53 protein-coding genes and 1 tRNA gene (2 of these 54 running past the window's edge) are annotated in these 57,671 nt (G+C 49.6%); 16 read left to right on the forward strand and 38 right to left on the reverse strand.

Annotated elements, in window-relative coordinates; translation table 11 throughout:
* From IMCC21906_RS10415 to IMCC21906_RS10445, 7 genes are all read left to right on the forward strand, one after another.
* Positions 1 to 88, forward strand: partial view of an ABC transporter permease subunit gene (locus IMCC21906_RS10415; RefSeq protein WP_047012113.1) — the 3' portion only. The gene continues 947 nt to the left of window position 1, outside the view; only the last 88 of its 1,035 coding nucleotides appear in the window; its start codon lies beyond the left edge, outside the window; it ends in the stop codon at positions 86 to 88.
* A complete protein-coding gene (locus tag IMCC21906_RS10420; protein ID WP_047012114.1) occupies positions 85 to 1,140 on the forward strand; it encodes an ABC transporter permease in 1,056 nt (351 codons plus the stop codon). The genes IMCC21906_RS10415 and IMCC21906_RS10420 overlap by 4 nt, the downstream gene beginning before the upstream one ends.
* Positions 1,133 to 2,959, forward strand: coding sequence for an extracellular solute-binding protein (locus tag IMCC21906_RS10425; RefSeq protein WP_052763490.1), 1,827 nt, complete (start codon positions 1,133 to 1,135; stop codon positions 2,957 to 2,959). The genes IMCC21906_RS10420 and IMCC21906_RS10425 overlap by 8 nt, the downstream gene beginning before the upstream one ends.
* A complete protein-coding gene (locus tag IMCC21906_RS10430; protein ID WP_047012115.1) occupies positions 2,956 to 3,939 on the forward strand; it encodes an ABC transporter ATP-binding protein in 984 nt (327 codons plus the stop codon). Before IMCC21906_RS10425 ends, IMCC21906_RS10430 begins: the two co-directional genes overlap by 4 nt.
* Positions 3,936 to 4,922, forward strand: a complete 987-nt coding sequence (locus IMCC21906_RS10435) for an ABC transporter ATP-binding protein (protein ID WP_047012116.1) — start codon at positions 3,936 to 3,938, stop codon at positions 4,920 to 4,922. Before IMCC21906_RS10430 ends, IMCC21906_RS10435 begins: the two co-directional genes overlap by 4 nt.
* A 207-nt stretch (positions 4,923 to 5,129) precedes the next feature.
* Positions 5,130 to 6,005, forward strand: a complete 876-nt coding sequence (locus tag IMCC21906_RS10440) for a tyrosine-protein phosphatase (RefSeq protein WP_047012117.1) — start codon at positions 5,130 to 5,132, stop codon at positions 6,003 to 6,005.
* Positions 6,006 to 7,148 (forward strand): methyltransferase, encoded by a 1,143-nt coding sequence (locus tag IMCC21906_RS10445; protein ID WP_047012118.1) that lies wholly within the window; start codon positions 6,006 to 6,008, stop codon positions 7,146 to 7,148.
* 31 nt (positions 7,149 to 7,179) lie between these two features.
* Here IMCC21906_RS10445 and IMCC21906_RS10450 read toward each other — a convergent pair whose 3' ends face one another.
* Entirely contained in the window at positions 7,180 to 8,508 is a 1,329-nt protein-coding gene (locus tag IMCC21906_RS10450; RefSeq protein WP_047012119.1) for a methyltransferase domain-containing protein, read from the reverse strand.
* Positions 8,509 to 8,906: 398 nt separating this feature from the next.
* Here IMCC21906_RS10450 and IMCC21906_RS10460 point away from each other — a divergent pair, with 398 nt between their 5' ends.
* Positions 8,907 to 9,980, forward strand: a complete 1,074-nt coding sequence (locus IMCC21906_RS10460) for a 3-deoxy-7-phosphoheptulonate synthase (protein ID WP_047013342.1) — start codon at positions 8,907 to 8,909, stop codon at positions 9,978 to 9,980.
* A gap of 153 nt (positions 9,981 to 10,133) precedes the next feature.
* On the opposite strand, the gene IMCC21906_RS10465 is transcribed toward IMCC21906_RS10460, so the two are convergent.
* Genes IMCC21906_RS10465 through nfuA form a run of 4 tightly spaced genes read right to left on the reverse strand, consistent with a single transcriptional unit; the run spans position 10,134 to position 12,398 of the window.
* On the reverse strand, positions 10,134 to 10,862 hold the full coding sequence (locus tag IMCC21906_RS10465; RefSeq protein ID WP_047012121.1) for an endonuclease/exonuclease/phosphatase family protein: 729 nt from the start codon (positions 10,860 to 10,862) through the stop codon (positions 10,134 to 10,136).
* 7 nt (positions 10,863 to 10,869) lie between these two features.
* Positions 10,870 to 11,334, reverse strand: coding sequence for a YchJ family protein (locus IMCC21906_RS10470; protein WP_052763491.1), 465 nt, complete (start codon positions 11,332 to 11,334; stop codon positions 10,870 to 10,872).
* A 6-nt stretch (positions 11,335 to 11,340) separates the two neighbouring features.
* Positions 11,341 to 11,757, reverse strand: a complete 417-nt coding sequence (locus IMCC21906_RS10475; RefSeq protein ID WP_047012122.1) for a thioesterase family protein — start codon at positions 11,755 to 11,757, stop codon at positions 11,341 to 11,343.
* A gap of 53 nt (positions 11,758 to 11,810) precedes the next feature.
* Positions 11,811 to 12,398 carry a Fe-S biogenesis protein NfuA gene (gene nfuA, locus IMCC21906_RS10480; RefSeq protein ID WP_082117551.1) on the reverse strand — a complete coding sequence of 196 codons (588 nt, stop codon included), beginning with the start codon at positions 12,396 to 12,398 and terminating at the stop codon, positions 11,811 to 11,813.
* Positions 12,399 to 12,573: 175 nt separating this feature from the next.
* On the opposite strand from nfuA, the gene metH reads away from it, so the two are divergent.
* Positions 12,574 to 16,272: a methionine synthase gene (gene metH, locus IMCC21906_RS10485; protein WP_047012123.1), complete on the forward strand. Its 3,699-nt coding sequence runs from the start codon at positions 12,574 to 12,576 to the stop codon at positions 16,270 to 16,272.
* 101 nt (positions 16,273 to 16,373) lie between these two features.
* Here metH and IMCC21906_RS16990 read toward each other — a convergent pair whose 3' ends face one another.
* A complete protein-coding gene (locus IMCC21906_RS16990; RefSeq protein WP_197085892.1) occupies positions 16,374 to 16,493 on the reverse strand; it encodes a methionine synthase in 120 nt (39 codons plus the stop codon).
* A gap of 184 nt (positions 16,494 to 16,677) precedes the next feature.
* Between IMCC21906_RS16990 and IMCC21906_RS10490 the strand changes: the two genes are divergently transcribed.
* From IMCC21906_RS10490 to IMCC21906_RS10505, 4 genes are all read left to right on the forward strand, one after another.
* Entirely contained in the window at positions 16,678 to 16,899 is a 222-nt protein-coding gene (locus tag IMCC21906_RS10490) for a DUF2970 domain-containing protein (protein ID WP_047012124.1), read from the forward strand.
* Between the two features lie 161 nt (positions 16,900 to 17,060).
* Positions 17,061 to 18,704: a nitrite/sulfite reductase gene (locus IMCC21906_RS10495; RefSeq protein WP_047012125.1), complete on the forward strand. Its 1,644-nt coding sequence runs from the start codon at positions 17,061 to 17,063 to the stop codon at positions 18,702 to 18,704.
* Entirely contained in the window at positions 18,697 to 19,176 is a 480-nt protein-coding gene (locus IMCC21906_RS10500) for a DUF934 domain-containing protein (protein WP_047012126.1), read from the forward strand. The genes IMCC21906_RS10495 and IMCC21906_RS10500 overlap by 8 nt, the downstream gene beginning before the upstream one ends.
* Positions 19,177 to 19,310: 134 nt before the next feature.
* Positions 19,311 to 20,477, forward strand: coding sequence for a cation:proton antiporter (locus IMCC21906_RS10505; RefSeq protein WP_047012127.1), 1,167 nt, complete (start codon positions 19,311 to 19,313; stop codon positions 20,475 to 20,477).
* 5 nt (positions 20,478 to 20,482) lie between these two features.
* Here IMCC21906_RS10505 and IMCC21906_RS10510 read toward each other — a convergent pair whose 3' ends face one another.
* The 3 genes from IMCC21906_RS10510 to IMCC21906_RS10520 all read right to left on the reverse strand — a co-directional run bounded on the left by IMCC21906_RS10510 (position 20,483) and on the right by IMCC21906_RS10520 (position 22,943).
* Complete coding sequence (locus tag IMCC21906_RS10510) at positions 20,483 to 21,049, reverse strand: YceI family protein (RefSeq protein ID WP_047012128.1); 567 nt, start codon at positions 21,047 to 21,049, stop codon at positions 20,483 to 20,485.
* Positions 21,050 to 21,264: 215 nt separating this feature from the next.
* A complete protein-coding gene (locus tag IMCC21906_RS10515) occupies positions 21,265 to 22,194 on the reverse strand; it encodes an electron transfer flavoprotein subunit alpha/FixB family protein (RefSeq protein WP_047012129.1) in 930 nt (309 codons plus the stop codon).
* Entirely contained in the window at positions 22,194 to 22,943 is a 750-nt protein-coding gene (locus IMCC21906_RS10520; RefSeq protein ID WP_047012130.1) for an electron transfer flavoprotein subunit beta/FixA family protein, read from the reverse strand. The genes IMCC21906_RS10515 and IMCC21906_RS10520 overlap by 1 nt, the downstream gene beginning before the upstream one ends.
* A gap of 385 nt (positions 22,944 to 23,328) precedes the next feature.
* On the opposite strand from IMCC21906_RS10520, the gene IMCC21906_RS10525 reads away from it, so the two are divergent.
* Positions 23,329 to 24,984, forward strand: coding sequence for an electron transfer flavoprotein-ubiquinone oxidoreductase (locus tag IMCC21906_RS10525; protein WP_047012131.1), 1,656 nt, complete (start codon positions 23,329 to 23,331; stop codon positions 24,982 to 24,984).
* A gap of 78 nt (positions 24,985 to 25,062) precedes the next feature.
* Here IMCC21906_RS10525 and IMCC21906_RS10530 read toward each other — a convergent pair whose 3' ends face one another.
* The 27 genes from IMCC21906_RS10530 to IMCC21906_RS10660 form a co-directional block, all read right to left on the reverse strand.
* Positions 25,063 to 25,593 (reverse strand): DUF1285 domain-containing protein, encoded by a 531-nt coding sequence (locus IMCC21906_RS10530; protein WP_047012132.1) that lies wholly within the window; start codon positions 25,591 to 25,593, stop codon positions 25,063 to 25,065.
* Positions 25,594 to 25,617: 24 nt separating this feature from the next.
* Complete coding sequence (locus IMCC21906_RS10535; RefSeq protein ID WP_047012133.1) at positions 25,618 to 26,790, reverse strand: phosphoglycerate dehydrogenase; 1,173 nt, start codon at positions 26,788 to 26,790, stop codon at positions 25,618 to 25,620.
* 63 nt (positions 26,791 to 26,853) lie between these two features.
* Positions 26,854 to 27,597, reverse strand: a complete 744-nt coding sequence (locus IMCC21906_RS10540; protein ID WP_052763492.1) for a 4'-phosphopantetheinyl transferase superfamily protein — start codon at positions 27,595 to 27,597, stop codon at positions 26,854 to 26,856.
* 59 nt (positions 27,598 to 27,656) lie between these two features.
* Complete coding sequence (locus tag IMCC21906_RS10545) at positions 27,657 to 29,531, reverse strand: SurA N-terminal domain-containing protein (RefSeq protein ID WP_047012134.1); 1,875 nt, start codon at positions 29,529 to 29,531, stop codon at positions 27,657 to 27,659.
* A gap of 110 nt (positions 29,532 to 29,641) precedes the next feature.
* Positions 29,642 to 29,914, reverse strand: a complete 273-nt coding sequence (locus tag IMCC21906_RS10550) for an HU family DNA-binding protein (RefSeq protein WP_047012135.1) — start codon at positions 29,912 to 29,914, stop codon at positions 29,642 to 29,644.
* Between the two features lie 145 nt (positions 29,915 to 30,059).
* Complete coding sequence (gene lon / locus IMCC21906_RS10555) at positions 30,060 to 32,486, reverse strand: endopeptidase La (RefSeq protein WP_047012136.1); 2,427 nt, start codon at positions 32,484 to 32,486, stop codon at positions 30,060 to 30,062.
* A gap of 173 nt (positions 32,487 to 32,659) precedes the next feature.
* Positions 32,660 to 33,937 carry an ATP-dependent Clp protease ATP-binding subunit ClpX gene (clpX, locus tag IMCC21906_RS10560; RefSeq protein ID WP_047012137.1) on the reverse strand — a complete coding sequence of 426 codons (1,278 nt, stop codon included), beginning with the start codon at positions 33,935 to 33,937 and terminating at the stop codon, positions 32,660 to 32,662.
* A gap of 95 nt (positions 33,938 to 34,032) precedes the next feature.
* Complete coding sequence (gene clpP, locus IMCC21906_RS10565; RefSeq protein WP_047012138.1) at positions 34,033 to 34,674, reverse strand: ATP-dependent Clp endopeptidase proteolytic subunit ClpP; 642 nt, start codon at positions 34,672 to 34,674, stop codon at positions 34,033 to 34,035.
* A gap of 117 nt (positions 34,675 to 34,791) precedes the next feature.
* Positions 34,792 to 36,120, reverse strand: a complete 1,329-nt coding sequence (tig, locus tag IMCC21906_RS10570; protein ID WP_047012139.1) for a trigger factor — start codon at positions 36,118 to 36,120, stop codon at positions 34,792 to 34,794.
* A gap of 93 nt (positions 36,121 to 36,213) precedes the next feature.
* Positions 36,214 to 36,298, reverse strand: a tRNA-Leu gene (locus IMCC21906_RS10575).
* A 154-nt stretch (positions 36,299 to 36,452) separates the two neighbouring features.
* Positions 36,453 to 37,628, reverse strand: coding sequence for an acetyl-CoA C-acyltransferase FadA (fadA, locus tag IMCC21906_RS10580; protein WP_047012140.1), 1,176 nt, complete (start codon positions 37,626 to 37,628; stop codon positions 36,453 to 36,455).
* Positions 37,629 to 37,645: 17 nt separating this feature from the next.
* The gene (gene fadB, locus IMCC21906_RS10585) at positions 37,646 to 39,793 is read right to left on the reverse strand and encodes a fatty acid oxidation complex subunit alpha FadB (RefSeq protein ID WP_047012141.1); all 2,148 of its coding nucleotides are present in this window, start codon (positions 39,791 to 39,793) and stop codon (positions 37,646 to 37,648) included.
* A gap of 154 nt (positions 39,794 to 39,947) precedes the next feature.
* Positions 39,948 to 41,042 carry a beta-N-acetylglucosaminidase domain-containing protein gene (locus IMCC21906_RS10590; protein WP_047012142.1) on the reverse strand — a complete coding sequence of 365 codons (1,095 nt, stop codon included), beginning with the start codon at positions 41,040 to 41,042 and terminating at the stop codon, positions 39,948 to 39,950.
* Between the two features lie 65 nt (positions 41,043 to 41,107).
* Complete coding sequence (gcvT, locus tag IMCC21906_RS10595) at positions 41,108 to 42,226, reverse strand: glycine cleavage system aminomethyltransferase GcvT (RefSeq protein ID WP_047012143.1); 1,119 nt, start codon at positions 42,224 to 42,226, stop codon at positions 41,108 to 41,110.
* A gap of 35 nt (positions 42,227 to 42,261) precedes the next feature.
* Positions 42,262 to 43,038: a TatD family hydrolase gene (locus IMCC21906_RS10600; protein ID WP_047012144.1), complete on the reverse strand. Its 777-nt coding sequence runs from the start codon at positions 43,036 to 43,038 to the stop codon at positions 42,262 to 42,264.
* 83 nt (positions 43,039 to 43,121) lie between these two features.
* Positions 43,122 to 43,472, reverse strand: a complete 351-nt coding sequence (locus IMCC21906_RS10605) for a PilZ domain-containing protein (RefSeq protein ID WP_047012145.1) — start codon at positions 43,470 to 43,472, stop codon at positions 43,122 to 43,124.
* Positions 43,473 to 43,529: 57 nt separating this feature from the next.
* Positions 43,530 to 44,513: a DNA polymerase III subunit delta' gene (locus IMCC21906_RS10610; protein ID WP_047012146.1), complete on the reverse strand. Its 984-nt coding sequence runs from the start codon at positions 44,511 to 44,513 to the stop codon at positions 43,530 to 43,532.
* Entirely contained in the window at positions 44,506 to 45,153 is a 648-nt protein-coding gene (gene tmk / locus IMCC21906_RS10615) for a dTMP kinase (RefSeq protein WP_047012147.1), read from the reverse strand. Before tmk ends, IMCC21906_RS10610 begins: the two co-directional genes overlap by 8 nt.
* Positions 45,154 to 45,158: 5 nt before the next feature.
* Positions 45,159 to 46,238, reverse strand: coding sequence for an endolytic transglycosylase MltG (gene mltG, locus IMCC21906_RS10620; RefSeq protein ID WP_052763493.1), 1,080 nt, complete (start codon positions 46,236 to 46,238; stop codon positions 45,159 to 45,161).
* Positions 46,231 to 47,055 (reverse strand): aminodeoxychorismate lyase, encoded by an 825-nt coding sequence (gene pabC, locus IMCC21906_RS10625; protein ID WP_047012148.1) that lies wholly within the window; start codon positions 47,053 to 47,055, stop codon positions 46,231 to 46,233. Before pabC ends, mltG begins: the two co-directional genes overlap by 8 nt.
* Before the next feature lie 4 nt (positions 47,056 to 47,059).
* Positions 47,060 to 48,304, reverse strand: a complete 1,245-nt coding sequence (fabF, locus tag IMCC21906_RS10630; protein ID WP_047012149.1) for a beta-ketoacyl-ACP synthase II — start codon at positions 48,302 to 48,304, stop codon at positions 47,060 to 47,062.
* A gap of 156 nt (positions 48,305 to 48,460) precedes the next feature.
* Positions 48,461 to 48,694 (reverse strand): acyl carrier protein, encoded by a 234-nt coding sequence (acpP, locus tag IMCC21906_RS10635; RefSeq protein ID WP_047012150.1) that lies wholly within the window; start codon positions 48,692 to 48,694, stop codon positions 48,461 to 48,463.
* 213 nt (positions 48,695 to 48,907) lie between these two features.
* Complete coding sequence (gene fabG / locus IMCC21906_RS10640) at positions 48,908 to 49,645, reverse strand: 3-oxoacyl-ACP reductase FabG (protein WP_047012151.1); 738 nt, start codon at positions 49,643 to 49,645, stop codon at positions 48,908 to 48,910.
* A gap of 15 nt (positions 49,646 to 49,660) precedes the next feature.
* Positions 49,661 to 50,605 (reverse strand): ACP S-malonyltransferase, encoded by a 945-nt coding sequence (fabD, locus tag IMCC21906_RS10645; RefSeq protein ID WP_047012152.1) that lies wholly within the window; start codon positions 50,603 to 50,605, stop codon positions 49,661 to 49,663.
* A 36-nt stretch (positions 50,606 to 50,641) separates the two neighbouring features.
* Positions 50,642 to 51,655 (reverse strand): phosphate acyltransferase PlsX, encoded by a 1,014-nt coding sequence (gene plsX / locus IMCC21906_RS10650; RefSeq protein ID WP_052763494.1) that lies wholly within the window; start codon positions 51,653 to 51,655, stop codon positions 50,642 to 50,644.
* A gap of 8 nt (positions 51,656 to 51,663) precedes the next feature.
* Positions 51,664 to 51,843, reverse strand: coding sequence for a 50S ribosomal protein L32 (rpmF, locus tag IMCC21906_RS10655; RefSeq protein ID WP_047012154.1), 180 nt, complete (start codon positions 51,841 to 51,843; stop codon positions 51,664 to 51,666).
* A gap of 29 nt (positions 51,844 to 51,872) precedes the next feature.
* Positions 51,873 to 52,403: a YceD family protein gene (locus IMCC21906_RS10660; RefSeq protein WP_047012155.1), complete on the reverse strand. Its 531-nt coding sequence runs from the start codon at positions 52,401 to 52,403 to the stop codon at positions 51,873 to 51,875.
* A gap of 148 nt (positions 52,404 to 52,551) precedes the next feature.
* On the opposite strand from IMCC21906_RS10660, the gene IMCC21906_RS10665 reads away from it, so the two are divergent.
* Positions 52,552 to 53,145: a nucleoside triphosphate pyrophosphatase gene (locus tag IMCC21906_RS10665; protein WP_047012156.1), complete on the forward strand. Its 594-nt coding sequence runs from the start codon at positions 52,552 to 52,554 to the stop codon at positions 53,143 to 53,145.
* Between the two features lie 20 nt (positions 53,146 to 53,165).
* On the opposite strand, the gene IMCC21906_RS10670 is transcribed toward IMCC21906_RS10665, so the two are convergent.
* Both IMCC21906_RS10670 and rluC read right to left on the reverse strand, forming a co-directional pair.
* Positions 53,166 to 53,843: an HAD family hydrolase gene (locus tag IMCC21906_RS10670; protein WP_047012157.1), complete on the reverse strand. Its 678-nt coding sequence runs from the start codon at positions 53,841 to 53,843 to the stop codon at positions 53,166 to 53,168.
* Positions 53,843 to 54,799: a 23S rRNA pseudouridine(955/2504/2580) synthase RluC gene (rluC, locus tag IMCC21906_RS10675; protein ID WP_082117449.1), complete on the reverse strand. Its 957-nt coding sequence runs from the start codon at positions 54,797 to 54,799 to the stop codon at positions 53,843 to 53,845. Before rluC ends, IMCC21906_RS10670 begins: the two co-directional genes overlap by 1 nt.
* A 561-nt stretch (positions 54,800 to 55,360) precedes the next feature.
* On the opposite strand from rluC, the gene rne reads away from it, so the two are divergent.
* A protein-coding gene (rne, locus tag IMCC21906_RS10680; protein WP_047012158.1) for a ribonuclease E crosses the window boundary here: on the forward strand, positions 55,361 to 57,671 show its 5' portion. Its footprint extends 647 nt past the window's final position; only the first 2,311 of its 2,958 coding nucleotides appear in the window; its start codon is at positions 55,361 to 55,363; its stop codon lies off the right edge, out of view.

A 57,671-nucleotide genomic window follows, 5' to 3' on the forward strand; every position in this document is an offset into this window, starting at 1 on the left:
GTTGTATATGGTGGGAAATATTCTTTCAGATATCTGCGTCGCATTGGTCGACCCCCGTATTCGCTTTGGGGGGCCGAGTAAATCATGAGCCTGTTTACCCTAAAAAATCCTGTTGCCAAAAAACGCTGGCAGCGCTTTAAGCAGAGCCGGCGGGGTTATATTTCGGCCTGGCTATTATTAATTCTCACCGTATTGAGTCTAGGTGCCGAACTGCTGGCCAGCAACAGAGCCTTAGTGGTGCAGTATGAAGGCGCGCTGTATTTTCCGACCTTTGGTGATGTCCACAGCGGTGAAGACTTTGGTTTGGATTACGCCTACGAAGTCAATTATCGGGAACTAAAGGCCACGTTTCAGGCTGAGGGCCAGGGCAACTGGTTGCTCATGCCGCCAATCCCCTTTAGCCCATTAGAAACCGACTTGGTGGCGGGTGACTTTCCGCCCCATGCGCCCTCGATTGATAAAGCCCACTACCTAGGCACCGACACCAGCGGTCGAGACGTGGCGGCAAGGCTTATTTATGGCTTTCGCATTGCCATTCTGTTCTCGATTGCGCTGTTGGTACTGAACTACAGCGTCGGGGTGAGTATTGGCTGTCTGATGGGCTTTTGGGGCGGGGCCTTTGACCTGCTCTTTCAGCGAATTATCGAGATTTGGTCCAATATTCCCTTTTTGTATGTGATCATGATCGTTGCCTCCATCATCACGCCCACATTCTGGACCCTGCTGTTTATCATGGCCTTCTTTGGCTGGACGGCAATGACCTGGTATATGCGCACCGCCACCTACAAAGAAGTCGCGAGAGATTATGTGATGGCAGCCCGCGCCTTGGGCGCCTCTGGCAGCCGTATTATGTTCAGGCATATTTTGCCGAACAGCGTCTCTACTCTAGTCACCTTTGTGCCCTTTTCTGTTGCCGCTGGCATAACCTCGTTAACGGCCTTGGACTACCTTGGCTTTGGGCTGCCGTCGCCAACGCCAAGCTGGGGCGAACTGCTCAAACAAGGCACAGAAAATATGGAATCCATTTGGATTGTCGGCTCGGTTGTCGTCGCAATGACGGTTATCTTAATGTTGGTAGCCTACGTGGGTGAAGCTATCCGCGACGCCTACGATCCTAAACAATTTAGTTATTATGAATAGTTTTTTACGGTTTACCGTTTTTATCGCCGGGTTATTATTGGCATCAATGAGTTGGGCCGAACCCGCGCCACTGCCAACAAAACTGCCGGATACGCTTCATTGGAAAACCAACAATGACGACCCTATTTTTGCCAGCCCAAAGGCTAAACGCGGCGGCAGGTTCAGGAGTTTTATCACCAGCTTTCCACTTACGCTGCGCTTAGTCGGACCAGATTCTAACGGCAGTTTTGCTAATTATTTGCGCGCCAATAATCTAAGCCTGGTGGGTATTCATCCCGATACGCTAAACCCCATCCCAGAACTTGCTACCCACTGGGCTTTTGGTGATGACGGCCACAGCATTTTTTACCGGCTTGATCCCGATGCTCGCTGGTCTGACGGCACCCCCGTCACCGCCGATGACTATGTTTTTGCGCTCAAATTTATGCGCTCCAAATTTATTCTCGCACCGTGGTATAACAACTATTTTTCAGAGGTGATTACCGAGCTGGTTAAATACGATGACTACACCATTGGCATTACCGGCTCCGTGGCCAAACCTGCCGATGAAATGCTATTTGAAATCAGCATGTCGCCAGTGCCCGAACATTTTCATCAGCTGAATGAAACCTGGGTCAGAGATTACAACTGGCGCGTAGAACCCAACACCGGCCCCTACCAGATCAGTGAAGTTCGCAAGGGAAAATATGTAGAATTCACCCGCAAGCAGCACTGGTGGGCGGATAAAAAGCGCTACTTTCAATACCGGTTTAACCCTGAGCATATTAAAGTCAAAGTGATCCGGGATATAAATATTGCTTACCAATACTTTCGCAAAGGCGAGTTAGAGAGCTTTCCGCTGCTTATGCCGCATTTTTGGCATAAAAAAGCCCAAGGTGATATCTATAAGCAAGGCTACGTCGGCAAGATTAAATTTTACAACGATGTTCCCCAACCTATTACGGGCTTGTTTCTTAACGAAGACAGCAAACCCCTTGACGACAAACTGGTACGTTACGGCCTCGCCCACGCATTGAATGTGCAAAAAGTCATCGACACCGTACTCCGTGGTGACTACGAACGGATGCAAACAGCCCATGAAGGTTATGGGGATTACAGCAACACCGACATTCGCGCCCGCCGGTTTGATCTTGCCAAAGCAGATGACTATCTGGATGAAGCCGGTTGGGACAAACGCGGCCCCGACGGCATTCGGGTTAAAGAGGGTGAGCGTTTAAGCATTCGTATCACCTACTACAACAGCGGCCATAATGACCGTCTCGTGATTTTGGCCCAAGAAGCCCGTAAAGCGGGCATTGAACTGAAGTTAAACTTGCTGGATGCCTCCACGGCGTTCAAGCAGATTTTAGAGAATAAGCATCAGGCCGCCTGGATGGCGTGGTCCGGGGCTGGTCTGTCACCGCGGTTTTGGGAGTTCTACCATTCCACCAACGCCCACAAACCCCAAACCAATAATGTCACCAACACCGATGACCCGGTGATGGATGAGAAAATTATGGCTTACCGCAAAGCCACCGACAAAGCCACTCGGGTGCGTCTAGCCCACGAGTTAGAACAAATGATTCACGATCAAGGCTCTTACATCCCTACCTTTAAAGTGCCGTACACCCGCGAAGCATTTTGGCGATGGCTAAAGTTGCCGGCCTTTCATGGCACCCGCACCAGCGACCAACTGTTTTCACCCATGGGCGGCAGCGGCGGCTTATTCTGGATTGATGAAGACGAAAAAGATCGTATAGAAGCCATGAAAGACGACGGCGAAAAATTACGCCCCGCGCCGTTGCTAATTCTGGACGAAACCTGGAAACGCGATAAATGAGCCTTCTGGAACTACAAGATCTGGCGGTGGAAATCCGAGACGACAGCGGCTGTTACCGGGAGCTGGTTAGCGGCGTGTCCCTGGCGATAGCACCGGGAAAAACCTTGGGACTAGTGGGTGAATCCGGCTGTGGCAAAAGCCTTACCGCCATGTCGATACTCGACTTGCTCCCCAAGCCCCAGGCCAGGCTCAGCCGCGGCAAGGTTTTTTATCAGCAACGCCAAATCAATGGTCTGGCACCAAAACAAAAAGCCCAAATCAGAAGTGGTGAAATTGCGGTCATTTTCCAAGACCCCATGAGCGCCCTAAACCCGGTACAGCGCATTGGCCATCAAATTACCGAGGCGCTAACACTGCATTTTCCTAAACGCAGCAAGTCAGCCAACCGGCAACGGGCCATCGAGCTACTTCTTGAGGTTGGCATCCCCGCTGCCGCCGAGCGCATCGACGCCTACCCGCACCAGCTATCAGGGGGAATGCGCCAGCGGGTCATGATCGCCATGGCACTCAGCTGCGAGCCTAAAATGCTCATTGCCGATGAGCCAACAACAGCGCTGGACGTTACCATTCAAGCTCAAATTGTGCAGTTACTAAAACGCCTGCAACATGAAAAAGGCATGGCGATGCTGTTTATTACCCATGATTTGGCACTGGTCTCACAACTCAGCGACGAAATCGCAGTCATGTATGCGGGGCAGCTCGTTGAACAAAACCGTAGCAGTGACATTTTTAATCGCCCTCGCCACCCTTATACTAAGGGTTTACTGGCAGCACTGCCCGGCGGTGCCCGCGCGCCAAAAAGTCGACTGCAATCACTTGAGGGCCTCGTTCCCTCGGTGGATGCCATGCCTAAAGGCTGCCGCTTTGCTAATCGTTGCAGCCACGTCACCGCTATTTGCCGTGAAGATAACCCTAGCTTAGAAACCGTTGTCGATGGCGCTGCCGTTGCTTGTCATCACTGGCGGGAGATCGTGGCATGAGCGACATTTTATTAGAAGTTGACGATCTGAAGCTGCACTTCCCCCAGAAATCCGGCTTGTTTTCTGGCAAGCCAAAAAGTGTCAAAGCTGTCGATGGCGTCAGTTTCTCTATTCAAAGCGGCGAAACCCTTGGTTTAGTGGGCGAATCCGGTTGTGGGAAAAGCAGCCTGGGTAAGGCGTTATTAAACCTGCACCGGCCCACGGGTGGCAGCGTTCGCTATCAAGGCCGCAATATAGCAGGTTTGTCCGACCGAGAGATGCGCCCTCTTCGTCGCGATCTGCAGATGATTTTTCAAGATCCTTTTGAGTCACTCAACAGCCGTCACACCGTTGAATCCATCATCGAAGAACCCCTGCAAATCCATAAAATCGGTGATCAAGCGAGTCGAAAAAAACGCGTCCAACAATTATTGGAGCTAGTCGGCTTACCTGACCGGGCCGCCAATAAATATCCCCATGAGTTTTCTGGTGGGCAGCGTCAACGTATTGGAATCGCCCGGGCCATCGCCCTAGAGCCCAAATTATTAATATGTGATGAACCGGTATCGGCCCTCGATGTATCGGTACAGGCGCAAATTCTCAATTTGCTCATCGACATACAACAGGAGCTGGGCTTAGCCATGTTGTTTATATCCCACGACCTTTCGGTGGTGCGGCATATGAGCGATCGAATTGCAGTGATGTACTTGGGCAAGCTGGCCGAGCTTGCCCCTGCCGAAACGGTTTACCAGCAACCTCGCCACCCTTATAGTCAGACGTTGTTGTCTGCGCTGCCTGTGATAGGTAAACCGGCTGAGAACCTGGTGATCGCTAAAGGCGATTTACCTTCGCCACTAGCGCCGCCACCCGGCTGCCGCTTTCACACCCGCTGCCCTTACAAGAAAGACCATTGCGCAGAGGCAGAACCGGTTTTACAAACACGCGCCCAAGAACAACACTGGACGGCTTGTCACTACTGGCCTGAGATTGCATCTGCAACATAAGCTTAACCTGTACGTCTGTGTATGCTCGGTGCTCCAGCGTTGCGGATTGCCTATGAGCAAGTACGTCGATAAAAATCCGATATATCACAGAGTACTAGCAATGCTCCCTAGCCCGGTCCGGCAACAATGTTTTGCTATAACTGCAATGGTTTTTGTTACTGACGACGCGTTACAATGGGGGAATCTGTTGTTTAAGTCGCCTCGAATATGAAACTGCCACCCGTCGAATCTGTTGATTTACCCTACGACCTTAGTTCCCGCCCTATCCCCGCCCAGCTGCCTTACGGACAGCGTTTGGATATGCGCAAGCTGCCCTTTAATCGCGCCCATAACTTCCGCGACATCGGTGGTTACCAGACCACAGATGGCCGAAGCATAAAGTGGGGAATGGTATATCGCTCAGACAAACTCTCACGGCTCAGCGAGGACGATCAAGGTTTTCTTGAGCGACTTGGGATTCGCAGAGTGATCGATTTTCGATCAGATCAAGAGCGGAGAGAATCGCCACACAGCTTACTACCCAATTCGAAAATCGCGATTCACCCCATGCCCGTTTCGGTGGACGCCGCGCAAGTAGAAATTATCTCTCGACACTTACAAGAACAAAATTCAACGCCTGAGCAAATGGGACGCTTTTTAATTGAAGCCAATCGAGAAATGGTTGAGCGGTTTTCTGATACCTTCAAAAACTGGATTCAGCAATTACTCGACGAAAATAATTACCCCCAAGTTTTCCACTGCACGGCCGGCAAAGACCGCACAGGCTTTGCTGCAGCAGTGTTGCTTACAGCGCTGGGGGTGTCCCGCGAAACCATAATGGACGATTATTTAGCGACCAATCACTTTACAAAAATACGTATTGAACAAGCCGTTCGGTTTCTCGCCGACCACAGCCTATATCAGGTGAACAGCGATGTCGTCAGAGCTCTATTTGGCGTCCAGCCCCGTTATCTCAATGAAGCTTTCAAGGCGATGGAAGAAAAATATCATAGCGTTGACGAATATCTGGAAGTGGGTTTGGGCATTGGACCTGCCGAGAAAGCACGTTTACAAGCCTTGTTACTGGAAGAGCCACAAAGCTAAGTGAGCAGCAATACTCTTTTCCAGTCACCCTTTGGCGAACTCCAGCTGCTGCGACGCCCCCGGCGCCCCAACGAAGTCTTGCAAGCCTGGGACGCAGCAGATCATTACCTGCTCAAACACCTTGCTGAAACACCTCCGGCACCCGGCGCTCAAATTTTAGTAGTAAATGACCGCTTTGGTAGCTTGGCACTGGCTTTGATTAAAGCCGGTTTTCAATGTGATAGCTGGGGCGATTCGGCCGTAGCTCAACTTGCGGTGAACGAAAATGCGCAGCGAAATGATCTCAGCCCGCCAGGCTTGATTACAGGCACTGACGCCATCACCGCAAACTATGATCTGATTCTTTATAAGCTGCCCAAAAGCCATTCTTTGATGCAATATCAGTTGCAGATATTGACCGCCGCTTGCGAATCTAACGGGGAGATTATTGGTGCTGCGATGGCTAAGCATATCGATGCCGCTACCATCAACGTTCTCAATAAGCTTGTGGGTGACGCCCGGCCGGGGTTGGCATGGAAAAAGGCGCGATTAATCAACTTCCCCAAAGCGCCGGTAAATAGCCTGCCAGAAAACGATGCCAAAGCGCTTGAGGTTCCCGAGCTGGGGTTGACCCTCATTAACCGCGCCAATGTGTTTTCCAGAGGCAAGCTAGACCGCGGCAGTCGATTACTATTGGATTGTTATAAACGCCTATCCCTGCCCGCCAAACCACACATTGCTGACTTGGGTTGCGGCAATGGCTTGCTGGGTATTACCGCGCTGACAGGGTGGCCAGATGCATCAGTTCATTTTTTTGACGATTCATTTATGGCCATTGATAGCGCCACGCAAAATGTGCAGCGCAACCTGCCTGACAGCGCAGGCATGACTGAATTTACCGCCAGCGATTGTATGTTTAATTATCAGGGGCCGTCTTTTGACCTGGTGTTATGCAATCCCCCTTTTCATCAAGAATATGATCTTGGCGATCAAATTGCCCGGCAGATGTTCGCGGACAGTCACCGCCAGCTTAAACCCCGCGGCCAGCTCTGCGTGGTTGGCAACCGGCACTTGGGCTACCATCAAATTCTGAAAAAACGGTTTAGCCAGGTCGAGCTAATCGGGTCTGACGCAAAATTTGTAGTGCTGTTGGCCCGACGTTAACACAAGGTGCAATTTACCTTTCTAGTGCCCATTAACGACTCAATAACACCAACGATTCCATGTGCTGACTGTGGGGGAACATATCCGCAGCGACCGCAGCCTCGACCTTAAACCCTCCATCACAAAGTGCCTGTAAATCCCGTTTTAAACTGCCGGGATCGCAGGATACGTAAGCGATGATTTTGAGTGATTTTTTAGTCGCCAAATATTCGCAAAGCAACTTTGCTCCCGCCCGGGGAGGATCAAGAACAAGCTTGTTAACCCCTTGGGGCAAAATCAATTGCTCGCCATCAAACAGATCAACTTTGCGGAAATCGATAGTTAAACCCGCCGCGTCCGCTTGCTGTCGGGCACGTTCGATCATTGCCTCGCCAGCATCAAAACCGATAACGGTCGCCCCGCTAGCTGCTAGCAATTTGCTGAAATTTCCCAAGCCACAGAAATAATCGGCTATTCGCTCTCCCGATTGGGGCGAAAGCCACGCTGTAATGGTCTCCAAAATTTGCCAATTGATAGTCTGATTTACCTGGGTAAAGTCCCCCGGCAAAAACTGCAGTTGTTGTGACTGGGGTAAGGAATACGTCAACGGCTGGGCGGTAGGACTCAACCACCGGTGGTCTGCGCTGCTTGCCTCGTAAACCGTGATGCCCTCTGCCAATGCAGCAACTAATCCTGAAAGCAGTTTGTCACTGGGCCGGTTTCGCTGCAGAATTTTTATGCCGATATGATCATTGTCGCCCAGCGCTAATTCCAACTCACTGGGGCCGGCAGTGTCCAGATAAGCAAGTAAGCTCGCCCGGTGTGTTTCAAGGGCATGATTTAACGGCTCGGCCAAAATTGGGCAGTGATCGAAGGCAATAATGTCGTGACTGCCCTCGGCTTTAAATCCCAGCTGCCCACGGCGATAACTTAGTCGAGCGCGATGCCGGTATCCCCGGTCATCACCGCTAAGCAACGGTATATCATCAAGCTCCACACTACTATGGCTTGGTAGGGCTGACAGCAACTGTTGTAGTCGTCGCCGCTTATGCTGGCGCTGCTCATTAATACTTAAGTGTTGTAACTGGCAGCCACCACATTGCTCATACAGCTTACAGAATGGCTCAACTCGCTCAGCAGAGGCCTCCATACAATCCAGCATTTCGGCTTCATCAAAACGCTTTTGCTGTTTAAGCAACCGGGCAGATACTTTTTCACCTGCTAAGGCGCCTTTAACAAAGACGAGCTTACCGTTAATACGACCGATACCTCGACCTTCGTCAGACAGCCGCTCTATATCCATTTCAATCGGCGTTTGTGACGGTGTTTTCTGGGGCTTTTTAGTGGGTTTAAAGCCACGCCCTCGAGCTGATCTAGCCATTATCGAACGCCATTATTCGGGGTAAATGCCCGGTATTGTTGCAAACATTGCTGCTTTCTTTTGTGTAATTGCCGTTGTTGTTGGGGCGTTTCAGCGCTGGCCGTAGCCAGTTGATCGCAGGGCAGCCGCGAATAATCTTCACTATCAATCACACGGATTTGTGGTGTCCATTTGCGAACAGGTCCTTGTTCAGCACCATCACTAGGGGCCCCTGCCCAGCTGGGCAGACTAAAAATGACTAACAAACATCTGAGGTAAAACAAGGGAATCATCCAACCGCGAGGAGTTTTTTGCCATTTTACTGTTTAAATCCCCTGCTTTGCATTTATTTGCGTGGCTGATGCGTTAAAATGCCCGGCTCTTTTTATTTTGTTGTTTATCTGATTTGCGAAGGCCTTATGTCTAAACCCATTATTGAGAATCTCAACGTTGAAGCGCAGGAAGTGCTTATTACGCCCGCAAGGCTTAAAGCTGCCCTGCCCATGAGCGATAGCGCCCGCGAGTTAGTGTCCCAAAGCCGCCAAACTATTCGCGACATCCTTGATCGCACTGATCACCGCATGTTTATCGTGGTCGGCCCCTGCTCTATTCACGACACAGACGCTGCGCTGGACTATGCCCAACGTTTGAAAAAACTGGCTGATGAAGTCAGCGACACACTGCTCATTGTGATGCGCGTGTATTTTGAAAAACCCCGGACTACCGTGGGCTGGAAAGGCTTGATCAACGATCCACATTTGAACGATACCTTCAAAATTGAAGAAGGTTTAAATATCGGCCGCAAATTGCTAATGGATATTACTGAAATCGGCCTGCCGACGGCAACCGAGGCTCTAGACCCTATTTCGCCACAGTATCTGCAGGATTTTATTGCTTGGTCAGCGATTGGTGCGCGCACCACCGAATCGCAAACCCACCGGGAAATGGCCAGCGGCCTGTCTTCTGCCGTGGGTTTTAAAAATGGCACTGACGGCGGCATTTCTGTCGCCATGAATGCCATTGGCTCTGCGGTACACCCCCACCGTTTTCTGGGCATTAATGACGATGGCCAAGTCGCGGTGATTCATACTCGCGGCAACGCCTACGCCCATGTGGTATTACGTGGTGGCAGCGCTGGCCCAAACTACGATTCGGTACATATCAAACTGTGCGAAGAAGCACTGGAAAAAGCCAACTATCCAGTCAATATCATGGTGGATTGCAGCCACGCCAACTCCAACAAAAACCCCGCCCTGCAGCCATTGGTTGTAGAAGATGTGGGCAACCAGATTTTAGAGGGCAACAAATCCATTGTCGGATTAATGATTGAAAGCCACTTAAAACCGGGCAATCAGAGTATTTCCGCTGACCTCAGCCAGCTTCAATACGGTGTTTCTGTTACCGATGGCTGCATTGGTTGGGACGACACCGAGGCGACACTGCGTAAACTTCGTGACAAAGTGAAAGATGCATTGCGTAGCCGCAACAGCTGAGGCAGCAAATGTTTATTTTGAAAAGCGTCCTGATTGGGCGCTTTTTTTTGATCTGAAATTTAAGCTACCGCGTAAGCAAGGTTGCTTCTATACCATCTATGGCTTTGCCCCGTTTTTTTACGGGGCTTTTTTTGCCTAGCGATAACTGACGCCCTATTTGTAAAGTGCCAATTCCGCATATAGACCACAGTGATCAGACAGGTTTTGCCAAGGTAAACCGCTCAATCGACGGCCTTCAATAACATCAAATCCTCGAAAATAGATTCTATCCAATCTCAGCATGGGACGTTTTACAGGAAAGCTTCTCACTGGCTTGCCATTAAGCTGAGTAAATACCTCTTTTAGCCCCATCCGTCGCTTAAAGCGCTGGTGAAGACTGCCCGTCCAATCGTTAAAATCGCCGGCAATAATGAGTGGCGCCGATGCCGGAACGCGCTGGGCGATAGCTTTCTCCAGCAGGCGAAATTGCTGGTGGCGTTCCCAGCCAAGCAGTCCCATATGCACGCACACCAAATGGATACCCGGCTCGATCTCAGTAAATAACAAACCCCGCTGGGAGCGGCGATAAAGGGAAACATCGACATTATCCGAGCTGAGTATGTGATATTTACTCAGAATGGCATTGCCATGATGGCCGTGGTCATACACCGCGTTTTTGCCATAGGCATAGTGAGGCCAAATGGTATCGGCAAGATATTCAAACTGACTGTCGTCAATCCAATTATTAACAGCACTGGCATGCTGTTGGTTTTCGCCTACCACTTCCTGAAGAAACACAATATCGGCATTAACCGTGCGAATGCTGTCGCGGATTTCATCCAATAAAAACCGCCGATTTGCTGAGCAAAACCCCTTGTGAACGTTATAGGAAAGAATTCGCATCAATGGTCTAGGTCGGGTGGCAGGCTTTGAGCTTGTTCTGGCTTCCGCACCAACAGGGATCATTTCGGCCCAGTTTTACCGGTGGCAGGATATCGCCGTCCAAATACAGCCAATGACCCTTTTCCCGAACAAAACGAGAGCGCTCATGCAGCTGGCCGGGCTTATCTTCTTCGTCCACATAAAAAGCTACAAACTCTACCTCACCACGGTTTTCGGTATAGGCAGGGGCATCAATAATATCCAGGCGCGTCCAGCGAATACCTGCAAAGCTGGATTTAAGTGTGGTTTCATCCTCATTAATCCGGCGGCTGTGATGCCAAGTGGATATCAGATAACCGTGGGCTTTGCGGGCGAATGCCACAAAGCGTGAGCGCATAAGCGCTTCTGGGGTTTGGGCTACATCAATGCCTTGTAACAGCGGGCAGCAGCATTCTTCGTAATCCAAACCAGAGCAACAAGGACAAGCAGACATCGTGTGTTATTCCACTTTTCCCGGGCTATCTGGAATCAAGGCGCTATCGGTGGGTTTCCAATCTGATGGCAACTTAATCGCCTCGCGGGTTTCCCGGTCAAAACCAACTAATACTGAGCGGCTGACGGTTGCACACTCGCCGTTGGCGTAGATGTGATGACAAACCGTCATGCTTTTGCTGCCTACGCGCTCACACCACGTGTCGACCACAACATGGTGGTCAAAACGGATCTCCTTCAACATATCCATTTTGACACTGGCGACAACATGGTTAGGGACTTCGCTGAACTCACGTACTTCCCGAAAGTAATCGACCCGTGCCAAATCAAAATACTGGGCATAAACACTATTAGAGACATGACCCAAGAAATCCAGATCCGAAAAACGAACCTGGATATCGGTACGGGTTTTGGGTAATTGCATGCTGTTTCCTATTATTGCTGCCAGCGACCCCACTGGCAGCATCGCGCCATTCTTTATTTGAAGTAGGCATTCTCGGTATTGCTGTGGTCGGTACTATCTTTGACCCCGGCCAGCTCAGGCACTTGCTCTAGCAAGGTTTTCTCGACACCTTCTTTCAGAGTCACGTCTACCATGCCACAGCCCTGACAACCGCCGCCAAATTTAAGAACAGCAAAATTGTCCTCGGTTAGAGTCATCAGCGACACCTCACCGCCATGAGCGGCCAATGATGGATTAATTTCGTTGTAGAGCACGTAGTTAATCCGGTCTTCGATAGGACTGTTTTCATCCACACGAGGCAACCGTGCATTGGGCGCCTTGATGGTCAACTGACCACCCATTCGATCTTTTGAATAATCGATAAGCGCATCGTCAAGAAAGGCAACGCTGCGCTCCTCGAAATACGCTTTAAACTTAGGGTATTCAACGACGATATCTTCGCCTTTGTCATCGCCCTCTCGACAGTAGGCGATGCAGGTTTCGGCTTTAGGCGTACCTGGCTGAGTAATAAAAATGCGTACACCAATCACGTCGTCCTGCTTAGAAAGCAGTTCTGCCAGATAATCCTGCCCAGACTCGGTAATCGTCATTTTCACGGGCATTTCCTGTGCAACGACTTCTTCGCTTGCCATATTCACCTCTTCATATCCCGCTGTTTTCGCAAACAATTTCATAGCCAGCGAGAGTATCTGCTAGAATTGTAGAGTTTAACACGAAGGCCATTGCCACCACAGCCTGCAATCCTTTGCCAAGACTTTTTATATCATCAGGATTTTCATGACCGACGCCAAACACCGTAGCGAACAATTGATCAATGCCCTCAAAGACCGAATTTTGGTGATTGATGGCGCTATGGGCAGCATGATTCAAAGTTATAACCTCACCGAACAAGACTATCGGGGTGAGCGTTTTGCCGACTATCACAAAGACCTCAAGGGCAATAACGACCTTCTCACTCTGACTAGACCCGATGTGGTTCGAGAAATTCACCAGGCTTACCTAGATGCAGGTTCTGACCTGATTGGCGCCAATACCTTTAACTCCACAGCCGTGTCCCAACAAGACTACGAACTGGGCAGCATTGCTGAAGAACTATGCGTTGAAGGCGCCAAAATCGCCCGGGAAGTCGCCGACGCCGCCACCGCAAAAAATCCAGACAAGCCCCGTTTCGTCGCAGGCATACTGGGGCCCACCCCCCGCACAGCGTCCATCTCACCCGACGTAAACGATCCCGGCGCTCGCAATATTACCTTTGACCAATTAGTTGAGGACTATTACGCCGCTACCCGAGGCCTGATCCAAGGTGGCTCAGATGTATTGTTAATCGAAACTGTCTTCGACAGCCTTAACGCCAAAGCAGCGGTGTTTGCAGTGCTGCAATACTTTGAAGATTCCAGTATTGAATTGCCCATTATGATTTCGGTGACCTTTCCCGATACCAGTGGCCGGACTCTGTCTGGGCAAACCCCCACCGCGTTCTGGAACTCTATTGCCCACGCCAAGCCTCTTATTATTGGCAGCAATTGTGGCAGAAGATTCAAGGAGATACGGCCTTTTGTTGAGGAATTAGCCGAAGCATCAGATTGTTATTTTAGCGGTCATTTTAACGCCGGCCTTCCCAATGAGTTTGGCGAATATGACGAAACCCCCGAAGACATGCACGACGAGTTACGGGACTTTGCCCAGCGTGGTTATTTAAATTTAATCGGCGGTTGTTGTGGCACCACTCCGGCGCATATCGAAGCCATTGCCAAAGCCGTAGAAGATGTTACCCCCCGTCCCCTGCCCCAGCGGGAACCCAAATGTCGCTTAGCGGGCTTGGAGCCATTTCACATTGGTTCAGATAGCTTATTTGTCAACGTTGGCGAACGCTGTAACGTCACCGGCTCAGCCGTGTTTAAACGCTTGATTTTAGAAAATGACTACGACGCTGCCTTATCGGTAGCCCGCCAGCAAGTGGAAAACGGCGCCCAGATTATCGATATCAACATGGATGAAGGCATGCTGGATGCCGAAAATGCCATAGTTACTTTTCTCAACCTTATCGCCTCGGAGCCCGATATCTCCCGGGTGCCGATTATGGTCGACTCCTCCAAATGGCATGTCATTGAAGCCGGTCTAAAGTGCATTCAGGGCAAGCCAATAGTTAACTCCATTTCGCTTAAAGAAGGGGAAGACGAGTTTCGCAAGCATGCCCGGCAGTGCCTGAAATACGGTGCCGCCGTGGTCGTCATGGCCTTTGATGAAGATGGTCAGGCAGACAGTTTTGCCCGCAAGTCTGAAATCAGTCGGCGCTCCTACAATATTTTGGTCAATGAAATTGGCTTTCCGCCTCAAGATATTATTTTTGACCCCAATATTTTTGCCGTGGCCACCGGGATCGAGGAGCACAACAACTACGCCGTCGATTTTATTGAGGCCACCGCCTTTATTAAAAAAGAACTGCCATACGCCTTGGTTTCCGGGGGTGTTTCTAATGTGTCGTTCTCATTCCGAGGTAATAACCCCGTCCGAGAAGCCATTCACTCGGTCTTTTTATACCACGCCATCAAGGCAGGCATGGATATGGGCATCGTCAACGCCAGTCAGCTGGCGATTTACGACGACCTTCCCTCCGAGCTGAAGGAAACTGTCGAAGACGTCATTTTGAACCGCCGGGATGACTCCACCGAGCGCTTACTCGATATTGCCGATAAATACCGGGGCGACGGTGGTGGTATTAACAGCAAAGAGGATCTAAGCTGGCGAGAGCTGCCGGTTGAAAAGCGCATAGAACACGCGCTGGTTAAAGGTATCACCACCTATATCGAAGAAGACGCCGAGCAGGCCCGTCAACAGGCCAGCAAACCCATTGATGTGATTGAAGGTCCATTAATGGATGGCATGAACGTAGTTGGCGACTTGTTCGGCGACGGAAAGATGTTTTTGCCTCAGGTGGTTAAATCCGCTCGGGTAATGAAACAAGCGGTGGCCTATTTAAACCCCTACATTGAGGCTGGCAAAGAAGTCGGTGCCAAGGCCAACGGTCGGGTGTTGATGGCCACGGTCAAAGGTGACGTGCACGATATCGGCAAGAATATTGTAGGGGTGGTACTGCAGTGTAATAACTTCGAGGTTATAGACCTGGGCGTGATGGTGCCCTGCGAAAAAATTCTAGAAACCGCAATTCGAGAAAAAGTAGATATTATTGGCCTCAGCGGCTTAATTACGCCCTCTCTCGATGAAATGGTCCATGTCGCCAGCGAAATGCAGCGTCAGGGTTTAAACATTCCATTAATGATTGGCGGCGCTACCACGTCTAAGGCTCACACCGCGGTTAAAATCGAGCCACAGTACAAAAACGACGGTACTGTTTATGTCCCCGATGCCTCCCGTAGCGTATCCGTGGCCAGTAACCTTATTAGCCAAGGCAACAAAGCCGGGTTTATTCAAGAGCAACGGGAAGAGTATGAACGCGTTAGAGTTCGTCGAGCCGGTCGCCAAATTAAAACCCGGATGCATCCTTACACCGAAGCCTGCAGCCGTCACTTTGTCACCGACTGGGAGAACTACACACCCCCTACACCAAGCTTTTTAGGTATCAAAGAGTTTACGGATTACCCGCTGGAAATCCTCAGAGAAACCATCGACTGGACGCCGTTTTTCATCTCTTGGGGACTGGCAGGCAAATACCCGAAAATTCTTAAGGACGACGTGGTTGGTGAAGCTGCTAGAAACTTGTTTGACGACGCACAAAAGATGCTGGACAAAATTCTTAGCGACAAAAGCTTACAGGCGAATGGTGTCATTGGCTTTTGGCCCGCCCAGCGACAAGGCAGCGACGATGTCGCTGTTTTCGACCCCGATACGTCCGAGCAATTAGCAACGCTTCATCATTTGCGTCAGCAATCAGTTAAACCCGATGACAAACCACAAATGAGTTTGGCTGATTACATTGCCCCCGCCGATAGCAAGGTTAAAGACTACGTCGGCGCCTTTGCTGTCACCACAGGACTTGGTGCAGACGAGCTAGCTCAAGCCTATGAAAAAGCCAACGATGACTACAGCGCCATCATGGTAAAAGCACTGGCCGATCGATTAGCAGAGTCCTTTGCCGAACATTTGCATTTGCGGGTGCGCAAAGAGTTTTGGGCTTACTCGCCCGATGAAGAACTCAGCAATGAAGAGCTGATTAAAGAGTCTTATCGCGGTATTCGACCAGCACCGGGCTACCCGGCCTGCCCTGATCATACCGAGAAAGAGACGCTTTTCTCTCTCCTCAAAGCAACCGAGAAAACCGGTATCAGCCTGACCGAACATCTGGCAATGTTCCCCGCCGCAGCGGTGAGTGGTTTTTATTACTCTCACCCCCAGGCACGTTATTTTGCGGTGGGCAAAATCAGCAAAGACCAAGTCGAGGATATTGCCCAGCGTAAAGGCATGGAATTTAAAGCCATGGAGCGCTGGCTTTCTCCAAACTTGGATTACGACCCCTAGAAAAGGCATAAGTGAGTTGCCCATAAAAAAGCCGCTTCGTATGTGGAAGCGGCTCCGTAAAACCTGACAACCTATATCAAGACGGGACAATTTGTCCCAGCTTAGCCAGGCATATGGCTCAACCAGTAAACAACGGTCGCCACAACCAAACTCAGAATGGCAACAGATGCAATGGCGTCTGCGGTGTTATCTTCACGAGCTTCTTGTTCTTTATCGGACATCATTCACCTCAATTTCGGCAATTCGTTAATGGGTAATGGAAAAAACTGCCGGGATTATAACAAGAAAATTTCTATGTCGCCGAGGCATATCAGCCGCTTCACTAAGCATTATTCAAAGAAAGCGTTATGAGACAGTCCCTTCTCGCCGTAAAATAGCTGCTAAAGATACCGAGAGGTGAATGTGATGACTGAGACACCCGACAAACCGCTGCAAAAGCCGCCCGGACCCTTTGCGGTTATTGGCAGCGTCGTAGCCGCTGCGTTTGGCGTGCAAAGCCGTAAAAATCGCGAGCGTGATTTTCAACATGGCCGATTCCGTAACTACGTTATCGCCGCCGTTCTTTTTGTGGTTGTCTTTATCGCTTCTGTCACCTCTATCGTTCGCTTAGTGCTTAGCCAAAGCTAAACGCACTTTGTTATCGGTTTAGCAGTTATCAGAAATCAGCAAAAACCGTTAGTTTCCTGAACCGCACTGCTTTAGCATACTCGCGCCCGTTATTGCGACAGCAATTGCGATAGGCTAACTCCGGGGGCAACAAGCCCTACTGACTATTTCACAAGGTAATTATGTACGTTTACGACGATTACGACCGCGCGATGATCAATCAGCGGGTAGACCAGTTTAGAGACCAGACCCAGCGCTACCTCGATGGCAAAATCACCGAGGAGCAGTTTCTTCCTCTGCGCCTGCAAAATGGTCTTTATATTCAACGCCTCGCGCCGATGATGCGTATTGCCGTGCCCTACGGCACCCTGAACAGCACTCAGCTGCGTAAACTGGCTCAAATCAGCCGAGATTACGACAAGGGCTATGCTCACATCAGCACCCGTCAAAATGTACAGCTGAACTGGCCACTGCTTGAAGAAGTACCAGATATTTTGCAAGAGTTGGCCAGCGTTGAGATGCACGCCGTGCAAACCAGTGGCAACTGTATTCGCAACGTCACCGCAGATCAGTTCTCTGGCGTTGCCGTAGACGAAGTAGAAGATGCCCGCCCCTACTGCGAAATTATCCGCCAGTGGTCTACCTTCCACCCTGAATTTGCTTTTCTGCCTCGCAAATTCAAAATCGCCGTCTGCGGTTCAGAAACTGATCGCGCTGCGGTAATGGTCCACGACATTGGCCTGCAAATTTTAAAAAACGAAAACAACGAAACGCGCTTTAGAGTGATTGTCGGCGGTGGTTTAGGCAGAACGCCAATTATTGGTCAGGTTATCCACGAATCACTAGAGCCCAAGCACCTGCTAAGCTACCTAGAAGCGATTCTGCGGGTTTACAACCAACTTGGCCGCCGGGACAACAAATTTAAAGCTCGTATCAAAATACTGGTTAAGGCTCTTGGGCCAGAAGCATTTAAAGAAAAAGTAGAATCGGAATGGGCAAATATTCGCGATGGCGATATGGTCCTCACCGAAGCAGAGATAGATCGTGCAAAATCTTTCTTCACTCGTCCCAACTACCAAACTCTTGAAAACCAAGACCTGCAAGCGATGGCGTTAGAAGGTCCTGACTTTGCTCGCTGGTTAAAACAAAACACGCATGAGCATAAGCAAGATGGCTACCGCATCGTCACCCTGTCGTTAAAACCGACTGGCATTGCCCCCGGTGATGTGACCGCCGAACAGCTAGAAGAGATTGCAGATTTGGGCGAACGTTATGGCTTTGGCGAAATCCGCACCACTCACCAGCAAAACATAGTGCTCCCCGATGTAAAACAGAGTGACCTGCTAACGTTGTGGAAAGAGTTACATGCCCTTGAGCTTGCCACCCCGACCATCGGCACTTTAAACGATATTATTTGCTGCCCTGGTGGCGATTTCTGCTCGCTGGCAAATGCGAAATCTATTCCCATTGCCGAAGCGATACAGCGTCGCTTTGATGACCTAGATTATGTTTACGACTTGGGCGAAATTGAGTTAAACATCTCTGGCTGCATGAATGCCTGCGGCCACCATCATATCGGCAACATTGGTATTTTGGGAGTAGACAAAAAAGGTCAGGAGTTTTATCAGGTTTCTCTGGGCGGTAGCCAGGGCTTAAACGCCTCTATTGGCAAAATTCTCGGGCCTTCTTTTGCGCAAGAACAAGTGCCCGACGTTATTGAAAAAGTGCTGGATACCTACGTTAGTCTTCGTCAACCAGAAGAGCCCTTCTCTGACACGTTTGCCCGTGTTGGCCTCGACCCATTTAAGGAGCGTGTCTATGCCTAAAATCATCAAAAACAATCAGCTCGTTGACGACAATTGGCTGCTGTGGCGCGACACTGAGTCCCTTCCGGAGCAAGGCCCAGTTATTGTTCCGCTCAAACTGTGGCAAGAACATAAAGCCAGTCTTAAAAAGCTGGATAATGTTGCAGTATTTTTGTCCAGCGACGAGTCACCAAAACTGCTGGCAGACGATCTTGACAACTTTGACATGATCGCCGTCGATTTCCCAAAGTTTGCCGATGGCCGAGGCTTTAGCTATGGCAGAGAACTGCGGGAACAACATGGATTTACTGGGGAGCTTCGTGCAATAGGCGATTTTATCCGCGATCAACTGTTCTTTTTGAAACGCTGCGGTTTTGACGCCTATGCACTGGACACAGACGATCTAGAGGGTGCCTTGGCCAGTTTTAATGATTTTAGTACTGGTTATCAAGCCTCAGTGGACCAACCCCTACCCTTATATCGGCGCAGATAGACTCACTCCCTGCAGAACCCAATGAGGCCGCAAATTTGCGGCCTTTTTTTATTCTCCAAATAAGCTATGTTATAGCTAAGAATCATAATTATATAAACGGGTTCAGTCAGTCCCATCTAAACGCAAGGCCACGAATGACGACAACACTCACCTTTTCATTTTTTATTATCTTCACTGGTGCGGCGCTACTTGCCACATTGGCCCTGTATACTCGCCAGCCACTGTTAATGGCTTATATCGCCCTAGGGGCCGCAGCGGGCCCTTATGGGGCGGCATGGGTCAGTGATGTGCAACTGCTTGCTGAAATCGCCAGCATTGGTATTTTATTCCTGCTGTTTTTACTTGGGCTGGATATGCAGCCCAGCGCCCTAGTCAAAACGCTACGCAAAACCACGGTGGTTGCCCTACTCAGTTCTCTTGCTTTTGCCGCTGTGGGTTTTAGCCTCTGCACGGCCTTTGGATTTAGTATGCAAGAGAGCCTTATTGCCGGTGCGGCCATGATGTTCTCCAGCACCATTATTGGCATCAAACTCCTTCCCACTACCGTGCTGCATCATCGTATTACTGGCGAACTCATGGTTGGCCTGTTGCTGCTTCAAGATTTAATTGCGATCTTTGTTTTATTGGTTTTATTCAGCATGAGTAGTGGCAGCTTTTCTGCCATGGCTTTTGTAAAAACCCTCGCAGCACTACCCATACTGGTTGGCTTTGCCTTTCTCACAGTCCGGTATTTATTATTGCCATTACTACAGCGTTTTGATCGCTTTCATGAATACATATTTCTACTTGCCATTGCCTGGTGTCTCGGTTTAGCCGAACTGGGGCATCAGCTGGGTTTATCCGCAGAAATGGGCGCATTTCTAGCGGGTATCAGCCTAGCAACCAGTCCAATATCCCAATACATCGCAATCAATTTAAAACCGCTGCGAGATTTTTTTCTGATTTTGTTTTTTTTCTCGCTCGGTGCCCGATTCGACATCGGTTTACTGAGCAGCATCATTCTACCCACGCTATTACTTGCAACACTGATGCTGGGTGGTAAACCAGTGGTATATCGTTTTTTGATGAAGACAATGACAAGAAGCAAGGCCCTGGCTTGGGACCTTGGTTTTAGAATGGGACAGATCAGTGAGTTTTCTTTACTGATTGCCTATGTCGCAGCAGAGCAAAAATTGATAAGCGACGAAGTGTCTCACTTGATTCAAGCGACCGCCATTATCAGCTTTGTGGTGTCATCTTATATTGTCGTGCTAAATTACCCGACGCCGATCGCAATATCAGATCGTCTGCGCCGGGATTAACTAAACTAGTTGAACAATACTGAGAAAGTCACCGGTACAGTTAATGCTATGCTGTTAAGACCGGCAAGACTACGCAGCTTGCCCACGCCTTTTATCAAGTCAAAACTTCTCACATCGACAAACCCTGGCGCAATTGTGGTGGCAGAATAGCTGCCATCACTGCTTTTAGTAACCAAAATATCAAAGTCCAGCTTACCCACGTTACCATTTAACGCGAGCTCACCACTCAAGCTAATTTGCTTTTGCTCACCCGCTTTCAATACGGTCAGTTCAGTCATATCTAACTTTGCTGTATAAACGGCTTTGCTAAACTCTTCGGTTTTGAACAGATATTTGCGCACCCGCTCATCCCGTATTTCAATGCCCGTATTAACACTGGCAAGAGGTACGGAAATTTGTGCATCACCTTCTGCGCTCAAGCTACCCGAAAGCTCATCAAACGTGAGCACTTCGGAAATGGAGTCGTTTTTAATACTCACGAAATACAGTGCCGACTCGTCAGTCTGGAGCTCCAATGCTTGTGCGGCAACGAGTGGCAAGCTCAAAACCAAGGCCGAGATAAATCGCTTCATTTTTTCTCCTTTCACGCAGAAGTGCGAATAGCATCTAACAGGCTGAATTTGTTAAGAACATTTTCAAGGCAGTAAGTGCCTGGCAAGTGTCGTTTATTGTCACTATTAGAAGTTTTACCTTATGCGTGGCGTTAACTCAAGATACACCTTTGATAGGCAAAAAAAAGCCCAGCATAAGCCGGGCTTCACAAAATGATATTAAGGCGACGTTGTTATTACAACGCGCTATCCATTTCAGGAAGAACATCAAACAAGTCAGCAACCAGACCGTAGTCAGCTACCTGGAAGATAGGAGCATCTTCGTCTTTGTTAATGGCAACAATGATTTTTGAGTCTTTCATACCGGCCAAATGCTGGATTGCTCCAGAGATACCAACCGCAATATACAAATCCGGAGCAACGATTTTACCCGTTTGCCCTACCTGCATATCGTTAGGAACAAAGCCCGCATCAACCGCAGCGCGCGACGCACCAACACCAGCACCCAGTTTGTCGGCAACTGCATATAGCAAACCAAAGTTTTCGCCGTTCTGCATACCGCGACCACCAGAAACCACAATGCTAGCAGCTGTCAGTTCAGGACGATCACTCTTCGCCAACTCTTCTTTAACAAAACTGGACGTGCCAGCATCGTGAGCAGAAGAGACCGCTTCAACAGCGGCAGAGCCACCTTCAGCAGCGGCAGCGTCAAATGCAGTGGCGCGCACAGTAATAACCTTGATGGCATCGCTGCTTTGCACTGTTGCAATGACATTACCTGCGTAGATAGGACGTTTGAATGTATCTTCACTTTCTACGGCGATAATTTCTGAGATCTGGCCAACATCAAGCAATGCCGCAACACGTGGCAAAGTGTTTTTGCCATTGGTGGTCGCAGGTGCAAGTACGTAACCGTAATCTTTGCCCAGCTCAGCAACCAATAAGCTGACATTCTCAGCCAATTGATGACCGTAAGCAGCGTTGTCTGCAGACAATACTTTGCTCACACCGTCGATTTTTGCCGCTGCTTCGGCAGCCGCACCACAACCTTCGCCAGCAACCAGCACAGTGATGTCACCACCAATCGCTTTTGCAGCAGTAATCGTGTTCAGTGTTGCCCCTTTGATCGAGGCATTATCGTGTTCAGCTACGACTAAAATACTCATCAGATCACCTTCGCCTCGTTTTTCAACTTGTCCATCAGCTCAGCAACATCAGCGACTTTAACACCCGCTTGACGTTCGGCAGGCGGCTCAACCTTCAACGTAGTTACGCGAGGAGTCACATCAATACCTAACTCATCAGGAGTCATAGTATCCATTGGTTTTTTCTTCGCCTTCATGATGTTAGGCAAAGACGCGTAACGTGGCTCGTTCAAGCGAAGATCAGTGGTTACAACTGCAGGCAGAGACAACTTAATTGTTTGCAGGCCACCATCAATCTCACGAGTAACGCTTACAGCATCACCGTCGACATCGACTTCAGAAGCAAACGTACCCTGTGACATACCCGAGAGTGCTGCCAACATTTGACCGGTTTGGTTGTTATCACCGTCAATGGCCTGCTTACCCATAATCACTAGCTGAGGCTCTTCTTTATCCACAACAGCTTTCAACAGTTTTGCAATGCCCAGTGGCTGGACAGCAACATCTGTTTCGATTAATAGAGCGCGATCAGCACCCAGTGCCAGCGCGGTACGAAGCTGCTCTTGAGCAACCTTCGGACCAACAGTGACGACGATGATTTCTGAAGCAACGCCTTTTTCTTTCAGACGAACAGCTTCTTCAACAGCAATTTCACAGAATGGATTAATCGCCATTTTGACATTATTGAGGTCAACGTCGGTGCCGTCCGATTTCGGACGCACTTTTACGTTGTAGTCAACGACTCGTTTGACAGCAACAAGAACCTTCATGGATTCCCCAGTACACGCGTAAATGAATTGGAATGGCTAACGGCCCTTACGCTGCGGATTATTTAAAAAAACAATCCGACTTGGACCAAGCCCCTATAAAAAAGCGGAGTAATATTGACGCTTAAGACCGTTAAGGTCAACCAGACAAGCTATTTACGCACTTGCCGGTAAATATAGCTATGGCCTTGCGTAATGCAATTGCCCCGCAACATCAACAGTTTAGCAGAGGACCCACCATCAACTCAAATTAATTCGCTTGCGTACTTAAATTCCTGCTAAAGTAGCCTTTTAAAGTAACGACACTTATAATTGCGCCTTTCGAATTGGTGATAATCCGCCCAATCATAAGGGCAAGCACCCGACAGATTAAATGAGGAGAGAATCAGTGGAACGCGAATCAATGGAGTTTGACGTCCTTATCGTCGGTGCCGGTCCTGCAGGACTGGCCGCCGCTTGTAAAATTCGCCAACTGAGTGAATCTACCGGTAAAGATATTAGTGTCTGTGTAGTAGAAAAAGGCTCAGAAGTCGGCGCACATATTTTATCAGGAGCGGTTTTTGAGCCCACTGCTCTCAATGAGCTCTTTCCAGACTGGAAAGAAAAAGGCGCCCCGCTACATACGCCTGTCACCGGTGATGATATTTATTACATGACCAGCGCTGAAAAAGCGACCAAGGTACCCGGCTTTGCTGTGCCCAAAACCATGCACAATGAAGGCAATTACATTATTAGTTTAGGTAACCTCTGCCGCTGGATGGCTGAACAAGCCGAAGGCATGGGCGCAGAAGTTTACCCCGGCTTCGCCGCTGCAGAAGTCTTGTATAACGATGATGGCAGCGTAAAAGGCATTGCCACTGGCGACATGGGCATCAGTGCCGATGGCCAGCAAAAAGATAGCTATATGCCGGGCATGGAGCTACACGCAAAATACACACTGTTTGCCGAAGGTTGCCGTGGCCATCTAGGCAAAATGCTGATGGAAAAATTTGACCTTAATAAAGATGCCGACCCTCAGCATTACGGCATTGGCATTAAAGAATTGTGGAAAATTGACCCTGCAAAACACGAACAAGGCAAGGTTATTCACGCTGCGGGTTGGCCATTATCAGAAAATGGCGCACTGGGCGGCAGCTTTCTTTATCACATCGAAGACAATCAGATATCCATGGGTCTCATTACCGATCTGTGCTATGACAACCCTTACCTATCGCCTTTTGAAGAGTTTCAACGCTTCAAACAACATCCGGTGATTAAACAATTCCTCGAAGGCGGAGAACGCGTTTCTTACGGCGCCCGGGCCATCTCTAAAGGCGGCTTACAATCGCTGCCAAAAATGACTTTCCCAGGTGGTCTACTGATTGGCTGTGACGCAGGTACGCTGAACTTCGCCAAAATCAAAGGCAGCCACACCGCGATGAAGTCAGGTTTAATCGCGGCGGAAGTTGTGCACAAAGCGCTAACTGAAGATGAGAAAAAAGGCGAAGAGCTCACCGAATACAAAACAGCCTTTGACAACTCCTGGCTTTACAAAGAACTCCATGAACAGCGTAACTTTGGTCCTGCACAACACAAGTGGGGTAACTTTCTTGGTTCAGCCTACGCTTTTGTAGACCTCAATATTTTCGGCGGCAAACTGCCATGGACACTGGCAGATACCAAACCCGACTACGCCCAAATGAAGCTGGCATCTGAATCTAAGAAAATTGAGTATGCCAAGCCAGACAACAAAATTAGCTTCGATAAGTTAACGTCGGTGTTTTTATCCAACACTAACCACGAAGAAGACCAGCCCTGTCATCTAACCCTAAAAGATCCAGAGCTGCCGATTCGTGAAAATCTACCTAAATATGCCGAACCAGCACAACGATACTGCCCTGCAGGTGTATATGAGGTGGTTGAAGACGCTGAAGGAACACCGAAGTTTCAGATCAACGGTCAAAACTGCGTTCACTGCAAAACCTGTGATATTAAAGACCCGTCGCAGAATATCGTATGGGTAACGCCAGAAGGTCTTGGCGGTCCAAATTATCCAAATATGTGATGACGAAAAAAAGCCGCCTAATAAAATAGGCGGCTTTTTTGTATTTGAAAATTTAAGCGTTAAGGTTTCATTTTTGGGCTATATTGTTCCCAGAATAAACGGCCCATCTTTACAGGGCAAAATCAGCTTCCCGTCCTCTTCCAGTGCCAAATCAACAAGACGATAAAAACAAGATCGATTTACCCTTGCTAACAAACCTCTCGTCGTCATAACACCAGGTCTAGGCTCATTGTCTTCAAACTCTACTGTCAGGGGATGGTCTTCAGACAATGGGTACCAGGCACCCGTATTGGTCTTTACGGCAATTGTCGGTGGATTCTGGTCAGAAACTTCTAAGTCAATTATTTGCAGTGGGCAATCTTCAACAGTGATACGCCACTTTTCTACTGGAGTTACCAGATAGTATTGCTCGTCATCTTCTTTACGAAGTATGGATGCAAATAGCTTAACCAGCTCATGACGCTTGATCTCTCCCCCCTCATGGAACCAACGTCCATCGGCAGCGATAACAATATCGATATCGCCACTGAGGTCTGGATGCCATTTTTCAACCGGAGGAGAAGCTGCTTGGTCTTTAAGCAGCTTCTCAATATCTTCAAGCGCTTTCATAACACTTCCTCGGCCACCAGGGCCTCAGCGAATCACTCGGACGTTGACAATACCCTCTAGCGCTTCTATCTGTTCGACTAGTGCTGAGCTGATATCACCGCCAATATCAATCAAATTATAGGCAATTTCATCTCGGCTTTTGTTTAACATGTCGAGAATATTAATTTCTGCGTCGGCAAGAATCGCCAACACACTACCCAGCATCTTTGGTACGTTTCGATTGGTAATTGCCAGGCGTACGCCAGCTGTGCGTTCTAATGCTAGATTAGGGAAATTGACTGAATTCTTGATATTACCGTTACAAAGAAAGTCCTGCAGCTGGTCTGCCGCCATGATCGCGCAGTTTTCTTCAGCTTCATCGGTACTGGCACCAATATGCGGCATCAAAACCACATCATCTCTGGCAATAAGCTCCGGTGTAGGAAAATCGGTGATAAAGGTGCGCAGTTGCTTGTTGTCCAGAGCCGAAATAACGGCAGCCACATCAACAATCTCTTCTCGGGCAAAATTAAGCAGGCAACTGCCCTCTTTCGCCGCAGCTAAAACATCACTACTGATAAGATTTCGCGTGGCATCTAATACCGGTAAGTGAAGGGTAATAAAGTCGGATTTGGCAAATAAGGTCAGCAAATTTTCCATTTTTTGAACTGAACTTGGCAATCGCCATGCCGCATCAACAGATAACGCAGGATCATAACCCACTACGTTCATGCCTAAATCCAGTGCAACTTTGGCAACCATTGATCCGATCGCCCCCAAGCCCACTACACCCAACGTTTTACCCAGTAGCTCCTGGCCTTTAAAGCGCTTTTTCTCTTTCTCAAGCAGTTTTGCCAAGGCCGCGCCGTCTTTCATATCTGCCAAGGAATTAACATAAGCAATACCCGGCAAAATGCCTCTTGATCCTAATGCAAGACCAGCCAACACCAGTTCTTTCACGGCATTGGCATTGGCGCCTGGCGTATTAAAAACAGGAACCCCTAACTCGGTACAAGCTGCCACAGGAATATTATTGGTACCCGCACCGGCTCTGGCGATGGCTTTTACTGATTCAGGAATATCCGCCGCGGCCAGTTTGTGACTGCGTAGCATAATCGCGTCTGGCGATGAAAACTCACTGGCAATTTCGTATTCGTCCCTGGGGAAGCGATTAAGCCCCTTTACAGAAATTTGGTTCAAGGTAAGAATTTGGTACACGGAGAACTCCTGTCAGGCAGAAACAGTGCTGTTTCCGCTCATGTTGTTAATGTGGTGAAAAGCTTAGCCATTAGCGTCGGTGGCAAACTCAGCCACAGGGCCAAGAGGGACACAGTTATAGAGATTTTGGCTGTTTATTTTTCCACCCATTGCCAATGCCGCTGTGTAGTTTTTGTCTTGAAGCAGTAAACGGAAATCCCACAGCCCGGCGTCCGGTCCTAGAAACTCTTTAAACGCACCATCTTTTAAAACCACTGAAAAATCATGCAACGGGATGGACAAGCCCTCCCCCCTGGATTTTAGATACGCTTCTTTTAAGGTCCAATAACGGAAGAAATCAGCTAATTTCTCCTCTTCACTGGTTTTATCATGCAATGCTTGCAGCTCTAGCGGTGAAAAATAATCATCCGCCACTCTTAGCAGGCTGGCACTATCAGAATGGTACTCCGCGTCAATACCAACAGGAAATTGGCTGCCCACAACGCAAACCGTCAAACCGTGAGTATGTGCTGTATTAAACTGAAGATCAGGCACAGCAGGATGCAACAGGGCTGGTTTACCAAATTGATTTACGCCGAATTCAAGATCTGCAGGCTTTGCGTCACAATATTTAGACAATACCCAGCGCAATAAAGCGCGGCTCACTAGATAATCTTGTTGATGATCCCCTTGAGAGAACTGCTCGTATTGCTGACGCTCTGAAAGCGATAGTAACTCCTCATAATCAGATAAAAAATTCTGTAAACGTTTGTCCTCAGTAAAACAAAACCAAACATCGAGATGACCAGGATTTAAAACTGTATTCATAAATACTACTTGTTTATTGTTATAAAAGTACGCGCCGCCGAAAGCAGCAGCGCGTTTTATCAGCGGATCTCTATATCTGAATTCGTCCACAAGGTATTAAAATAAGACGAAAAATCTTGTCCCATTTGTTGCTTATACAACCCTTGCTTGCTCGCATTTAATGCGGCTTTATCCAACGTGGCGACATCACCTAAGGTAACGGCATTAACCTGAATAACGACATAGGACTCTTCATTTTGTACGTAGCCAACGCTCGGGCCGTTTTCGGGCTGAGGCAAAGCAAAGGCTTTATCGCGTACCGGCATTTCGACGTTGTTTGCTGAACGCTTCCCTGCCGCAATCGCTTCCCACTTTAATCCTGCCTCTTTGGCCGCAGTTTCAGCACGTTTACCATCTCGAAGCTGAGCTGCTAGTTCTTTAGCCTTGCTTAACGCCATTTCTCGAGTTTTTTTGCTGCGCAAAGCCTCGACAATACCACCTTGAACCTCGCTTAGCGGTAAGGTTTCAGGTTCAGCGTAGTCTTCGACATGAATGACGATGTAGTGTTCAGGCGAGAGCTCAAATACCTCGCTGTTTAAGTCATCTTTGCGCAAACGGCTATCAAAGGCAGCCTGCCTCACTGCGTTATTAGCGAAAATCTCGCTCTCATCGCTGCGACTTAACAGTTCACTTTGCTTTATTTCCAAGCCCATTCGCTCTGCAGGCATCTGCAAACCTTCTGCGTTAAAAACCAAATCGCGTAATTCCTCTACGGCCGCAACCAGTTCAGGTTTTGCTTTTTGCTCACGTAAACGCTCCGTGATTTCACCACGCGACTCTTCTAAGCTAGGTAATTTTGGCTGGCGAATGCTAAGTAATTTAATCAAATGCAGGCCTGCATCTGTTTCTACTATATCGGAAACGTCTCCCTCGTCTAACTGGGACAAAGCATCTTCAAATTCAACAGGAAAGCTATCGCCCGTCGTGAAGCCCAGCGTTCCGCCCTGTTTAGCAGAACCTGCATCATCCGAATACTTGTTGGCCAGCGCAGTAAAATCAGCACCACCTGCCAATTGACGTTTCACGTCATTAAGCACCTCTTCGGCCTCTTCTCGGCTACGGTCATCATTAATTTCAACCAATATATGACCGGCTTCTCTTTCTGTTTCTTGCTCTAGACCAGCGATCATACGCTGATATTCTGCCTGAACCTGTTCTTCGGCTACCGGTTTATAAAACTGGGATTCTTTTAGTTCCAAATAAGATACGCGAACTTTTTCTTCGCTTTGAAACTTCTCTGGCGCGCTTTCATAAAAGCTTTGAATCTCTTCCGAACTGACTTCTACACTGTCTTCGAAAGAAGCAAACGGTACTGGAATGAATTGGTAATCACGGGTTTCATGCAAGACTTCAACCAAGCGTGACAATTGCGCCTCGGTAACAAAAGCCGAACCTGCAAGGCCATTTGAAAGCTGCTGAATGGTGAGATCCGAGCGCAAAAGCTGCTTGAACATGGCGCTGCTATAACCTTGCATGCGCAGCACTTGCTCATAACGCGCTTGTGAGAATCGGCCTGACTCATGAAACTGAGGCATGCTCGCAATAGTGGCATTGAGCTGCTCTTTGGAAATAACGATGTTTGAATTTTCCGCAGTTTGCAGCATTAACTCCTGCTTAATCAGGGTATTTAATGCCGGCTTACGAAGCACTGCGTCATCAAGCATAGTGGGGTCGATTTGATCTCCCATCATGCCGATCAAGCGACGTTTTTGCATTGTTAGCGCTTGGGCCAGTTCTGCTTCAGAAATGTCTTCGCCATTGATTTCAGCGACGGCTTTTGGCCCGCTGCTCTGAAATAAGCTGTCGATACCGAAGAACGCAAAAGGAACAACGATGATGGCAATAATAACTTTTGCGGCCATTCCTTGGATATTATTGCGGATGTTTTGCAGCATTGATGGTTAACCCGGTTTAATAAAAAAAAAGCGCATCTCACGGATGCGCCTTCGATCAGAGAACTTGCTTTTCAGCGATGCTCTTCTTATGAAAGTCCGCTAATTTGGACTTAGTTACACGCGTCTTTCAGTGCTTTACCCGCTTTGAAGCTAGGGATATTGGCAGCAGCGATCTCAATGGGAGCACCAGTTTGAGGATTGCGACCTGTGCGAGCTGCACGTGCTTTGATGCTGAAAGTGCCAAAGCCTACTAAAGATACTGAGTCGTCACTTTTTAGTGCACCAGTGATAGCTTCTACAGCTGCATCCAGAGCGCGACCGGCTGAAGCCTTGGACAGGTCTGCTGACTCTGCAATGGCGTCGATTAGTTCAGATTTGTTCACTTATCCTTCCCCTTCGAATTGTTATGAAACACTTTAATTTCTTGATGGCAACGGTCAGACCGTCTAGATTGAAAACCCCGGACCGCCTGACGAAGAGAAGGATTTATACCAACTGCATCGGAGGCGGTCAAGGAATCTCTCAACCTTAATGAGCACTTGGACGAAGTCCTTGTGATTTATCGTCATTTCCCTCGGAAGCCTTATCAGAACTGGAGATTCCTGCCAAGTAGGCATCCTCAGAAATTTCTTCAGGCACCCGCTCAAGCGCGATATCTAAAACCTCATCTATCCACTTAACAGGTTTGATCACAAGATCGGCCTTAATATTATCTGGAATTTCTTTCAGATCACGTTCGTTCTCGGCCGGAATGATGACAGTTTTAATGCCACCCCGGTGGGCCGCTAACAATTTCTCTTTCAGACCACCAATGGCCAGCACTTGCCCACGCAAAGTAATTTCACCTGTCATGGCAACATCTGAGCGAACCGCAATACCGGTAATAACGGATACCAGCGCTGTGCACATCCCAATACCTGCAGAAGGCCCATCTTTTGGCGTGGCGCCTTCTGGCATATGAATGTGGATATCATGTTTTTCATGGTATTGCGCAGCAATACCCAAACGCTTAGATCGGCTTCTCACCACCGTCATCGCCGCCTGAATAGACTCTTGCATTACATCGCCGAGCGAGCCTGTTTTGATATGACGGCCTTTACCGACCACAGACACAGCTTCAATCGTCAGTAGCTCGCCACCCACTTGAGTCCATGCAAGACCAGTAACCTGGCCAATTTTATTCTCCTCTTCGGCTTTACCATACGAGAAGCGCCGCACACCTAAGTAATCTTCGAGGTTCGCAGACGTAACATTGACCGGCGTTTTGTCATCGCTAAGCGCGACATTTTTGACAATTTTCCGGCAAATTTTTGCCACTTCTCGCTCAAGACTTCGCACCCCGGCTTCGCGGGTGTAAAAACGCACAATATCTTTTAAAACGTCATCATCGATAGCCGCTTCTTGCGCCTTAAGCCCATTGTTTTTCAACTGTTTGGGAATCAGATAACGGCGAGCAATATTAACTTTCTCGTCTTCGGTATAACCAGGAATACGGATCAGCTCCATACGGTCAAGCAAGGGGGCTGGAATATTCAGAGAGTTTGACGTACACACAAACATCACATCTGAAAGGTCATAATCCACTTCCAAATAATGATCGTTAAAAGCGTGATTTTGCTCCGGGTCTAATACTTCCAGCATGGCAGAAGACGGATCACCGCGATGATCCATGCCCATTTTGTCGATTTCATCCAACAAAAATAAGGGATTTTTCACCCCGGCTTTGGACATTTTTTGCACAACCTTACCCGGCATAGAACCAATGTAAGTTCGGCGGTGACCACGAATTTCAGCTTCGTCACGTACCCCACCAAGGGCCATACGAACAAATTTACGATTGGTGGCACGGGCGATAGACTCACCTAACGAGGTTTTACCAACCCCAGGAGGACCTACCAAACACAACACAGGCCCCTTGGACTTTTTTACGCGTTTCTGGACAGCCAAATACTCAAGGATACGATCTTTCACTTCCTCAAGGCCGTAGTGATCTTTATTTAAAACTTCTTCGGCACGTCGCAGATCATGCTTAATTCGCGAACGTTTCTGCCAAGGGATATTCACCAACCAATCAATGTAGCTTCGCACCACAGACGCTTCTGCAGACATGGGCGACATCATCTTGAGCTTGGTCATCTCGGCTCTGGCTTTATCTAAAGCCTCTTTGCTCATGCCCGCATTTTCAACACGTTTCTCAAGCTCTTCCAGCTCATTGGAGCCATCTTCAGACTCACCCAGCTCCCGCTGTATCGCTTTCATTTGCTCGTTGAGGTAATACCCGCGCTGACTTTTTTCCATCTGCTTTTTGACGCGACCACGGATACGTTTTTCAACCTGAAACAGGTCAATTTCCGCTTCCATCAAGCCCATCAGATGTTCCAGGCGTTCTCGCTCGTCAACCATCTCCAGTACAGCTTGCTTTTGCTCCAGTGCCATCGTCATATGGGCTGCGATGGTATCGGCAAGCCGACCCGGTTCTTCAATGCCAGACAAGCTAGTCAGCACTTCGGCAGGAATTTTTTTACTGAGGTTGATGTATTTTTCAAACTGAGACACTGCTGAGCGCAGCATCACGCCAGACTCGTCCTCAGGAATTTCCTGAGCATCAAGGGTGCTTACTTCCGACTTAAAGTAATCTTCCTCTGCCGTAATGGAGTGGAGCTGGGCGCGATAATGGCCCTCCACCAACACTTTAACGGTGCCGTCAGGCAATTTAAGTAATTGGAGAATATTAGCCACGGTGCCAATGTCATAAAGATCATCAGTGCCTGGCTCATCTACGTCGGGGTCGCGCTGCGCCGCGAGGACAATTTCCTTGTCGTTGCTCATGGCCAATTCTAGCGCACGAATTGACTTATCCCTGCCCACAAACAGGGGGATAACCATGTGGGGGTAAACCACCACATCTCGCAGGGGAAGAAGGGGAAGTTCGACAGTTGCGTGCTTATCAGCCATTGCGTTGCCTCGTTAATAACCTGAGGGCATCACCGGAATTAAAAGGTTTCGGTGACTCTTAGCAATAAGATGGGGATTTGCGGGGCTAAAAACAAGACTTGACTTGTAAAGAAACTGACAAAAAAGCAACGGCGCGTATCACGCCGTTGCTTTTTGGGGGACGAAACAGCCTATTAGTCTTCAGGGGCGGCTTTTCGCTGCTGCTCGCTGTAAACCAAAATAGGCGATGAGTCACCACGAATAACCGAGTCATCAACAACAACTTTGCTCACGTTGTCCATCGACGGCAGGTCATACATGGTTTCAAGCAGTACCGATTCCAGAATGGATCTCAGGCCCCGCGCACCAGTTTTTCGGGTCATCGCTTTTTCGGCAACCGCCCGCAAACCATCTTCCCTGAAATCAACCTCGACACCTTCCATCTCAAACAGCTTGGAATACTGCTTGGTCAAGGCATTTTTGGGCTCGGTAAGGATGCTTACCAAGGCATCAACATCCAGCTCTTCCAGGGTGGCAATGACCGGCAAACGTCCGACAAACTCGGGGATAAGACCGTAACGAACCAAATCTTCTGGCTCCACATCTGCCAACACTTCGCCAACGTTTCTGGAATCATCTTTGCTCTTCACTTCGGCGCTAAAACCAATGCCGCCTTTTTCAGAGCGATCACGGATAACACGGTCCAGCCCGGCGAATGCACCACCACAGATAAATAAGATATTTGCGGTATCAACCTGCAAAAATTCCTGCTGCGGGTGCTTGCGTCCACCTTGGGGTGGTACAGAGGCTACCGTGCCTTCGATCAGTTTCAGCAGCGCCTGCTGAACACCTTCACCGGATACGTCGCGGGTAATCGATGGGTTGTCTGATTTACGAGAAATTTTGTCAATTTCATCGATATAAACAATCCCCATCTGCGCCTTTTCAACATCGTAATCGCATTTTTGCAGCAATTTTTGAATGATGTTTTCGACGTCTTCCCCGACATAACCCGCTTCAGTCAAGGTTGTAGCGTCAGCAATAGTGAATGGCACGTCTAGTAAACGCGCCAAGGTTTCTGCTAACAGGGTTTTACCGCTGCCGGTGGGACCAACCAGCAATATGTTACTCTTGCCTAGTTCAACGCCGTCTTTGTTAGTGTCGCCATGACGTAAGCGCTTGTAGTGGTTGTATACCGCAACCGCAAGCACTTTTTTGGCGCGCTCTTGGCCAATAACGTACTGGTCTAGCGTATCGTTAATTTCCTTCGGGACAGGAAGCTTTTCGCGACCACCTTCGCTGGCGGCTTCTTGAACCTCTTCGCGAATAATATCGTTGCAAAGGTCCACACATTCATCACAGATGAATACAGACGGACCGGCGATCAGCTTACGCACTTCATGCTGGCTTTTGCCACAGAAGGAACAGTAGAGCAACTTACCGTTATCGTCTCCGCTGTTTTTACTACTCATGCATTTCCACCTTGTTCAGTATCGCCAGTGCTACAGCACACCTATGGGGTAAAGATGACCTCTTTACCCGGTTTTTGCAAGTCAGAGGGCTGAGCTTAGGCTCCAGAACCGCGCTGCGTCAGCACTTCATCGACCAAACCATAGTCACAGGATTGCTGAGCATTCATGAAATTATCACGCTCGGTGTCTCTGGCAATGGTCTCGTAGCTCTGGCCTGTATGTTCAGCCATCAGGTGATTCAGACGCTCACGAATGATTAAAATTTCCCGGGCATGGATATCAATATCCGTTGCCTGTCCCTGTGCACCACCGCTGGGCTGATGAATCATGGTGCGCGCATTTGGAACAATAAAACGCTTGCCTTTGGCGCCACCACTTAACAAAAACGCCCCCATACTAGCAGCCTGACCAATACACATGGTGCTAACATCCGGCTTAATGAACTGCATCGTGTCATAGATAGACAAACCCGCTGTTACTGAGCCGCCCGGGGAGTTGATGTAAAGATGGATGTCTTTATCCGGGTTTTCAGATTCCAAAAACAACATCTGCGCAACAATCAGGTTGGCCATGTGATCTTCGACCGGGCCTACGCAAAAAATCACTCGCTCTTTCAGCAGGCGAGAATAAATATCGTAAGACCGCTCACCACGGGCAGTTTGCTCAACTACCATTGGGATTAATCCCAAGTTAGTGATTGTGTTGCTATTCATACCGTCAAAACTGTTATTGGACATATGTCTCCACTCTCGCGCAGCGTAGGCTTAGCCTACGTTATTAAAGGCCCAAAAAAAATCAAGCGACGGAACCAGAGGTTCAGTCGCTTGATCGAGAGGAACGTCGCGGGTCTCAGTTTAAGACGCGTCGTCTTCCTCTTGTGGGGGCGACAAGACTTCTTCGTAGCTTAAAGTTTCTTCGCTAACCTTCGCTTTTTCAAGTAGTTTTTCTACTACTTCCTCTTCTACCACCATGGCTTCGATCTGCTGAAGCTGCTGCGGGTTACTCATATACCAGTTGATGATCTCATCTTTGTCTTCATAGCTTTCTGCCATTTCAGCCAAAGCCGCCTTCACTTTATCTTGATCTGCTTTGATACCTTCAATAGTAATCAACTCATTCAAAATCAAGCCCAGCTTTACACGGCGCTCAGCATTTTCTTTAAACAACTCGTCTGGCAGGATATCAGCGGCATTCAATTGTTCAGCCAAGGCGCCAAACTGCTGCATTTGCTGGTTGCGCAGAGCATCAATTTCTTGGCTTACCAGGGCTTTGGGCACTTGTACATCTGTATGGATGGCCAATACGCCTTCCATTACTTGGTTTTTAATGCGGGCTTTAGTGGCATTTTTCAATTCCCGCAGCATGTTTTTTTCAACTTCTTTGCGGAAAGCCTCTTCACCACCCTCTTTTACACCAAATTGCTCGAATAAATCTTCGTTCAATTCAGGAAGCTTTTTCTCTTTGACGTCGTTAACTTTAATCGCAAACTCAACCGCAGCGCCTTTAAGCTCTTCATTGTGGTAGTCATCAGGAAAGCTCAAAGACAGTGTCTTTTCTTCACCTGCAGACAAGCCGACGATGCCGTCCTCAAAACCGGGGATCATACGTCCAGAACCCAGCTCTAAGTCAGAGCCTTCGGCACTGCCACCCTCAAAGACTTCACCGTCTTTGGTGCCTTTATAGTCGATATTTACCTGATCGCCAGTAGCGGCAGCCCGCTCAACTGTCTGCCAGTCAGCACGCTGCTGACGGAGGTTTTCAATCATTTTATCCAGATCAGCGGAGGTTACCTCAGAGACCGGTGTTTTTACTTCAATTCCGCTGTAATCCTTGGCTTCAATTTCTGGAAAAACCTCAAAGGTAGCGACAAATTCGATGTCTTTACCTTCGTCCATATTTTTCGGCTCAATATCAGGACGCCCTGCAGGCTTAAGACCTTGCTGCTGAATGGCTTCATAGAAAGACTCATTCATGACTTCGCCCAGCACTTCCATACGCACTGACTGGCCGTAGCGCTGGCGAATAACTTTCATCGGCACTTTGCCTGGACGAAAGCCGTTAATTTTTACCGTTTTAGCGGCTTCTTGCAGACGACTGTCTACAGCGCTATCGACGCGTTGAGACGGAACACCGACAATGAGGCGGCGCTCTAAACCAGAAGTGGTTTCAACGGAGACTTGCATGGGAGGTCCTCAATACAGAACTGACAGAATAAATAGCTATAGGTCATTCCAGCTTTATTGGCGATGCAGCTATTTATTAAAATTCTTGGAAAATGGTGCGGATGGAGAGACTCGAACTCTCACGCCTTGCGGCACCAGAACCTAAATCTGGCGTGTATACCAATTTCACCACATCCGCACTACTAAGCCGCCTAAGCTGTTGAATTGGAACGGCTTATACAAAATCGCACTGCTTGCAGCCGCGCGAGGCACGAGATTGTGCCACAGCCTAAGTAGAGGATCAAGCCGACCTGCAAATCTCTTTTAAATACAGATGCAGATCGGCCCAAAAATTACAGCCGTTCTATTACCGTACTAATGCCCTGCCCCATGCCGATACACATCGTGGCCAAGCCAATCTGGGTATCTTTTTGCTCCATCACATTTAGCAAGGTGGTGATAATCCGCGTACCAGAGCAACCAAAAGGATGTCCCAGGGCGATGGCGCCGCCATTAAGATTAACCTTGTCGTCCATTTGCTCCAACAGCTTCAGATCTTTCAATACTGGCAACGCTTGAGCCGCAAACGCCTCATTCAGTTCAACGGTTTGGATATCGTCCATGGTCATACCCACCCGTTTCAATGCTTTGAGCGTCGACGGTACTGGACCATACCCCATGATAGATGGGTCTACCCCAGCGACCGCCATTGCTCTCACTTTGGCGCGGGGCTGCAAACCCAGCGCCGTCGCCTTTTCACCAGACATCACAATCATCGCAGAGGCGCCGTCGGCGATTTGCGAGCTGGTACCAGCGGTAACAGTGCCATTTTTTGGATCAAATGCGGGACGCAATTGGGCAAGACCTTCAAGGGTGGTATCCCCTCGCACGGTGGTATCGGCCTTGACCAAGATTTTACGACCCTCTTCGTCATGACCTTCCATTGCTAATATTTCATTATCAAACGCGCCACTGGCTTGAGCCGCAGCAGCACGCTTATGGGAACGCAGACCAAACTCATCCTGTTGCTCACGCCCAATGCCATGCATCATCGCCAATGCTTCGGCAGTCATGCCCATCATACCTGCCGCTCTAGCAACATATTTGCTGGCTTGAGGATTGGGATCAACGCCGTGGTTCATCGACAAATGCCCCATATGCTCGACACCACCGACCAGGAACATATCACCCTGACCGCTCATAATAGAAGCCGCAGCGGTATGCAATGCCGACATTGACGAGCCACAAAGGCGGCTGACAGTTTGTGCAGCCACTTCGTGAGGCAGTTTTGTCATCAATGAAATCATGCGGGCAATATTCCAGCCCTGCTCATTTGTCTGGTTCACGCAGCCCCAGATCAAGTCTTCAAACCCCGCTGGGTCTACCCCGGGATTGCGCTCCAGCAAGGCATTGATCAACGCTGCAGACAAGTTCTCTGCCCGAACATTGCCAAACACCCCGTTTTTTGACCGACCCATTGGGGTACGGGCCGCATCGATAATGACTACATCTGTTGGTTTATAGCTCATGTCTATTCTCCGCCCGCTCAGCTAAAAAAGCTGCTGTTATTAGAAGCCATGGTTCGCAAACTCTCGGTGGCTTGATAGAGGCCGCCCAAATCGGCATAGCAATCTGCCATGTCACAAAACGCAGCCACGCCCATTTGATCGATATAGCGAATCGCTCCGCCTCTGAACACCGGGAAGCCAATCCCCATCACCAGCCCCATATCGGCATCGGCCGCAGAGCTGACAATGCCTTCGTCGAGACAACGAACCGTTTCGATACACATAGGCAGCATCATTCGCGCGAGAATATCTTCGTCGCTGACTTCTACGTGAGCTTCAGCGGCATCCGCCGCCATTTTCAGTGCGGTTTCATCTTCTGTTTTACGGGGCTTACCTTTGGCATCTTCTTGATAAGCATAAAAGCCTAAGCCGTTTTTCTGGCCGTAACGCTTGGCCTCATACATGAGATCGGAAATACCTTTGAAATCATGTTGCATACGATCTGGAAAGCCTTCTGCCATAACGTCTGCAGCATGCTTGCCGGTATCAATTCCCACCACATCCATAAGATACGCTGGCCCCATAGGCATGCCAAAACGCTCCATGACTTTATCGATACGGCGGAAATCCACCCCATCTCGAACCAACATATTGAAGCCCGCAAAATAGGGAAACAGCACCCGGTTAACAAAAAAGCCGGGGCAATCATTGACCACAATTGGGGTTTTACCCATTTTCAAAGCATATTTAACAACTTTAGCAACGGTATCTTCGCTGGTTTTTTCACCGCGAATTACCTCAACCAAGGGCATGGCATGCACCGGATTGAAGAAGTGCATCCCGCAGAAATTTTCAGGTCTATCAAGTGGTTGGGCCAGATAGCTGATAGAAATAGTAGAAGTGTTGGATGCCAGCACGGCATCTTTGCGAATATGCTTTTCGGTCTCGGCTAAAACCGCGTGCTTCACTTTGGGGTTTTCGACCACTGCCTCCACAACCACATCGACTTTATCAAAACCGGTGTAGTCCAATGTGGGCCGAATGCTCCCCAGTACCGTCGCCATTTTATCGGGCGTCATCCGCCCTCTTGAGACGCGCTTGGACAACAGCTTGCCAGCCTCTTTCATGCCCAGATTTAAGCCCTCTTCGGCGATGTCCTTCATCAAAATCGGCGTGCCTTTATAGGCCGATTGATAGGCAATTCCGCCGCCCATAATTCCCGCACCCAGCACCGCAGCTTGATTAACATCACCGCCAGACTTAGCAAAAGATTTTGCCGTTTTATTCACCGCTTGATCGTTCAAGAAAATACCAATCAAGGCATTGGACTGGGGCGTACGCACCAGCTTGATAAAATGATCTATTTCCACCTCAATGGCATCATCACGGCCAAATGTTGCATTACGCTCCATAGACTTAGCTGCCGTAATTGGCGCGGGCATGTTCTTGCCAGCCTGTTGAGCGATCATTGCTTTGCCCGTGGTAAATGACATCATTCGCTCAATGTCGTTGAGCTTAACCGGACTTTTCTTTTCGTCACGACGAGCCTGATAGTCAAACTCCCCTGCTATACAGCCTTTCAGCAAATCTACCGCCGCTTCGTGTAGTAACTCAGGGGCAACAACCGCATCGACGCCGCCGTCTTTCAGAGCTGCATCCGGTTTTTTCTGATCGCCAGTGGCCACCCACATCATGGCATTGTCGCAACCGATCAAACGCGGCAAGCGTACTGTGCCACCAAATCCGGGGTTAATGCCTAGCTTCACTTCCGGCAACCCCACCACGGCGGCAGAAGACATGACCCGGTAATCACAGGCGAGACACATCTCAAAACCCCCACCGAGAGCAATGCCGTTAATTGCCACAACGGTGGGCACAGGCAAATCTTCAAATCGATTAAAAATACCGTTGGCGTGAGAAGCCCACTCTCTCAGTTCGGGATCACTGAGCTTGAAGGTTTCACTAAATTCAGTGATATCAGCACCGACAATAAAAACGGGTTTGGCGCTGCTGACCACCACGCCTTTTAAACTGGGCTCTTCCGCCAAGGCCTGAGTCGCCTCGTCCAGCTCTTGTAACGTGAGTCGATTAAATTTATTAACAGAGTCGCCTTGAAGGTCAAAACAGAGTTCGGCGATTCCATCGTCTAAAAACGATGCGCGTAGCGCCTTGCCTTGATAGATCATTTTTTATCCTCTAAACGGTTTGTGGCAGCCATCTCACTCCTGCCCTATGTTTACCGTGTAAACATAGGGCACAAAACTACGCTATAAAAATGGTGTTGGCAAGTTTTTACAGGCCTGTTTATGTGGATTTTTTCATCGAGAAAACCCGATGAAATTATTCAGTAAGGCAATTGGGGTCGAAGCGATATTCTTCTGCTAGCCACTGGCAAACCTCCACCGCAGCAGGATGATCAATTTCTTGGTATTGTTTGATCAGATCCTTTTTGTCTGCGATAGCGATATTGTCCAAGCCCTGCTCTTGAAAAATTTGCCAGTCACGCAGCAACAATGACTGTAACGCTTTCGGCCACCGGGAAATCCCAGCTCCCAGCCCATAGCGGTTATTTGACTGAGCTGCATTTACGCCTGTATACCCCCCCAAATTTGCCGCCAAACCGACAGATGGGTTTAGTGTAGACAGCGCTGAAGCATTTAGCGAAAACGGGTTCATCGGGTTTGAAAAATGACCCGAACATAGCTCAGGAATCGCAGGACTGCGATTAGCAAAGGGGGCCAAGTGTAAGAAACGGCTGGTCTTGCGACCATCGTTAACGGGATAGTTGTCCCACAGCAGCGGGGCTCTGCCGAGGGTCTCGGTTGCCGACTGAATATCTTCCGCCGTAATACGATCACTCACCACTTTATTGCCCGTCCACAGTAACTGGACTTCTGCCGGTAAGCCTTGGTGCAAATCTTCAAAATAGCCTTCTGGACGGCGACCAAACAGAGTTTCGAGTATGGGGTCAAAACTGTAGTAACTGGGGCAAACGGCAATCTGAGTATCCGGCAACTGTTCAATAACAGCGGATACCACGCGTAATTGGTTGGCAGCTAGCTGCGGATTGCCCGCAGGAAGGTCATCAAACAACACCCAAAGGCTATCCGGTTTGAGCTGGGCAATGCTGCGCAGCTTGTCAGCCAAGCGGTGCATATCACGAGGTTTAACCTCGGCTTGCAGCCCCACCGGTGACAAACCCAGCCCCCAGGACAAACTGGCATTCTTAAAGTTAGCCGCTAATTGAGATAAATTCTGGACATGTTCTGTACTGAAAGCGTCTTGCCAATGGCTACGCAGGCTGACATCGCCTTTAGGGGCATACACATACGACTGAATGCCCCACTGCAACATGTGTTCTGGCAAGCTAAAGCGCTGAGGCCAAGTCCATTGACGACCGTAAAACCCCTCGACAATGCCATACTGAAAAGCCATTCAGTCACTCCATTTATGTGCCTAGCTTATTGTGTTAAGCCTCGCTAATTTAAGCTGACACCCATTCAGCCCCGATAATAACGCTGAGCCACATAGGCTTTTTTACGAGGGCTTACCGGTATTTTTTTATTGCGCACAGCCGCATAAAGTGGCTCCGCAGCATCCAACGCCGCGGTATCGACATAGGCCATGGCGATGGGTTTGCCGACGCTGGGACCAAACCCGCCGCTACATACCTCACCAACCACCGCGCCACTGCCATCTAATAACTGACAGCCATCACGTACTGGCGCTTTGCCATCAATATCCAACAAAACTCGCTTGCGTGATACGCCGTTGTCAATATCCGCCGCGATCACCTCGCTACCAGGATAGCCACCCGCACGAGCACCATTAGGCCGCCGCACTACCGAAATAGCCCACAGTAAATTTGCCGAAATCGGTGATATTGCCTCACTGAGCTCATGACCATACAGGCATAGCCCAGCCTCTAGGCGTAACGAATCTCGCGCACCAAGGCCGATAAATTCAACCTCCGCCTCGGCTAGTAGCAATTTAGCCAGTGGCTCTGCTTGGCTTGCTGCCACCGAAAGTTCATAGCCGTCTTCGCCGGTATAGCCAGAACAGCTTACCCAACAGGGAATGCCCCCCACCTCTACGTCTGCGGTATCCATAAATGTCATGGTGGCCGCAGCGGCCGCCAACCGCGACAGCACCTCACGTGCTTTCGGTCCCTGCAGCGCCAGCAATGCGCGATCATCAAGCATCTCGCAAGTAATATGGCTCGGCAAGCTGGCTTTAAGATGAGCGAAATCTGCTGTTTTACAGGCGGCGTTAACCACTAAATGAAAATATTCATCGCAGTTTGCCACCATCAAATCGTCCATCACGCCACCGGCATCATTGGTCAGCAAACTATAGCGCTGGCGACCCACTGGAAGGTCAATCACATCAATGGGCATGAGGGCTTCCAAGGCCTCTGCAGCCCCCTCGCCCGCCACTTTAATCTGCCCCATGTGTGACACATCAAACAAGCCTGCAGCAGCTCGGGTGTGCTGATGCTCCTTTAAAACGCCCAACGGGTATTGCACCGGCATGTCATAGCCAGCAAAGGGGACCATTTTTGCGCCCTGCTCCCGGTGCAAATTACAAAGCGGTGTTGTTAGTAACGAGTCAGCAGACAAAATCGTTAATCTCCAAATTAAATAGCGAGGCGTGCTTAGGCGCCAAGATGGAAAAGCTGGTCAAAGTTACGACTGGTTTGGCTGGCAACATCCGCAAAGGACAGACCTTTTAATTCCGCCACACACTCAGCCACCTCAACAACATATTTGGGTTCATTTTTTTTGCCGCGGTAAGGCACCGGCGCCAAATAAGGTGAATCGGTTTCGACCAAAAGCCGCTCCATGGGCACCCGACGAACCACTTCACGCAGCTCCTCCGCGTTTTTAAAGGTGATAATGCCTGAGAAAGAAATGTAATAACCCATTTCAATCGCGGCTTCAGCCATTTCCCAGCTTTCGGTAAAGCAGTGCAACACCCCTGCGACATTGGGGTTACCGTGTTCCTGTATCAGTGCCAAGGTATCTTCACGTGCATTTCGAGTATGTACCACTATCGGCTTGCCACACTGGGCGGATACTCTTAAATGCCGGGCAAAGCTTTGCTGCTGGGCGGCTTTATTGTCCGAACTGTAGTAATAATCGAGACCGGTCTCACCTATCGCCACAACTTTCGGGTGATCGGCCAGCTTCAGCAAAGTATCTTCTGGGCAGAGGTCGTCACTAATATCTAAAGGGTGCACCCCCACCGAGGCATAAATATTGTTAAAGCGCTCGGCAATGGCAATCACATCAGGGGCGTTGCCCATATCAATGCCAATACAGAGCAGACGATCTACACCGCGTTGCCCGGCTGCATCTACCGCTGCGGCTAGATCACCGTCGTAGGGGTCAAGGTTAATACGATCGAGGTGACAATGACTGTCAACTAACATGAGAAGTCCGTAAATTTGGGTGAATTTCTGAGGGTTTAGCTATTTCTGAGAGCTTACACTTTTTGTAAATTGATCTCTAAAAATCACATTGTGTGGGTCGGTTTATCGGATTCAATAACGCCAGCCAGATACGCCTCAATTTTTTTGTGAGCGCTGTTATCTTCACCAATAAACTGAACGCCAATGCCCGCAGCACGATTACTTTGGGCCCCTCGGGGGGTAATCCAAATGACCCTACCGGCAATAGGCAACTTTTCGGTTTCATCCATGAGGTTCAACAGCATAAACACCTCATCACCAACATTATAAGGTTTAGTGGTGGGCACAAACAGGCCGCCATCTTTTATAAACGGCATGTAAGCAGCGTAGAGCACAGCTTTATCTCTGATGGTCAAAGATAAAATGCCATTTTTTGCACTTTGTGGACCACTCATGCCTTTAACTCCATAATCTACCGCAAGTGTATTCTGCTTTTGCTTAGTAATAACTAGCTACGCATTATTGTGACAAAACTGCTGCCAATCCAGCAAAATCCCCTCAAACAATAAGCGTTTATTCAATGCTGCGCCCCGCTGCAATTGGGCAAGGCTTTGTTGTGCGGTGTCTAACCGGGGGAAAATTGCCGCCGGGTCCAAGCCCTTTAGTCTGTCCCACGGCACGGGGATCTCGGCGTCAGCGCCGACAAGTCGAGTGATTAACAACTGCAACCGCCTTACCCACCAAGACAATACGGCGGTGGGCTCGTGTTCTGCAAAAGTCTCTGCCACGGCAACAGCATGAGTTTTACCTGTAAGCATGGCGGCCAAGGCTTGATCGTACTCTTTAAACCGTTCTAATCCACCACTTTCAAACAAGGCCAAGGCTGTCAGTGGTCGACCACTGCTTTCTTGCATTAGCCTGTGCAAATCAGCCGAATCAGTAATGGTTTTCTGCAACCACGCCTCACTTACAGCCGGATCAGGTACCTTCATAGCATACTGTAGACAACGTGAACGAATCGTCGGTAATAAACGGCTAGAAGCATGACTTACTAACAGCAGTAAAGTTTGTTCAGCGGGTTCTTCTAAGGTTTTTAGCAGCGCGTTGGCGGCATTGGTATTCATACTCTCGGCCGGATGTATTAAAACAATTTTTTTGCCGTCTTCACGATGAGCCCGCTGCACAGCAAAGCTCTGTAATTCTCTCACTTGGTCGACAGCAATTTGACGCTTACCTTCCGGGGGCTCCAGCGCCTTAAAATCCGGATGCTGCCGGTCTTTACACCAAAGACAAGACTGGCATTTTCCGCAAGCCATCGCCGCTTGGGGCTGCTCACATAGCAAATAAGCGGCAAATGCCTTGGCAAACCGGTATTTGCCGATTCCTTCTGGACCTGACAATAAAATCGCATGGGGCAGGCGATCTTGGTCTTGCAGCGCATTTAAAGTCTGCCAGTAATCACTTTGCCAAGGATAGGCCAGCAGCGCCTCACTCATGCGAATCCCTGTGTTGCTGGATCAACTGGGTGATAATGCCGCGAATATCAGACTGCACCTCGACCAAAGGCCGATTGGCATCTATCACACAAAATCGCGAGGGCTCAGCGGCAGCTCGCTGCAAATAACACTGGCGAACGTCTTCAAAAAAAGTAAGCTTTTCTTGCTCAAACCGATCCAGCTTGCCGCGCTGTCCTGCTCGACTCATGCCCACCTCTACCGGCGCATCCAGCAGCAGCGTTAAATCGGGGCGCAACTCGCCTTGCACAAGAATTTCAAGCTGGGCAATGGTGGCGTCGCCCATCTGGCGAGCGGCACCTTGATAGGCAAAAGTGGCATCGGTAAATCTATCGCACACCACCCATTCTCCCTGATCAAGCCTGGGAAGAATCAACCCGTGCAAATGTTGAGCTCGGGCCGCAAAAACCAATAGCAGCTCGGTCATGGTCGCCACCTGCTCTTCTCGCGGATTCACCAACAATCCTCGAATATCTTCGGCAAGCGGTGTGCCCCCGGGCTCCCGGCTCAGCACATGGGCTTGAGATGCCGCATCCAGCAACTGGGAAATCAGCGTCATATTGCTGGATTTACCAACACCTTCGGTGCCTTCAACGGTAATAAAGAGTCCTCTTTGGCTCATATACTCTATTTTTCCAGTGCCGGTTTGGGTGTAGGCGATTTTATTGTTGACGGCGGCGCCGAGCGATAATCGCTACGTCGTTTTAACTGATAGAGCCGTACCGCCGCCTCGTGGGCTTTAAGCGTTGCCGAGAACTGATGGGTACCATCGCCTTTGGCAACAAAAAACAGGGCATCACCATCGCCAGGATGCAGGGCGGCATTAATCGCTTCCCGTCCCGCCAACGCAATCGGCGTCGGTGGCAAGCCGTGATGACGATACGTATTAAACGGATTGCTGTCGTCTTTTAAATGCGACAGCCGTAAATTTCCCCGGTAATCTGCGCCCAGACCATAGATGACCGTGGGGTCGGTTTGCAAGCGCATCCCCGCAGCCAAGCGGCGTGTAAAAACACCAGCAATCGCATCCCGTTCGTAAGCCACACCGGTTTCTTTCTCGATGATGGAGGCCATAACCAGCGCCTGATGTGGCGACTCATAAGGTAAGCCCGCATCCCGAGCTTGCCATTCCTCCTCCAGCACTCTTAACATTTTGCGGTAAGCCCGCAACAAAATAGAGGCTGGCGAATCGCCCCGATGAAAATCGTAGGTATCGGGAAAAAACAAGCCTTCCGGGGAGTCTGCCAAAGGCTCTTTCACCCCCAGCAATGCCCACAAGCTGGCATCCGCAGCTAAGGTTTGCGTCTGAAGGTTCTCTTGCTGCTCCAGGTATTTAATAACTTGTGCAAGAGTCCAGCCTTCTACCAGTGTCAGCTGATGACGTACAACCTCACCAGCTTGCATCATCGCCAAGGCATCAGCTACGGTCTGGCCCTCATTGAGGCGATATTCACCAGCGCGAATTTGCGCCGCAGGCGGATACAAACGACCATAAATTTTCAGTGCCGAGCCGCTTTCAATTAGACCTTGGCTTTGCAGCTGATTCACCATCGCCGAGAAACCCGTACCAGGCGGCAAGACGAAGGCGGCTTGATCTTCTATCTTCAACGTTGTCGTCAAGTTACCTTTTAAGTACCAAGCGCCAACGAGCAACAATAGAATAAGAGGCAATAATCCCGCTAACACGACGCGGAAGACTTTAATCAAGAAACAACTCCTCAAACTCTTTTTGTAATTGGCGGCTCACCGGGCCAATATTTTTTTGATAGCACTCGATAGCCGTTACCGGCCAAATGCCAAAAACGCTATTACAGACAAAGACCTCGTCAGCCTCTCGAAGGTCGGAAACCCCCAGGCGAGTTTGCGCAACAGGTAGCCCGTTCGTCGCGGCGTAGCGCAGAATCTTATCACGCATAATACCTGCCACTCCGGCTTCATCAAGCACCGGCGTCAACAGTCGATTGTTATTAACCAAAAACACATTGCTTTTGGTGGCCTCAATCAATTTACCATCTCGGGTAAACATCAAGCCTTCATCAACCCGCCGCTGTTTTAGTTCGCTTGCCGCCAACACCTGCTCAAGACGGTTAAGATGTTTTACTCCCGCCAATCTGGTTTGAGTGGCTAATGGTGTCTGACATATCGCGAGCTTTACCCCGCCATGCCAATTGGGGTTTTCCGACGGCCCGGCAGAGACCATGAGTAGACGCTCCCCAACATGGGTATCGGGACAATAACCCCGGCCGGTATTTTTTCGATATACAATAATCTTCAGTATCGCAGACTGGCCCTGGTGGCGGCTCAGCTCGGACTCGATTTCAGATGAAATCAAACCTCTATCTAGCTGTATTCCAATAACTTTTAAGCCACTCTCCAGCCGATCTACATGCTCCGAAAGCCACAGGGGCTCGCCACGCTTGAGCAACACCGTTTCAAACAGGCCATCGCCATACGCTAAACCACGATTGGCAGCCTCCAGCTCACCACGTTTGACACCGTTATGAACCCAAGCGGGACTAAGCATACCGCTACAAGTCCAAACGACTAAAGAGCAGACTGCCATTGGTGCCGCCAAAGCCAAAGGAATTAGAGAGCACAGTATCAATTTTACGTTCTTGAGCTGTATTGGCGACGTAATTGAGCGGGCAATTTTCGTCAACGTTATCAAGGTTTATCGTCGGGGGTGCCACTTGGTCTCGCATCGCCAAAATACTGAATATCGCCTCAACTGCACCGGCAGCACCCAACAAGTGACCCGTCATGGATTTAGTCGAACTTACCGCGATAGATTGCGCCGCACTTCCCATCAATTTTTCAACGGCGCGACTTTCAGCCACATCCCCTGCAGGGGTCGAGGTGCCATGGGCGTTGATGTAGTGAAGCGCATCCGCGTTTAACCCCGCATCGAGCAAAGCATTATTCATGGCCGTGTAAGCGCCGCGGCCATCCTCCGGCGGCGAAGTCATATGAAAGGCATCACTGCTCATCCCAAAACCAATCAACTCGGCATATATTTTTGCCCCCCGGGCTTTGGCATATTCCAGCTCTTCTAATACCAGCATGCCGGCACCGTCTCCCAGTACAAAACCATCCCGATCTTTGTCCCAAGGCCGACTGGCCAGCTCTGGCTCATCATTACGGGTAGACATTGCCCGGGCGGCGGCAAAGCCCCCCACTCCCACCGGTGTCGTGGCCATCTCGGCGCCACCCGCCAGCATCACATCGGCATCGCCATAGGCAATCATCCGCGCGGCCATACCAATATTATGGGTGCCCGTGGTGCAAGCCGTGGCTATCGCGACAGTGGGCCCCTGCAAGTTGTATTTAATAGACAATACGCCAGCGATCATATTGATAATGGCGCCAGGGACAGTAAACGGAGACAGTTTACGAGGCCCGCTTTTTTCAACAATCAATCGGCTGTTTTCAATAAGACCGACGCCACCAATCCCCGAACCAATTGCCGCCCCTGCGCGCTGGCAATTAGCTTCGGTAATCTCTAAACCAGAATCACTCATCGCCTCTGCAGCTGCAGCAACACCATAATGGATAAAAGGATCGAAGCGCTTGGCTTCTTTTGGCGCCATAAAGTCATTGACGTCAAAATCTTTAATTTGACCACCAAAACGCGTGGCGTATTGGGATACATCAAAACGAGTTATCGGGGCGATGCCACTTTTTCCAGCAAGAATATTATCCCAACTTTGTTTTACGGTGTTGCCCAAGGGGCTCACCATTCCCATTCCTGTTACCACAACACGCTTTCTAGCCATATTGATGTCCCCCGGCGATGTAATCTGTCGGATGATATCCTTGGTAAAAGTCGAACCAAGGAGCAAAATTAAAAGAATTCAGGCATAAAAAAAGCCGTTCTAACTTCATAGTAACGGCTTCTATAAACGGATAAACCGTTTTTGGATCAATACGAATTAAAGGTTTTCTTTAATGTAATCAATCGCCAGTTTAACAGTCGTGATTTTTTCAGCTTCTTCATCAGGAATTTCAGTTTCGAATTCCTCTTCCAAAGCCATAACCAGCTCTACTGTATCCAGAGAATCAGCGCCCAGGTCTTCTACGAAAGATGCAGACTCCTGCACGTCTTCTTCCTTAACACCTAGCTGCTCAGCAACAATTTTTTTGACGCGTTCTTCAATGCTACTCATGGTCGTTGATGACTCCTGATTAATTTTAAGTTTTGGGCTGACCTGTCGCGACCCGGAATACCATCATCGCTTATAAATAGGCCAAGCTACCGAGTTCGTGTTTTGTACTGCTCAGCACTTGGGCGCTAATTCTACCCCGTCTAAAAGCGCTTGTGCATCCAAAAAGGCGAAAAAATCACACTTCTGCTATAAAAACATTTATATAACAGATGTTTACGCCATATACATGCCACCATTTACATGAATGGTTTCGCCAGTAATATATCCGGCGGCATCACCAGCAAGAAATGCCACTACCGCAGCAATCTCTTCACTCTCTCCCAAGCGCTGTAGAGGAATCTGCGATTTAAGTGCATCGCGTTGTTCTTCCGGCAGTTTCTTGGTCATATCCGTGTCAATAAAGCCCGGCGCCACAGCATTTACCGTAATTCCTCGAGAGCCAATTTCACGGGCCAAGGCGCGGGTAAAACCATTCATACCCGCCTTTGCAGCTGCATAGTTAGCTTGTCCAGCGTTGCCCATAGAGCCAACAACCGAGCTCACATTCACAATACGACCCCAGCGCGCTTTAGTCATGCCACGCAAACACGCTTTAGAAAGACGGTATAAGGAGTTGAGGTTGGTATCAATCACGTCGTACCACTCATCATCTTTCATGCGCATCATGATGTTATCTTTGGTGATACCCGCATTGTTCACCAGTACCTGCGGCGCGCCAAATTCTGTATTAATTTCCTTTATCAACGCATTGACTGAGTCACTGTCTGCGATATTCAGCACACGGCCAACGCCGCTCAATCCTGCATCTTTAAAACCTGCGGTAATGGCCTCGGCACCCGATTCAGACGTAGCCGTACCAACCACTTGCATTCCCGCTGCTGCCAAGGCGTGGGCAATGGCTTTACCGATACCTCGACTGGCCCCGGTAACCAGTGCAATTTTCTCTGACATAGCGTTCTCCCTTATTTATGCTTTTAGCGCCGCCAATGCAGCGTCCAGAGTTTCTGGTGATTCAATATTCAAACACGTGAGCGATTTTTGAATGCGCTTGCTCAAGCCACTCAGCACCTTACCCGGGCCGCACTCTACCGTGGTTTCAATGCCTTTATCTAACATTGTTTCTACGCAAGAGACCCACTTCACAGGACTGTAAATCTGCTCAACCAGCAACGCCTTAATTTTGACAGGATCGCTCTCGGTTTGACCGTGAACATTGTGAACAACAGCCAGCTCAGGACTAGCTACATTCAAATCCGCTAGCGCCGCTTCTAGCTTTTCGCCCGCAGGCCGCATTAAAGATGTATGGAAAGGCGCGCTTACTGGCAGCGGCATTGCGCGCTTAGCGCCAGCGGCTTTCAACAACTCAATAGCCTTATCTACCGCGGCCACTTGGCCAGCAATAACGACCTGTCCCGGCGAATTAAAATTCACAGCTTCAACAACACCCGCATCACTGGCTTGCTGGCAAATCTCTATTATTTTTGCATCATCCAACCCCAGTACCGCAGCCATAGCGCCTTCGCCAACTGGCACCGCTGTTTGCATGGCTTGGCCCCGAGCTCTCACTAATTTTACCGCATCCTCAAACTGCAGGCTGCCCGCACACACCAATGCTGAAAACTCGCCCAAACTATGGCCCGCCATTAACGCGGGAACGGCACCACCTTGTGCTTGCCACAACCGCCACACGGCAACACTGGCAGTGAGCAACACGGGCTGAGTGGTCTCGGTAAGATTCAGTTGCTGCTGCTCGCCATTCTGCACCAGGTCCCACATATCGTAGCCGAGAGCTTGTGAAGCCTCGTCAAAGGTATGCTTGATACCGGGGTGAGCGGCGGCCAATTCTGCCAGCATACCCACTTTTTGCGAGCCCTGGCCTGGAAATACAAATGCAACTTGGGGTGTCGTCATTACCTCATCCTTATTGATTTATTTGCAAAAAGAACATTATTTTTTCGCCACGGCCTGCAACTGCGCTTCAATCTGTTTCGGTAGATTCAATTCGCAGGCCTGTACTGCATGGCGAATGGCATTTTGAAAACTGCTTACTCCCGAGCGACCATGGCTTTTTACCACCACGCCCTTGAGGCCTAATAAAGCCGCACCATTGTACCGCTCTGGGTTGATTTGCTGGCGAAAAGAACGCAACAGCGGCTTGGCAGCCATTCCAACCAGCCGTCCATACGTTGTCTGCTTAAACTGCGCAACCAAACCTTCACCAATAAACTTCGCCGTACCCTCACATACCTTAATCGCGACATTACCGACAAAGCCTTCACAGACAATGACATCCGCAGCATCACCGAGAACATCACCACCCTCAACAAAACCGACGTAATTTAAGCTTTGATCATTTTGAATAAGCTCCGCCGCCTCCCGCAAATAATCCTTCCCTTTCTGCAGCTCCTCGCCAATATTCAATACCGCAATACGGGGCGACGGCTTGTTATCGAGAATACTGACCAGAGCACTGCCCATTACCGCAAATTGATACAGCTCTTGGGCATCACACTCAATGTTTGCCCCCAAATCCAGCATATACGTGTGACCGGCACGGGAAGGAATGGGGGCACAAATAGCGGGCCGATGTATACCCGACAAGCGCTCAATCATAATGCAGCCCATCGCTACTAAGGCACCGGTATTACCGGCACTGACCACCGCACTGGCTTTATGGTCACGCAACAATTCCAGGGAAAGGGCCATAGAAGAATCACGCTTTTTTCGCACAGCGACAGAAGGCTTTTCATCCATAGTGACTATGCTTTGGCTGTGCACAATGGCGAGACGTGAAGAATCGTAGCGCTTACCTGACAAGGTCGCCGCAATCGCGTCTTGGTCACCGACCAAAGACAAGTGGAGTGAAGGGTTCTCGCTTAGGGCAGCAAGAGAGGCAGGAATAGAAGAACGGAGACCGAAGTCTCCGCCCATTGCATCAACGGCTATTCGCAGTGATGCCACTTATCAACTTAGTCGTCTTTACCGGCGACGACTTTACGGCCGCGATAGAAGCCATCTGCAGATACATTGTGACGCAGATGCTTTTCACCGCTGGTCTGATCAACCGACAGGGCAACACCCGTTAACGCGTCGTGTGAACGGCGCATTCCGCGGCGCGAACGTGTCTTTTTACTTTTTTGAACAGCCATGGCTCAACAATTCCTCGTACTAAAATAAGTTAGTCTTTGGGCTTTAATTGCCCTAACACCGAAAACGGTGATTCGCCCTTCTCTTCTTCTACCACTTCTGGACTCTCTGGCCCAAATGCCGCTGAGGTTGGTGCAGAACACTCCTCCGGTGCATGGTAGTTGACGAAAGGCGTGTTCAAAATCAATTCGTCTTGTAACAGCTCTGCCAGCTCCAACGCCTCTTCCCCTAAAATCAGCGGGTCCAAGGATCTTGGTAACGCCTTGGCCTGATCATCAGTCCAGACTATTGCCAACTCGAAACGGCCAGTGACATTGAGTGACTTGGGTTGCAAGCATCGCTCACACACCACATCAACCTCAGCATTCAGCTCTCCATCCAAGCGGAAAAAGCCTTGTTCATCACGGTAGAAGTGAAAATCGGCTGCGACCGAGCCTCGATCTGTGGCCAAACCCGCACAAAAGCGCGGCAACTTCGCAACGTCCTCGAAGGCAGAGATTTCGGCACCAGTCGAGGCAAATTTTCGTGCATCTACCAGCTTTGGCAGGGGCTGTCTTTGCATAGGCGCGCAATCATAGGGATTTCAAGGATACTTGTCAAAGCAAACTGCTGACTTAACACGAAAAATTCGGCTTTTGATAGCATTGCAAAGTAGCTGACGTAGAATCTAGCCGTCATGAATAAATCCGCTCACCTAACCAGAGAAAATCATGCCCCCAAATAACCGCCCCGAGCTCGTACTAGCGTCTCAATCGCCATATCGACGCGCCCTACTCGAAAAACTGGGTTTACGGGTGCGCTGCCGACCAGCCGATATTGATGAAAGCCCTCTTCCTCAAGAAACCCCGGCGAAAACCGCACTACGGCTAGCCGAGGAAAAAGCGAGGGCATTGGCCCCCTACGAGCCTAATGCGCTAATTATCGCTGGCGATCAGCTCGCCGAGCTTGACGGCAATGCACTAGGCAAACCCCTGACAACAGCCAACGCCAGAGACCAACTTAGCCGCTGTTCAGGAAAGAGCGTGGTATTTCATACGGCACTGTGCCTATTAAATTCAGCAACAGGCCAAAGCCGTCAACTAATAGACCCGGTCGTGGTCAACTTTCGGCCACTCAGCCGCACCTATATAGACGCCTACCTAGAGAAAGAAGATGTGCTGGACTGCGCTGGCAGCTTTAAGTGCGAGGGCTTGGGGATCTGCTTATTTGAAAGCATTCAAGCCAATGACCCAAACACTCTACAAGGACTACCCCTTATCCAGCTAATTACCCTATTACAGGCCGAGAACTATTCGCTTTTTTGATAAGCGACCAAACAACCCCACTATCGGCCTAATTCCAATACAGAAGATCGGCCCGCCTCCATCGCCGCTACGATAGCGACCAATTCCTCAAAGGCATCCATCACCGCCACCGGCTGCCAGCGCCGCAGCCGGTCAGAATGATGCGCACCATATGACACCCCCACACTCGGCATGCCGATACGACTGGCCATTTCCAGGTCGTACTCAGTATCACCCACCATCAGCGCAGCCTCTGGTGCCACTGCAAAGGCCTCACAGAGTTGAGCCAACATTAAAGGATCGGGTTTAGACGCGGTTTCATCTGCACAGCGACTGGCTGAAAACAAATTTGATACCGGCAAGTTACCAAAAACCCGATCAAGCCCCCGTCGACTCTTACCGGTTGCCACACACAAAGTGTGTCCAGCCTCTTTAAGAGCATAAAGAGTTGCCTCCACCCCAGGAAAAAACCCACACGGCTTTATATCTGCCAGCAAAAACTGCTTTACATAGGCCTCTCTTAACAAAAGCACTTCAGCCGTAGAAAGGTCGGGATAGAGTGTTTGGATCGCCAAACTTAACTCCAAGCCAATAATATTGCGGATTTCTACATTACTGCAAAGGGGATGACCGCAATCTTTTGCAGCCAGCTGCATACACGACACGATCTTTTCTGCCGAGTCTAAAATAGTGCCGTCCCAATCAAAAATAATAAGCATTACAAGACAATACCTGAGGCTTTTAAAAAAGCTTGCAGCTCTTCAGGCAATGGTGCCTGCACACTAATCCGACGCCCCTCAAGACTGAACACCAAACTCTCAGCATGCAAAAATAAACGCCGCAAGCCCCGCTGCTTAGCCAATCTATTCGCCTCATCGTCGCCATATTTATCATCACCCAAAATAGCGTGCCCGGCGTGAAGGCAATGGGCGCGAATTTGGTGGGTACGTCCGGTAACAGGGCGCGCTTCGACCAAACTCATACCTGTACCGCGAGCCAGCATACTGAAACGGGTCAGCGCCCGTTTGCCATCCAGCTCAACACGCACCATTCGCTCCCCCGACTGCAACACATTTTTTTGCAACGGCGCATCCACTTGCTGCTTGCGCACCGGCCACTTCCCTGCCACCGCAGCCAAATAACGCTTTTCGATTGCCGTCTTGCTTTTCAACATTTCGTGTAGCTGCTTTAAAACTGAGCGCTTTTTTGCCACCATCACGCAACCAGAGGTATCTCTATCCAGCCGGTGCACCAATTCCAAGTTGCGATATTCGGGAAAAATCTGCCGTAAAGATTCAATCAGCCCCAAAGAAACACCGCTGCCGCCGTGCACCGCCAACCCAGAGGGCTTGTTGATAACAATCAATCCCGCGTCTTCGTACAAGATTGCATCACGAATTCGCTCAGAAAAACTCTCAGAAACCGGCATCACGGCAGCCTTCTCTGGCAACCGCACTGGTGGAATACGAATAATATCGCCACCATTTAACTTGTAATCCGGTTTAACTCGCGACTTGTTTATCCGAACCTCTCCGCGACGCAAAATGTTATAAATCTTAGACTTAGGGACACCTTTTAACTCTCTCATTAAGAAATTATCGATGCGCTGACCGGCAAAATCTTCGGCAACCGTCACCATTCTTACAGCGGGGTTGATGACTGTTTCCGAGACCACAATGTTCTCCTGTAACTCATTGAGTTTGCTATTGAATACTGCTATATTCCGGCAGGTAGTGCCTGGGCCCGGTTCCCGCCATAGCTTGGCTATGATGTGAGGGAAAACCGCCAGCCAGTACTGAGGCAAGTTCTGCGGAACGCTCGCATCGCCTTAAATCATTTTGAACAAGCAGTGCGCCGGCGGCATTCTAGCCTAGAGTCGGCGCATAAATTAATAGTACAGCCGAATTTGTTTAGTACCGATTTGTGATAGAACTCTGAGAACGCAACGTAGACAACGTTACCAATACTGGCGTGAGATTAACGCCCGATAGTAATAGATGAAACACGCTGCCGTCGCCCATGATACAGAAAACGGGCGAAGCGGAATAAAATGACTGGAAGATCCAGTCCATGACTGAAGCGGAAAAGTCCGCTTACAAATACTGACAAAGCCTGATGAAACATGCCAGGTCAACCCTCAGCAATAACTAGGGCCCAGTCACCAGTCAAAAGCGCTTGAAGACGAACCGTCACATGAGCGGACTAGCAAACCCCGGCAACTCGGGATTTTTAGCTCATGAAAAGAATGTTAATCAATGCAACTCAACCAGAAGAGTTGCGTGTTGCCCTCGTAGACGGGCAGCGTTTATACGATCTGGATATTGAAAACCGGACACGGGTTCAAAAAAAGGCCAACATCTATAAAGGCACCATCACCCGGGTTGAACCCAGCCTAGAGGCAGCATTTGTCGACTTTGGCGCCGAGCGCCACGGTTTTCTCCCCCTCAAAGAGATTTCTAAAGAATATTTCTACCGCAACCCCTCTGACGTCAGCGGCCGCGCCAAGATCAAAGATCTTGTTAAAGAAGGCACTGAAGTTATCGTTCAGGTTGAAAAAGAAGAACGCGGCAATAAAGGTGCGGCATTAACCACGTTTGTCAGCCTTGCTGGCCGCTACATGGTTTTAATGCCCAATAATCCTCGTGCTGGCGGCATCTCTCGTCGCATTGAGGGCGAAGATCGTAGCGCCCTCAAAGACGCACTCAGCAGCATCACTATTCCCGATGGCATGGGCGTTATCGTCCGCACCGCTGGTGTTGGTCGCAGCTCCGAAGAACTGCAATGGGATTTGGACTACCTCCTTCATCTCGCCGCAGCGATCAAACAAGCTGGTGCAGAACGCAAAGCGCCTATTCTAATTCTGCAAGAAAGCAACGTCATCATTCGCGCCATCCGAGACTACTTACGCGATGATATCGACCAAGTCCTTATCGACGGCGAAGACTCTTACAACGAAGCCATGCACTTTGTTGAGCAGGTCATGCCGCACTTTAAAAACAAGGTCCGTTTTTACCAGGATCCCGTCCCATTATTTAATCGCTACCAAATAGAAAGTCAGATTGAGTCCGCGTTTACCCGCGAAGTACAGCTTCCCTCCGGTGGCTCCATCGTAATCGATCCCACCGAAGCGCTAGTCTCTATCGATATCAACTCCGCCCGCGCAACCAAAGGCGGCGATATCGAAGAAACAGCCTTACAAACCAACCTAGAGGCGGCTGACGAAATCGCACGGCAATTACGACTGCGTGATATCGGCGGCCTAATTGTGGTCGACTTTATCGACATGATGGCTGCCCGCAACCAGCGGGAAGTCGAAAACCGCGTCAAAGACGCCATGGAAGCCGATCGCGCCCGAGTTCAGGTGGGCCGAATCTCCCGCTTTGGCCTTTTAGAAATGTCTCGCCAGCGCCTGCGTCCATCCTTGGGCGAAACCAGCGCCAAAGTATGCCCTCGCTGCAGCGGTCAAGGCACCATTCGCGACACCAAATCACTTGCGCTGTCTATTCTGCGTTTGGTTGAAGAAGAAGCCAATAAAGAAAAGAGCGCCGAAATCCGCGCTATCGTGCCTGTAAACGTGGGGGCCTACCTGCTGAATGAAAAGCGTGAAGCGATTCACGGCATCGAGCAACGCAGCTCTGTGCGTCTTGTCATCATTCCAACACCGACGCTGGACACACCCCATTTTGATGTTCAACGGTTGCGAGGCGACGATCTCACTGACGAATCTGAAGTGAGCTACAAAATTGCCTCTGAACTAGAGTCTGAGGCCGATGAATTTGAGCAAGACGCAGCCGCAATCCAACCTGCGCCCGCTGCGGTTGTTCGCACACTGGCTCCCAAGGCACCTGCTCCGGCACCTGCCAGCCCCACCCAAGAAGCAGCTGCAGACACCCCTGCCGCTACTGCCGCAACACCCAAAAAGAAAGACAACGGCCAACCCGGCTTCTTCAGCCGATTAGGTAAAGGGCTTGCCACTTTATTTGCCGGCGAGCCACCAAAAATCGACACCCCAGCGGTTAAACCCACTTCTACCCCAGAAGAAAACAGCGACGGCAACAGCAATCGTCAAAACCGCAACAGCAATGACCGCCGCAACCAGCGCAACCGCAATAACAACCGTCGTGGCAGTGATAACCGCCCGAACCGTAACCGCAACAATCGGGATGACGACAACAGTCAAATTGACAACGAGCAAGTACAGGCTAAAAAAGAAAGAAAGCCTGTAGCAGAAAAAGCCAACGAACAGCAGGACGACAGCCAGCGCCCGAAACGTCGTCCCAATAATCGCAAACCACGCGGCCCCCAAGAGCGTCGTCGCAGTAAAGCGCCAGAGGGAGAGCTCCCTGTAGAACAACGCAGCGATTCCACTGCCGACGCGGTAGCGGCAGAAGCACCATCAAAAAATGACGCCGCCGAACCCAAGCCACGTCGCGAGCGCAAAACTGAAAAGCCCGCTGCCAAAGCAAAGCCCAGCGAGCCGACGGCACAGGCTAAGGTAGAAACCAGCAAAACGGATACTGAAGCGTCTGAAAAACCGGCTGAAACCG

This window comes from Spongiibacter sp. IMCC21906 (assembly GCF_001010805.1).
Taxonomy (GTDB): Bacteria; Pseudomonadota; Gammaproteobacteria; order Pseudomonadales; family Spongiibacteraceae; genus Spongiibacter.

Coding starts and splice junctions, on each gene's coding strand:
- IMCC21906_RS10470 (WP_052763491.1), bottom strand. CDS start 11,334: ATGTCTGCTTGTCCTTGTTGCTCTGGTTTGGATTACGAAGAATGCTGC.
- IMCC21906_RS10440 (WP_047012117.1), top strand. CDS start 5,130: ATGAAACTGCCACCCGTCGAATCTGTTGATTTACCCTACGACCTTAGT.
- IMCC21906_RS10450 (WP_047012119.1), bottom strand. CDS start 8,508: ATGGCTAGATCAGCTCGAGGGCGTGGCTTTAAACCCACTAAAAAGCCC.
- tig (WP_047012139.1), bottom strand. CDS start 36,120: ATGCAAGTCTCCGTTGAAACCACTTCTGGTTTAGAGCGCCGCCTCATT.
- IMCC21906_RS10505 (WP_047012127.1), top strand. CDS start 19,311: ATGACGACAACACTCACCTTTTCATTTTTTATTATCTTCACTGGTGCG.
- fabD (WP_047012152.1), bottom strand. CDS start 50,605: ATGACGACACCCCAAGTTGCATTTGTATTTCCAGGCCAGGGCTCGCAA.
- IMCC21906_RS10460 (WP_047013342.1), top strand. CDS start 8,907: ATGTCTAAACCCATTATTGAGAATCTCAACGTTGAAGCGCAGGAAGTG.
- clpP (WP_047012138.1), bottom strand. CDS start 34,674: ATGTCCAATAACAGTTTTGACGGTATGAATAGCAACACAATCACTAAC.
- rpmF (WP_047012154.1), bottom strand. CDS start 51,843: ATGGCTGTTCAAAAAAGTAAAAAGACACGTTCGCGCCGCGGAATGCGC.
- pabC (WP_047012148.1), bottom strand. CDS start 47,055: ATGCTTAGTCCCGCTTGGGTTCATAACGGTGTCAAACGTGGTGAGCTG.
- IMCC21906_RS10605 (WP_047012145.1), bottom strand. CDS start 43,472: ATGAGTGGTCCACAAAGTGCAAAAAATGGCATTTTATCTTTGACCATC.
- IMCC21906_RS10495 (WP_047012125.1), top strand. CDS start 17,061: ATGTACGTTTACGACGATTACGACCGCGCGATGATCAATCAGCGGGTA.
- IMCC21906_RS10465 (WP_047012121.1), bottom strand. CDS start 10,862: ATGCGAATTCTTTCCTATAACGTTCACAAGGGGTTTTGCTCAGCAAAT.
- IMCC21906_RS10430 (WP_047012115.1), top strand. CDS start 2,956: ATGAGCCTTCTGGAACTACAAGATCTGGCGGTGGAAATCCGAGACGAC.
- IMCC21906_RS10660 (WP_047012155.1), bottom strand. CDS start 52,403: ATGCAAAGACAGCCCCTGCCAAAGCTGGTAGATGCACGAAAATTTGCC.
- IMCC21906_RS10600 (WP_047012144.1), bottom strand. CDS start 43,038: ATGTTAGTTGACAGTCATTGTCACCTCGATCGTATTAACCTTGACCCC.
- clpX (WP_047012137.1), bottom strand. CDS start 33,937: ATGAGTAGTAAAAACAGCGGAGACGATAACGGTAAGTTGCTCTACTGT.
- IMCC21906_RS10545 (WP_047012134.1), bottom strand. CDS start 29,531: ATGCTGCAAAACATCCGCAATAATATCCAAGGAATGGCCGCAAAAGTT.
- tmk (WP_047012147.1), bottom strand. CDS start 45,153: ATGAGCCAAAGAGGACTCTTTATTACCGTTGAAGGCACCGAAGGTGTT.
- fadA (WP_047012140.1), bottom strand. CDS start 37,628: ATGAGCTATAAACCAACAGATGTAGTCATTATCGATGCGGCCCGTACC.
- IMCC21906_RS10435 (WP_047012116.1), top strand. CDS start 3,936: ATGAGCGACATTTTATTAGAAGTTGACGATCTGAAGCTGCACTTCCCC.
- IMCC21906_RS10530 (WP_047012132.1), bottom strand. CDS start 25,593: ATGAAAGCGCTTGAAGATATTGAGAAGCTGCTTAAAGACCAAGCAGCT.
- IMCC21906_RS10420 (WP_047012114.1), top strand. CDS start 85: ATGAGCCTGTTTACCCTAAAAAATCCTGTTGCCAAAAAACGCTGGCAG.
- acpP (WP_047012150.1), bottom strand. CDS start 48,694: ATGAGTAGCATTGAAGAACGCGTCAAAAAAATTGTTGCTGAGCAGCTA.
- nfuA (WP_082117551.1), bottom strand. CDS start 12,398: ATGCCCGTGAAAATGACGATTACCGAGTCTGGGCAGGATTATCTGGCA.
- IMCC21906_RS10490 (WP_047012124.1), top strand. CDS start 16,678: ATGACTGAGACACCCGACAAACCGCTGCAAAAGCCGCCCGGACCCTTT.
- fadB (WP_047012141.1), bottom strand. CDS start 39,793: ATGATCTATCAAGGCAAGGCGCTACGCGCATCGTTTTTAGACGATGGA.
- IMCC21906_RS10520 (WP_047012130.1), bottom strand. CDS start 22,943: ATGAAGGTTCTTGTTGCTGTCAAACGAGTCGTTGACTACAACGTAAAA.
- IMCC21906_RS10590 (WP_047012142.1), bottom strand. CDS start 41,042: ATGGCTTTTCAGTATGGCATTGTCGAGGGGTTTTACGGTCGTCAATGG.
- fabF (WP_047012149.1), bottom strand. CDS start 48,304: ATGGCTAGAAAGCGTGTTGTGGTAACAGGAATGGGAATGGTGAGCCCC.
- fabG (WP_047012151.1), bottom strand. CDS start 49,645: ATGTCAGAGAAAATTGCACTGGTTACCGGGGCCAGTCGAGGTATCGGT.
- IMCC21906_RS10500 (WP_047012126.1), top strand. CDS start 18,697: ATGCCTAAAATCATCAAAAACAATCAGCTCGTTGACGACAATTGGCTG.
- IMCC21906_RS10425 (WP_052763490.1), top strand. CDS start 1,133: ATGAATAGTTTTTTACGGTTTACCGTTTTTATCGCCGGGTTATTATTG.
- lon (WP_047012136.1), bottom strand. CDS start 32,486: ATGGCTGATAAGCACGCAACTGTCGAACTTCCCCTTCTTCCCCTGCGA.
- IMCC21906_RS10510 (WP_047012128.1), bottom strand. CDS start 21,049: ATGAAGCGATTTATCTCGGCCTTGGTTTTGAGCTTGCCACTCGTTGCC.
- IMCC21906_RS10515 (WP_047012129.1), bottom strand. CDS start 22,194: ATGAGTATTTTAGTCGTAGCTGAACACGATAATGCCTCGATCAAAGGG.
- IMCC21906_RS10540 (WP_052763492.1), bottom strand. CDS start 27,597: ATGAATACAGTTTTAAATCCTGGTCATCTCGATGTTTGGTTTTGTTTT.
- IMCC21906_RS10610 (WP_047012146.1), bottom strand. CDS start 44,513: ATGAGTGAGGCGCTGCTGGCCTATCCTTGGCAAAGTGATTACTGGCAG.
- IMCC21906_RS16990 (WP_197085892.1), bottom strand. CDS start 16,493: ATGTCCGATAAAGAACAAGAAGCTCGTGAAGATAACACCGCAGACGCC.
- metH (WP_047012123.1), top strand. CDS start 12,574: ATGACCGACGCCAAACACCGTAGCGAACAATTGATCAATGCCCTCAAA.
- IMCC21906_RS10665 (WP_047012156.1), top strand. CDS start 52,552: ATGCCCCCAAATAACCGCCCCGAGCTCGTACTAGCGTCTCAATCGCCA.
- IMCC21906_RS10670 (WP_047012157.1), bottom strand. CDS start 53,843: ATGCTTATTATTTTTGATTGGGACGGCACTATTTTAGACTCGGCAGAA.
- IMCC21906_RS10475 (WP_047012122.1), bottom strand. CDS start 11,757: ATGCAATTACCCAAAACCCGTACCGATATCCAGGTTCGTTTTTCGGAT.